Here is a 57,671-nt window from a genome sequence, read left to right on the forward strand (position 1 = left end):
CGGGTCGTGGCGGGGTTGGTGGTGCCGGAAGATGAGCGGCATCTGGTGCCGAAGGCGCTGGCGGAGATTGGGTATCCGTATTGGGATGAGACGAATAATCCGGCGTATAAGCTGTTTTTGGGATAACGCCCTGCGCCGACCCTGTAGGAGCGAATTCATTCGGGAAAGGTGTCTCGGGCGGAACATGTGTGTCGTCTGTACGATTGCATCGCGAATGAATTCGCTCCCACAGGCCTATGTTCGACCTGCGAGGTGCGGTGGTCGTGGAGTAGCCGCCCAACGCAACTTCCCGCCCCCGACTACGCTCAAAGCACGGCCTCTATAAAGGAAAGCGCCACCATGGAACACTTCGCCGCCCTGAAAATCCTGCACATGGTCACGACCGTGCTGCTGTTCGCCTGCGGGCTGGCGCTGACGTTCTGGATCGTACGCGGACGGCGGGCCGGGGATCTGACGGTGCAGAATCGCGCCATGCAGAGGCCTTGGGTGTTTGTCTGGTTGCTGATGGGGTTGTGCCTGCTGACGCTGCCGATCAGCGGCTGGTGGCTGGTGCACTATGCGGGCTGGTCGCTGGGGCAGAGCTGGTTATTGTTCGCCAGCATTCTTTATACCTTTGGCGCGTTGAGCTGGGCCTGGCTGGCGGTGCGGGTCAATCGGCTGCGCAGGCCAGTGATCGTCGGCAACCCTAAATTTACCCTGGCGTTGGCGGTCTTTAGTGCGGTCTGTTTTGTCGCCATCGCCGGATTGATGGGTGCCAAGCCGGTTTAATTCCGCTGCATCACAATCACTACAAGGACGGTAATGAGGGTACTTCTGGCAGGTGCGACGGGATTCGTCGGACGTCACTTGCTCAAGGCGCTGAGCAGCGCCGGTCATCAGATCATTGCGACCAGTCGCACCCGGCAATCGTTGCGTTTGCCGGGTGTCGAATGGCGTCAGCTCGACCTCGACACCTTGGCTTCAGTGCCTGACCACTTCGAATTCCCCGAAGCCATCGATCTGCTGATCAACGCCGCCGGTTTGTTGAGTGTGGACGAGCAACAACTGAGCCTGACCCAGGACCTCGGGACTTGTGCGCTTTTCAATCTGGCGAAACACGCCGGTGTCCGGGTCCTGCACATTTCGGCCCTCGGCGCGGGCGGACAGCCGGACGTGCCGTTTCTCGCCAGTAAAGCTGCGGCGGATGACTATCTGATGGCGCTCGGCCTACCCGCCGTGGTGCTGCGCCCTTCGTTGATCGTGGGGCAGGGCGGTGCCAGCAGTGACTGGCTCGCTCGTCTTTCCGCATTGCCGGTGATCCCGTTGCTGGACCGCAAAGCCCGATTGCAGCCTTTGCACATCGATGATCTGGTCGGTGCCGTACTGGCCCTGATGCGCCGCTGGCCGGACGCCGCCGTTGTCTTGCCTGTGGTGGGGCCTGAGGTCATGACGCTAGGGCAGTTGATCGACCAGATGCGCATGTCCCAAGGATGGCCGACCGCCTGGTTTCTCAAAATCCCTGACGCTGTGACCGAGCTGGGGGCCTCGATGGGCGATCGCTTCGGCTGGAGAGCCCTGAATTATCAAAGCCTGCTCATGGCCCGTCGCGACAACATTGCCGATCCCGAAGTGCTGGAGTCGGTCTGTGGTTATCGCTGCGCCAGTTTGCGTGATCGTTTGCAGGAGTGGCCTGATCCGGCCCAAAGCGCACAGCTCGCCCTGCGTCCGATGATGCTGGCGGTGCTGGCGCTGATCTGGCTGGGCACGGCGTTCGTCAGCCTCGGGCCCGGCTTTGATTGGGGATTGCGAATTCTTGCCGAGGCTGGGCTGACAGGGCCCTTCGCGCAAATCGCGGCGGTGAGTGGTGCGCTGTGCGACGGCGTGTTGGGGGTTGGCCTGCTCATCCCGCGCTGGCGCCGCCGTGTGTTTCAGGCGCAACTGTGCCTGATGGCGGTTTACACCATCATCATCACCTTCATCCTTCCCCATTACTGGTTTGACCCTTACGCCGCTGTCGCCAAAAACCTGGTGCTGATGGTGGCCACCCTTTGGCTTTTACGGACTGAACCGCGTCGATGAACGCCTATTTACTGCTCAAAACCCTGCACATTCTGTCGTCCACGATCCTGTTCGGCCTCGGCGCGGGCTCGGCCTATTACGCGCTGAGGGCCTGGCGGACCGGCAAGGTCGAGGTCATCGCCGTGACGTTCAAGCATTTGGTGTTCGCCGACTGGGCGTTCACCACGACGACCGCGATCTTTCAGCCCCTGAGCGGGTTAGGCCTGGTATTGCTCGCAGGCTGGCCGCCTCATCAAACCTGGCTGATGTGGAGTTTCGGGTTGTACGTGCTGGCGGGAATTTGCTGGCTGCCAGTGGTGTGGCTGCAGATGCGGGTGCACAAGATGGCGAATCAGGCGTTGCTGGACGGCTCTGCGATGCCGATGAAGGCGACTGTTTATATGCGATGGTGGTTTGGCCTGGCGTGGCCCGCGTTCTTTTCGTTTATCGCGATTTTTTACTTGATGGTGGCCAAGCCGAGTTGAGGATGGCCACCGATCTTAAGCGTCAACGCTGCCCCCCCCCCGTGGGAGCGAATTCATTCGCGAGGGGTCAGTACAGTCGATGCATCTCTACCGCCTATACCGCCGCCTCGCGAATGAATTCGCTCCCACAGAAAAGCCGCGTTTGCCGAGTATCTGGTCCTCCGGCAAGTTGAGGTGCCCCTGATATCTCAATCGCGCAACGAAATCACCGGCCAGCCACGACGGGTCGCTTCGGCGCGCAGTTTTTCATCGGGGTCGACGGCCACCGGGTTGGCGACTTGCTCCAGCAGCGGCAGGTCGTTCATCGAGTCGCTGTAGAAATAGCTGTCTTCCAGATCAAAGCCGTTTTCTTCGATCCAGCGGTTCAGGCGCGTCACCTTGCCTTCACGGAAGCACGGAACGTCGGTGGTGCGGCCGGTGTAGCGGCCTTCGACAATCTCGCACTCGGTCGCCAACAGCGTGTCGATGCCCAAGTGCTTCACGATCGGCGCGGTCACGAAGCGGTTGGTCGCGGTGATGACCACCAGCTTGTCACCCGCATCGCGGTGCTTGGCGATCAGGGCGAGAGCCTTCGGCAGCACCAACGGCTCGATGCAGTCGCGCATGAACTCGCCATGCCATTCGTCGAGTTGCGCCATTTCAGTGCGACCGAGGATTTCCAGACTGAAATTCAGGTAATCCGTCAGGTTCAGAGTGCCTGCCAGATAGTCCTGATAAAAGGCATCGTTACGCGCCTTGTAAGCAGCACCGTCAAGGATGCCGCGTTCGCACAGGTAATCCCCCCAGGCGTGGTCGCTGTCGCCACCCAAGAGTGTGTTGTCGAGGTCGAATAAGGCCAGGCGCATGCGGTTACTCGCTGAATTGGCTGAAAAAAGAGCACAAGAATACGAGGTTTCATCAAGAGATCGCATCTATTAATGCAGTTGTCGCGATAAGCTGCCTGCGCCTCGTTGCTGCCTTCACGATCTTTGTGGAACAATGCGGCGACATGCGTTTGCGAGGTTGTAGCCGTGATCGACCCCGATGGTTTCCGCCCTAATGTCGGGATAATTCTGACAAATGATGCTGGCCAGGTCTTATGGGCTCGCCGTATCAACCAAGATGCCTGGCAGTTTCCGCAAGGAGGGATCAACCCTCAGGAAACGCCGGAAGACGCGCTCTATCGTGAATTGAATGAAGAAGTCGGGCTGGAACGGCACGATGTTGAAATTCTGGCCTGCACCCGTGGCTGGCTGCGCTATCGTCTGCCGCAACGTCTGGTCCGTACCCACAGCCAGCCGCTGTGCATCGGCCAGAAGCAAAAGTGGTTTCTCCTGCGCCTGATCTCCAACGAGCAGCGGGTGCGGATGGATTTGACCGGTAAACCGGAGTTCGATGGCTGGAAATGGGTCAGCTATTGGTATCCGTTGGGCCAGGTGGTGACATTCAAGCGCGAAGTGTATCGCCGCGCACTCAAAGAGCTTGCCCCGCGCCTGTTGGCGCGCGACTGACACGGAGTTCGACCCCGAGCCATGCTCAATACGCTGCGCAAGATCGTCCAGGAAGTTAACTCCGCCAAGGATCTCAAGGCGGCGTTGGGGATTATTGTGTTACGCGTCAAAGAGGCCATGAGCAGCCAGGTCTGCTCGGTCTATTTGCTCGACCCCGAAAGCAACCGTTTCGTGCTGATGGCCACTGAGGGCTTGAACAAGCGCTCTATTGGCAAAGTCAGCATGGCGCCCAATGAGGGCCTGGTCGGTCTGGTCGGCACGCGCGAAGAGCCGCTGAACCTCGAAAACGCCGCCGATCACCCCCGCTATCGCTACTTTGCCGAGACCGGCGAAGAACGTTTTGCTTCGTTCCTTGGCGCGCCGATCATTCACCACCGGCGTGTCGTCGGGGTGTTGGTGATCCAGCAAAAGGAACGCCGTCAGTTCGACGAAGGGGAAGAAGCCTTCCTCGTGACCATGAGCGCCCAGTTGGCTGGCGTTATCGCCCATGCCGAGGCCACAGGCTCGATTCGCGGGTTGGGGCGTCAGGGCAAGGGCATTCAGGAAGCCCGCTTCGTCGGCGTGGCCGGTTCGCCGGGTGCGGCGGTCGGTACGGCGCTGGTGATGCTGCCGCCCGCCGACCTCGAAGTGGTGCCGGACAAGACCGTCACCGACATCGATGCCGAGCTGAAACTGTTCCAGAACGCCCTTGAAGGCGTTCGTAGCGACATGCGCACGCTTTCAGCGAAGTTGGCGACTCAGTTGCGCCCTGAAGAGCGCGCGTTGTTCGACGTCTACCTCATGATGCTCGACGATGCGTCGCTGGGCAGTGAAGTCACCAACGTCATCAAGACCGGCCAATGGGCACAGGGCGCGCTGCGTTCGGTGGTCAATGAGCACGTCAACCGTTTTGAACTGATGGACGACGCCTACCTGCGCGAGCGCGCATCGGACGTCAAGGACCTGGGCCGTCGTCTGCTGGCCTACCTTCAGGAAGCGCGCCAGCAGGCGCTGGTCTATCCCGACGCGACGATTCTGGTCAGCGAGGAATTGACCCCGGCTATGCTCGGCGAAGTGCCGGAAGGCAAGCTTGTCGGTCTGGTCTCGGTGCTGGGTTCGGGCAACTCTCACGTGGCGATCCTGGCCCGTGCGATGGGCATTCCGACGGTCATGGGTGCGGTCGATTTGCCGTATTCCAAGGTCGATGGCATCGAGCTGATCGTCGACGGTTATCACGGCGAAGTCTTCACCAACCCCAGCGAAGCCCTGCGCAAGCAGTATTCGGTGGTGGTCGAGGAAGAGCGTCAGCTGTCTCAAGGCCTCGACGCCTTGCGTGAGCTGCCCTGCGTCACCCTCGACGGACACCGCATGCCATTGTGGGTCAACACCGGTCTGCTGGCCGACGTGGCGCGGGCTCAACAGCGCGGCGCCGAAGGGGTGGGCCTGTACCGCACCGAAGTGCCGTTCATGATTCAGCAGCGTTTCCCGAGTGAAAAGGAACAGCTGGCGATCTACCGCGAGCAACTGGCCGCGTTCCACCCTCTGCCCGTGACCATGCGCACGCTGGACATCGGCGGTGACAAGGCGCTGTCCTATTTCCCGATCAAGGAAGACAACCCGTTCCTGGGCTGGCGCGGTATCCGCGTGACCCTCGATCACCCGGAAATCTTCCTGGTGCAGACCCGCGCGATGCTCAAGGCCAGCGAAGGCTTGAATAACCTGCGGATTCTGCTGCCGATGATCTCCGGCACTCATGAAACCGAAGAGGCTCTGCACCTGATTCACCGGGCCTGGGGCGAAGTGCGCGACGAAGGCACCGATGTGCCAATGCCGCCGGTGGGCGTGATGATCGAAGTGCCAGCGGCGGTGTACCAGACCCGCGAGCTGGCGCGTCAGGTGGACTTCCTGTCAGTTGGCTCCAACGACTTGACTCAGTACCTGCTGGCGGTCGACCGCAACAACCCGCGCGTGGCTGACCTCTACGATTACCTGCACCCGGCTGTTTTACAGGCCCTGCAAAATGTCGTGCGTGACGCTCATGCCGAAGGCAAGCCGGTCAGTATTTGCGGTGAAATGGCAGGCGATCCAGCGGCTGCCGTGCTGTTGATGGCGATGGGCTTCGACAGCCTGTCGATGAACGCCACCAACCTGCCGAAAGTGAAGTGGATGCTGCGCCAGATCAACCTGAGCAAGGCGAAAGAACTGCTGGCGCAGCTGATGAAGAACGACAACCCGCAGGTCATCAGCAGCTCGCTGCAGCTGGCGTTGAGGAATCTTGGGCTGTCGCGGATGATCAACCCGACGTCCGTCAAAGGGCATTGATCGGTCATCAGTCTCGACTGCACACACTTGCCCTCTGTGGGAGCGAATTTATTCGCGAGGGGTCTGTGCATCCGACACACCTCTGTCGGATGTACTACCGCATCGCGAATGAATTCGCTCCCACAGGTATTTTGCATTTCACATCGTGAGCTCCACCTCACCCAATCGCCCGCCATACGGCCCGAAGCTGCGTTCGATCAGTCTCCGGCTGCCATCTGCACTGGCAATCAGCACCGTACTCGCCCGCGTCCCGTAATTCGGGCTGGCGATGAACACGCTGGACAGCAGCTTCTCGGTCGCCAAACCCACGCCAGTACTGGGCAGATCGGCGTCTGGTGCAGCCTCGGCATCCGCAAGAAACCCAAAAAGCGCCTCCGGCTCGGGCCGATCCAGTTGATCCGCAAGCGCGGCTTTCGCCCTCAGCAGCTTCGGCCACGGCGTGTCGAGCCCTGCGTTGGACACGCCATAAATCCCCGGTTCCAAGCGGCGTGGAACGGGATTCGACGCGTTGAGAAAGTGCAGCTCTTCGCGATTGCCCACTAACAGGTTGAAGCCGCCGTATTCCGTCGAGCGACCTGCGACTTCCCGCAAGTACTCGTCTATCGACAGCGAGCCGGTCAAAAAATGAGCAACCAGCTCACCCCTTGAGCGACGCCCCAACGGCTGGCCGGGATCGCGGATGTTGGTCAACGCGGCAAAGCGTCCCTCGGCCGTGACGCCCAGCCACGTGCCGCCCGCTTCCAGATCACGTCCAGCGTAGACGTGGGAAGCGTCTTCCCATTGTGCGAGAGGCAGGGTGGGACGTGCGTAGAATTCATCACGATTGGCCGCCAGAATCAGCGGCTGCGGGTGGGCAGGGCGCCAGGCGAAGACGATCAGGCACATGCGGGCCTCCTTTTTCTCGACACTGTACGCACAGATACACAGGACATCCATCGACCACAGGTGGAGGGCAAGCGCTTGCTCCGGTAACATGCCGCACTGATTTTCGGAGACCCCCATGGAATTTCTGCTCTATCTGGCCCTGGGCGCCTGCGCCGGCGTGCTGGCCGGGCTGTTCGGTGTGGGCGGCGGCATCATCATCGTTCCGGTGCTGGTGTTCAGCTTCACGCTGCAAGGTTTCGACAGTTCGGTCCTGACCCACTTGGCCGTCGGCACATCGCTGGCGACCATCGTGTTCACCTCGATCCAGTCGGTTCGCGCCCACCACAAAATGGGGGCCGTGCGTTGGGCGGTGTTTGCGTGGATGACGGTGGGAATTCTGATCGGCGCGGGGTTTGGCTCACTGACGGCCAGCTACATCGCCGGGCCGCATTTGCAGAAAATCATTGGGATCTTCGCCATTCTGGTCGCCCTTCAGATGGCCCTCGACCTCAGGCCCAAGGCCAGCGGCAGCGTGCCGGGCAAGACGGGGCTGACGGCGGCAGGTGTGGTGATCGGCTGGGCGTCGGCGATTTTCGGCATCGGCGGTGGATCATTGACCGTGCCATTCCTCACCTGGCGCAGTCTGACGATGCAGCAAGCGGTCGCCACGTCCTCCGCCTGCGGCTTTCCCATCGCGGTGGCGAGCGCCATAAGTTTCATGATTCTGGGGTGGCATGACCCGCTGCTGCCCCCGCATAGTCTCGGTTTCGTGTACTTGCCTGCGCTGATCGGCATCGCCGTCACCAGCATGTTTTTCGCCCGTTTTGGTGCGAAGCTGGCGCACAAACTGTCACCGAGGGTGCTGAAACGACTGTTCGCACTCCTGCTGGTGGTCGTGGGTACCAGTTTTCTGATTTGATTCGTTGCTCTATGAGCGTCCATTTAAGGAGTCGCAATGCTGCCTTACCCGCAGATTGACCCGGTAGCCGTGGCCATCGGTCCGCTGCAAATTCACTGGTACGGCCTGATGTACCTGGTCGGCATCGGCAGTGCCTGGTTCCTGGCTTCGCGTCGTTTGAACACGTTCGACCCGACATGGACCAAGGAAAAACTCTCGGACATGATCTTCTGGGTCGCGATGGGCGTGATCGTCGGTGGACGGCTGGGTTACGTGCTGTTCTACGACCTGCCGAACTACATCGCCAACCCGCTGCTGATCTTTGAAGTGTGGAAAGGCGGCATGGCATTCCACGGCGGTTTCATCGGCGTGATGATCGCGACCTACTGGTTCGGCAAACGCAACGGCAAGTCGTTCTTCCAACTGATGGACTTCATCGCGCCAATGGTGCCGATCGGCCTGGGTGCCGGGCGCATCGGCAACTTCATCAACGGCGAGTTGTGGGGCAAGCCGACTGACCTGCCGTGGGCCATGGTCTTCCCGCCGTTCAGCGACCCTGCTCAACTGCCGCGCCACCCGTCGCAGCTGTATCAATTCGCGCTGGAAGGTGTGGCACTGTTCGTCATTCTCTATTTCTTCTCGCGCAAACCGCGTCCGACCATGGCCGTTTCCGGCATGTTCGCGCTGTTTTACGGGATTTTCCGCTTTGTCGTGGAGTTCGTCCGAGTGCCCGATGCCCAACTGGGTTATCTGGCCTGGGGCTGGGTCACCATGGGTCAGATCCTCAGCCTGCCGATGATCATCGGCGGCCTGGTGTTGATCTGGCTGGCCTATCACCGCGCACCGGCTGCCAACAAGGCAGCGGTTTGACTCTGGATCGCCCGGCTCATGAGGCCGGGCGATTCATCGATACAGAGGGCCTTTGGGCATGAAGCAATACCTTGAGCTGTTACAGGACGTCATCGCCAACGGAACGCGCAAGGGCGACCGCACCGGCACTGGCACGACGGCGGTGTTCGGTCGTCAGATTCGCCACAACCTGGCCGATGGCTTCCCGCTGCTGACCACCAAAAAGCTGCACTTCAAGAGCATTGCCAATGAGCTGATCTGGATGCTCAGCGGCAACACCAACACCAAATGGCTCAACGAAAACGGCGTGACCATCTGGGACGAGTGGGCGACTGAAGACGGCGACCTGGGCCCGGTTTACGGCGCACAGTGGACCGGCTGGCCAACCAAGGACGGCGGCAAGATCAACCAGATCGATTACATGGTCGATTGCCTCAGGCACAACCCCAACAGTCGCCGTATCCTGTTCCACGGCTGGAACACCGAATACCTGCCGGACGAAAAGCTGTCGCCTCAGGAAAACGTGAAGGTCGGACGTCAAGCGCTCGCGGTCTGCCATTTGCTGTATCAAGCGTTCGTGGCGGACGGCAAGCTGTCGATGCAGCTGTACATTCGCAGCTCCGATGTCTTCCTCGGCCTGCCGTACAACATCGCGGCGCTGGCCCTGCTGACCCATATGCTGGCGCAGCAGTGCGACCTGATCCCGCACGAGATCATCGTCAGCCTGGGCGACACCCACGCCTATTCGAACCACGAAGAGCAGATCGCCACGCAACTGACCCGCACGCCCAAAGCGCTGCCTCAGTTGAAGATCAACCGCCGCCCGGACAGCATCTACGACTACCGTTTCGAAGATTTCGAAATCGTAGGCTACGACGCCGATCCCAACATCAAAGCGCCTGTGGCGGTTTGAGCCTCCAGCGCTGAAGACTCTGTAGCAGTTCGGCTCGCCGGCGGTAGCGATTCTGCTCACGCCGCCAGCAAGCCGTACTGATCCAGAGCGATTTAATTAAACTCGCACGAGGCTTCTATGTTCTAACCGGTTAACCCCAAAGTTCCCGGTCAATTAAAATTTAATAAAAGACCGGATTGTTGCAGTTGCGTAATAACTGTTTTGCAAGGCAGTAAACAAAATTGATTTGATAGATATTTTCAATCTGTCGATTGCGTGTATTGAGTTTAACTCTGGGGATTGTTTGTTCTATAGTCGAGGTCTACCGATAAGTCTTTAGCCTGACACGCGTTTGGAATCACCCTCCATGACCACGACGAACTTCAGCACTGACACTTACTCCAGCACCACCTCCGGTCTTTATCGCGCCGCCGCTCGCATCCTCAACGAAGCCGGAATCCAGATCAACGGATCGGCACCCTCGGATATTCGCTTCAATGGTCCCGGCGTTCTCGAACGCGCTTTCGCCCAGGGCAACCTGGGGTTGGGCGAGGCCTACATGGAGGGGCAATGGGACAGCGAGCATCTAGACGAGTTTTTCCATAGGCTCCTCAAGACGCGGATGACGGAAGACGTCAAACCGATTCGCTTGCTGTTCTACGCGCTCATGGCCAAGTTCATGAACCGGCAAAACGTCAAACGTTCGAAAACGGTCGGTGAAGTGCATTACGACCTGGGCAACGATTTCTATTCGAAAATGCTCGACTCGCGCATGACCTACACCTGCGGGTACTGGGAAAACGCCACAACCCTCGAAGAAGCGCAAGCCGCGAAGCTCGACCTGATCTGCCGCAAGTTGCAACTCAAGCCCGGCATGCGCGTGCTCGACATTGGCTGCGGCTGGGGCAGCTTCATGAGCTATGCCGCCGAACACTACGGCGTCGAAGCCGTGGGTGTGAGCATTTCCAAAGAACAAATTGCCTGGGCCAAAGAGCGCTACAAGCACCTGCCACTTGAATTCCGCTTCCAGGATTACCGTGAACTGGACGAGCAGTTCGATGCGATTGCCAGCGTGGGCATGTTCGAACACGTAGGCCGCAAGAATCATCGGGAATACATGGAACTGGCCAATCGCTGTTTGAAACCCGGTGGGTTGTTCCTGTTGCATACCATCGGCAAGAACCAACGCAACTCTTACCCTGATCCATGGATCGACAAATATATATTCCCCAATGGAGACCTGCCTTCAATTGGTCAAATGGGCGATGCCATGGATGGGTTGTTCGTGGTCGAAGACTTGCACAACTTTGGCGCGGACTATGACAAGACACTCATGGCGTGGCACGACAACTTCATGAAGGCCTGGCCCGAGTTTGAATCGCAGTTGGGTGAACGCTTCTATCGCATGTGGCGTTATTACCTGTTGTCCTGTGCCGGGGCGTTCCGCGCGCGGGACATTCAATTGTGGCAGTGGGTATTGTCCAAAGGCGGCGTGCCGCATGGTTACCACCGCAGCCAGATTTGAGCACTCACCTCAAACACCTCTATAGGTGCGCGCTTGCCCGCGAAGGCGGTGTGTCAGATGGCTTGGGTGCCATCGACGCACGGTGATCGCGGGCAAGCGCTCCTACATCTGCTCGATCATCTACGACTATCATTTCGCCTTCCGCTAATTAACTTCCTCTATCCACCCAGTGCGGCATCACAATGAGCTTCGGCGCCGGGTTTTCCTTATCGTCTCTCCATCGAACAAGCACACGGCTGGCTTCACATGAGGTCGCCGGGAAACATGATCCCCGAGGAGAGAAGCGCATGAGCAACAAACTGACGACCGCATTCGGCGCCCCTGTTGTCGATAACCAGAACATCCAGACCGCAGGCCCTCATGGTCCGGCGCTGTTGCAGGACGTCTGGTTCCTGGAAAAACTTGCTCACTTCGACCGCGAAGTCATCCCGGAGCGCCGCATGCACGCCAAAGGCTCGGGCGCGTTCGGCACGTTCACCGTCACCCACGACATCACCCAATTCACCCGCGCCAAAATCTTCTCGCAGATCGGCAAGCAGACTGAAATGTTCGCCCGCTTCTCGACCGTCGCTGGTGAGCGAGGCGCTGCGGACGCTGAACGCGACATTCGCGGCTTCGCCCTGAAGTTCTACACCGAAGAAGGCAACTGGGACCTCGTCGGCAACAACACCCCGGTGTTCTTCCTGCGTGACCCGCTGAAATTTCCTGACCTGAACCACGCCGTGAAACGCGACCCACGCACCGGCATGCGCAGCGCTGAAAACAATTGGGACTTCTGGACCCAACTGCCCGAAGCGTTTCACCAGGTCACCGTGGTCATGAGCGAGCGCGGCATTCCCCGCAGCTACCGCGAGATGCACGGTTTCGGCAGCCACACCTACAGCTTCCTCAACGCGCAGCACGAACGTTTCTGGGTCAAGTTTCACTTCGTGTCCCAGCAAGGCATTGCCAACCTGACCGATGCCGAAGCGCAGGATTTGGTGGGTCGCGATCGTGAGTCCCATCACCGCGATCTGTACGAAAGCATCGAGAGCGGCAATTTCCCTCGCTGGAAACTATTCGTGCAGATCATGCCGGAGAAGGAAGCAGGCAGTTACCACATCAATCCGTTCGACCTGACCAAGGTCTGGCCGAAAGGCGATTACCCGTTGATCGAAGTGGGCGTGTTCGAGCTGAACCGCAACCCGGAAAACAACTTCGCTGACGTCGAGCAAGCCGCGTTCGCGCCTTCCAACGTGGTGCCGGGTATCAGTTTCTCGCCGGACAAAATGCTGCAAGGCCGACTGTTCTCCTACGGCGATGCCCAGCGCTACCGCTTGAGCGTCAACCACCACCAGATTCCGGTGAACTCGCCAAAAGCAGCGCTGCACGTGAACAGCTATCACCGCGATGGCCTGATGCGCATCGACGGCAACCGTGGCGGCATGACCTCGTACGAGCCGAACACCAAAGGCGCGTTCCAGGAGCAGCCTGATTTCCGCGAGCCGCCGCTGTCCATCGAAGGCGCTGCGGGCCACTGGAACCACCGTGTGGACGACGACTACTTCTCGCAACCGGGCAACCTGTTCCGCAACATGAGCCCGAAAGAGAAACAGTCGCTGTTCGACAACACCGCACGTGCCCTGCGCGGCGTGTCGGCGCCGATCATCGCGCTGCACATCAAGCACTGCACCCAGGCTGACCCGGCGTACGGCGCCGGTGTGACCGAGGCGGTGGAGCGTATTCACCACGCGTAACGGCAGCTGAAACACAAAGCCCCCAACCTGAGTGACAGGTTGGGGGCTTTTTTATCTGCGTCGGACACGTGTTGCTTGCCCAACGATGATCCTCTGTAGAAGTGAGCTTGCTCGCGACGACGTCGTAGCAGACAGATCTTCATTTCCGGGCTATCGCCATCGCGAGCGAGCTCACTCCTACAGGTCGAGCGTTTCCTTTAGATTCAATGTCCGTGGCTCCGCCCCACATGGGAATGCTCCACTTCGGCGGCGACCACGCTGCCGCTTACTTCCAGTCGATCCAGAATCCCGCAATGATCCGGCGCGCCTTCGCTGCAGCGCTGTCGCAAATCCACCAACTGCGTTTGTAGCGCCTGAAGGCTCGCGATGCGGGCGCTGACGTGCTGGATGTGCTCGTCGATCAGCGCATTCACGCTTTCACACTGATCTTGCGGGCTGTCGCGCAGGGCCAGCAGACTCCGGATTTCATCCAGCGTCATGTCCAGGCTGCGGCAATTGCGGATGAAGGTGAGGCGCTCAACGTGTTCCTGAGTGTACAGCCGGTAATTGCCTTCACTTCGCGCAGGCTCGGACAGCAGCTTTTCGCGCTCGTAATAACGAATGGTTTCCACGGGGCAGTCGGTCAGTTTGGCCAGCTCGCCGATCTTGAAAGAGGCGTTCATGTCATCGATCCCGTTTTGAGGCTTGACCCTATAGTGGCTACAGGGTGTTCACTTGGCAACACGCACACCAAGAGACTCAATCGATGAGTGACTCTGTACACAAACATTCGCCCCACGATCACGCCGGTCACGACCATAGCGGTCATGACCACGCAGGTCACAGCCACGCCGCTCCGGGCAGATTCACGCCGGTCGGCAAGCACGAACACAAAGCCCATTCTTGCTGCTCCCATGAGAGCGCTCCGGCGGTGGTCAGCGTTGGCAACGGTTCGACAGACAACGCGCGTCTTAGCCGCTTCCGCATCGAGGCAATGGACTGCCCGACCGAACAGACGCTGATCCAGAACAAGCTGGGCAAGATGTCGGGCATCCAGAAGCTCGAATTCAATCTGATCAATCGTGTGCTGGGCGTCTGGCATGAACTGCCGTCGACCGACCCGATTCGTGAGGCCATCGGCTCGCTCGGCATGCAGGCTGACGCGATGGAAGAGGGCGCAGCCCAAGAGACCGAATCGCTGCCGTCGCCGAAAAAGCCGTGGTGGCCGCTGGCACTGTCCGGCGTGGCTGCTGTGGCGGCGGAAGTCATTCACTTCACGGATGCCGCGCCGACCTGGGTGGTCGCGCTGATTGCGCTGGTCGCCATCTTCAGTGGCGGCCTGACCACCTACAAAAAAGGTTGGATCGCGCTCAAGAACTTCAATCTGAACATCAATGCCTTGATGAGCATCGCCGTCACCGGCGCAGTGCTGATCGGGCAATGGCCGGAAGCGGCGATGGTGATGTTCCTGTTCACCGTGGCCGAGCTGATCGAAGCCAAATCCCTGGACCGCGCGCGCAACGCCATCGGCGGCCTGATGCAGCTCACGCCGGAAGTGGCGACTGTGCAGCAGGATGGCCAGTGGGTTGAGGTCGAGGTCAAGCACATCGCATTGGGCAGCGTGGTCCGGGTCAAACCGGGCGAGCGCATTGGCCTGGACGGCGAAGTGGTGGCGGGGCATTCGAGCATCGACCAGGCGCCGATCACGGGTGAAAGCCTGCCGGTTGAGAAGACCGTGGGCGACAAGGTGTTTGCCGGGACCATCAACCAGGCCGGTTCGCTGGAGTACAAGGTCACGGCGGCGGCGAACAATTCGACGCTGGCGCGGATCATTCATGCGGTCGAAGCCGCCCAGGGTGCGCGTGCGCCGACCCAGCGGTTTGTCGACAGCTTCTCGAAAATCTACACCCCGGCCGTGTTTGCGCTGGGCCTCGCCGTGGCGATTATTCCGCCGCTGTTCATGGGCGCGGCGTGGTTCGACTGGATCTATCGCGCGCTGGTGTTGCTGGTGGTGGCGTGCCCCTGTGCATTGGTGATTTCAACGCCGGTGAGCATCGTCAGCGGTCTCGCTGCGGCGGCGCGCAAGGGGATTCTGGTCAAGGGCGGCGTCTATCTGGAAATGGGGCACAAGCTCGATTATCTGGCGTTGGACAAAACCGGGACCATCACCCACGGCAAGCCAGTGCAGACCGATTACGTGTTGCTCGACGAGGCGTTCGGTGAGCGGGCGCTGCCGATTTCAGCGAGCTTGGCGGGGCGTTCGGATCACCCGGTTTCTCAGGCCATCGCCACTGATTTCGGCAAGGACGGGCATCTGTCGGTCGAGGGGTTCGAAGCGCTGGGCGGGCGGGGTGTGAAGGGTGAGGTCGATGGTCGTCTGTATCACTTGGGCAACCACCGGTTGGTGCATGAGTCGGGGCTGTGCTCGCCCGAACTTGAGGCGCGTCTTGAGGTGCTGGAAACCCAAGGCAAAACCGTGGTGCTGTTGTTCGACGAGACCGGACCGTTGGCGTTGTTCGCCGTGGCCGACACGGTCAAGGACAGCAGCCGTGAAGCCATCGCGCAATTGCATGCGCTGGGCGTGAAGACCGTGATGCTGACCGGTGATAACCCGCACACGGCCAAGGCGATTGCCGCACAGGTGGGGATCGATCAGGCCCAGGGCAATCTGCTGCCGACCGACAAGTTGCAGGCCATTGAAGGGCTGTACGCGCAGAACCATCGCGTCGGGATGGTAGGTGATGGCATCAACGACGCGCCTGCATTGGCGCGGGCGGAGATCGGCTTCGCCATGGCGGCTGCCGGGACTGACACCGCCATCGAAACCGCCGACGTGGCGTTGATGGATGACGACTTGCGCAAGATTCCGGCGTTCATCCGCCTGTCGCGGGACACCGCTGCGGTGCTCAAACAGAACATCGCGCTGGCGCTGGTGATCAAGGCGATCTTCCTGGCCGTGACCTTCGCAGGCGTCGCGACCATGTGGATGGCGGTGTTTGCGGATATGGGGGTGAGTTTGCTGGTGGTGTTTAACGGGTTGCGGTTGTTGAGGAAGTAACGCAAGTTTTGACGACGCTGCGCTATCCCCTGTGGGAGCGAATTCATTCGCGATGGTCTGTCTGACGATGGATCTGCGTCGGATGTACCCATGTCTCGCGAATGAATTCGCTCCCACAGGGAGGTCAGCATTTCACATCAGGAAGTATATGAAGTGGAGCGATTACTTCCCGTACTTCTCCCGCCCCCAGGCGATCATGCTTTCCAGCAGTGATTTCAATACCACCCGCGTCGGGTCAGCCAGGTCCGCGCGGTAGGGGAACGGCACGAACTCTTCCATGTACGTGCTCTGCGCCAGTTCCAGCTGCACCGCGTGGATGTTCTCGGACGGGTTGCCGTAGTGGCGGGTGATGTGGCCGCCCTTGAAACGACCGTTGAGCACATGGCTGTAGTTCTTCGCGCCTGCGCACACCGCTTCAACGCGTTTTTCCAGCTCGGGATCGCAGCTCGCGCCGTTGAAGGTGCCGAGGTTGAAGTCCGGCAGGCGACCGTCGAACAAGTGCGGGATGTGGCCGCGAATCGAGTGGGCGTCGAACAGCAGCGCGTAGCCGAACTCATCACGCAGACGCTCAAGCTCGTTGCGCAGGGTGTCGTGGTAAGGCGTCCAGATTTGCTCCAGATACATCGCGCGTTCTTCCTGGGTCGGCACCAGGCCTTCCTTGAACAGCGGGTCGCCTTCGAACAGCGTCGACGGGTACAGTCCGGTGGTCGCACCAGCGTACAGCGGCTTGTCGTCGGAGGGGCGGTTGAGGTCGATGACGAAGCGCGAATACTCGGCCGCCAACACGCTGGCGCCCAGATCGTGGGCGAAATCGTAGAGGCGCGGGATGTGCCAGTCCGTGTCCGGCAGGCTCACAGCCTCGTCCACCAGCCCTTCGCGCACCACCGGCGTCAGGTTCAGACCTGGGTGCGGCATGCTGATCAGCAGCGGCACGCGACCGCGAGTGAAACTAAGTACCTTGTCCACAGTATTCTCCTGATTGGAAACGGCTTAGAAACGACTTTCCACGCCGTGACGCACGACGCGTTTATCCAGATCCCCGCCCAGCCAATAGGCCAGGTCCGCGGGCCGTTCAATGTTCCATGCAACGAAATCGGCGACCTTGCCGACTTCCAGCGAGCCGTGCGTTTCGGCCAGTCCCAAGGCTTGCGCGGCATGAATCGTTGCGCCCGCCAGGGCTTCTTCCGGGGTCATGCGGAACAGGGTGCAGGCCATGTTCAGCATCAGTCGCAGCGACAGGCCCGGCGAGGTGCCGGGGTTGAGGTCGGTGGCGATGGCGATCTTCACGCCGTGTTTGCGCAGGGCGTCCATCGGTGGCAACTGGGTTTCGCGCAGGAAGTAAAACGCACCCGGCAGTAACACGGCGATGGTGCCGGAAGCGGCCATGGCGATGGCGTCTTCCTCGGTCATGAATTCCAGATGGTCAGCCGACAGCGCCTGATAACGGGCTGCCAGACTCGAACCATGCAGCGACGACAACTGCTCGGCGTGCAGCTTCACCGGCAAGCCCAATTGGCCGGCGGTGATGAACACCTGCTCGACCTGGGCAGGCGAAAACGCCAGGTATTCGCAGAACGCATCCACCGCATCCACCAGATTTTCAGCCGCCAGTGCAGGCAGCATTTCCGAGCAGATATGGGCGATGTAATCGTCGGCGCGATCCTTGTATTCCGGGGGCAGGGCGTGGGCAGCGAGGCAGGTGGTGCGCACGGTGACCGGGAGTTTTTCCCCCAGCTGGCGAGCGACGCGCAGCATTTTGCCTTCGCTGGCCAGGTCCAGGCCGTAGCCGGATTTGATCTCGATCGTGGTCACGCCGTCCTTCAGTAAATGCTGCACACGGCGCTCGGCGCTGGCGTAGAGCTGCTCTTCGCTGGCCGCCCGGGTCGCGCGCACGGTGCTGGCGATACCGCCACCGGCCGCTGCGATATCGGCGTAGCTGACGCCTTGCAGACGCTGCTCGAATTCGCCGCTGCGATTGCCGCCAAACACGGTGTGGGTGTGGCAGTCGATCAGGCCAGGTGTGACCCACGCGCCGTCAAGGTCAACCTTTTGAGCATCAGCCAGATCAGGGGCATCGCTCAGAGGACCGACCCAGGCAATGTGCGCTCCGTCGGTCACGATGGCCGCGTTCTCGATGATCGAATACGTGCCGTTTGCCATGGTTGCTGCGTGACAGTTATGCCAGAGCGTTTTCATCGATACCTCCAGAGTGCGAAACGATAAAGAACCTGTGGGAGTGAGCTTGCTCGCGATGACGGTGTGTCAGACGGCATAGATGTTTCTGGCCCGTCGCAATCGCGAGCAAGCTCACTCCTACAGGATTGGTGTCATCCGACAGATCGATGTTTGGTCAAGTCTTGTTTTGGCTTCACCCAAACCCGATACGCAATCACCAACATCACAATCCACACCGCACCCACCAGAAGCGCTGCCTGCGTATCGGGGAAATACCCCAGCACCACAAACACGAATACCATGAAGGCAGTGGCGGCAATCGGTGCGACCGGCCACAACGGCACCGGAAATTTCAATTGCGCGACGTCTTCCGGACTCATCGAGCGGCGCATCGCAATCTGCGTGACGAGGATCATCAGCCACACCCAGACCGTGGCGAAGGTCGCGATGGATGCGATCAGCAGGAACACGTTCTCCGGAATCAGATAATTCAGCACCACGCCGCAGAGCAATGCGGCGCCCATCACCAGCACGGTCATCCACGGCACGCCGTTGGCCGACAATTGCGCAAAACCCTTCGGTGCCTGACCCTGTTTGGCCAGGCCATACATCATGCGACCGGCGCCGAAAATGTCGCTGTTGATCGCCGATACCGCTGCCGAGATCACCACAATGTTGAGGATGATCGCTGCCGAGGAAATCCCCAGCTTGTCGAAAATCTGGACGAACGGGCTGCCCTGATTACCGATCTCCTGCCACGGATACAGTGACATCAGCACGAACAGCGTCAGCACGTAGAACAGCAGAATGCGCAGCGGCACGGCATTGATAGCGCGGGGAATCACCCGCTCAGGATTGCGCGCTTCGCCTGCTGCCACACCAATAATCTCGATGCCACCAAAAGCAAACATCACCACTGCCAAAGCCGCCACTAGCCCGCTGACGCCGTTGGGCATGAAGCCGCCCTGGGTCCACAGGTTGCTCACGTGGCTGACGCTGTCGCCCGCAGACGACCCGATGCCGAACAGCAGAATCCCAAAGCCCGCGAGGATCATCGCGATGATCGCGCCGACCTTGAGCAGCGACAGCCAGAATTCCGTTTCGCCAAACACTTTGACGCTGCACAGGTTGAGCGCGCCAATCACGAAAACGATGCCGAGCACCCAGGTCCAGCGGGGCACGTCGGGGAACCAGAAACCCATGTAGATCCCGAATGCCGTGACGTCGGCCAGGCAGACGATGATCATCTCGAATGCGTAGGTCCAGCCCAGGACGAAGCCTGCCAGCGGACCCAGGTATTGCGTGGCGTACTCGCTGAACGAGCCGGCCACTGGATTGCGCACGGCCATCTCGCCCAGGGCGCGCATGACCATGTACACCGCGGCACCCGCGATGAGGTAGACCAGCAGGACAGCAGGCCCTGCCAGTTTGATCGCCGACGCCGAGCCATAGAACAACCCGGTGCCGATCGCCGAACCCAGCGCCATGAAGCGAATGTGACGGGCGCTGAGCCCGCGTTTCAGATCTGTTGCGTTTTGCGGTTTCATCTCACGCTTTTCCTAGTCTTTCCTTTTGCTGAAATGAGGATGGGAACCCAATCCTACAGGGCGGTGGCGAAACGCCAAAAGCGCTCCCACCTTCATTTCAATGACAGGCCGTCCCTGGCCTGTCCCGATCAGAAGCTCGGCAGCAGGTCAGCGGAAACCAGTTCGCTCAGGCAATTGGATGCCAGCAGCGCGGTGGCGGCCTCGATGTCAGGGGCGAAGAAGCGGTCTTTTTCGTAGAACGGGACTTTGCCGCGCAGGGTGGTGCGGGCGATTTCCAGTTTTTCCGAGGTCTTCAGACCATTGCGCAGGTCCAGACCCTGACACGCAGCCAGCCATTCTACAGCCAGCACGCCACGGGTGTTTTCCGCCATTTCCCACAGACGCTTGCCAGCGGCGGGTGCCATCGACACGTGGTCTTCCTGGTTGGCCGAGGTCGGCAGGCTGTCAACGCTGTGCGGGTGGGACAGCGCCTTGTTCTCGCTGGCCAATGCCGCTGCGGTCACCTGGGCGATCATGAAACCGGAGTTCACGCCGCCATTGGCCACCAGAAACGGCGGCAGTTGCGACATATGCTTGTCCATCATCAGCGAGATGCGGCGTTCGCTCAGCGAGCCGATTTCAGCGATGGCCAGCGCGATGTTGTCGGCGGCCATGGCCACCGGCTCGGCGTGGAAGTTGCCGCCCGAGATGATGTCGTCTTCGGCGGCGAACACCAGCGGGTTGTCGGACACGGCGTTGGATTCGACCGCCAGCACTTCAGCGGCCTGACGCAACTGGGTCAGGCACGCGCCCATGACCTGTGGCTGGCAGCGCAGGGAATACGGGTCCTGAACCTTGTCGCAGTCACGGTGGGAGTCGGAGACCTGGCTGCTGTCGCCCAGCAGGTCGCGATAGGCCGCGGCGGAATCGATCTGACCACGTTGACCACGGGCGGCGTGAATCCGCGCATCGAACGGCGAACGCGAGCCGAGCACTGCTTCAACGGTCAGCGCACCGCAGCTCAAGGCGCCGGCAAACAGGTCTTCGCCTTCGAACAGGCCACGCAGGGCGTACGCGGTCGACACCTGTGTGCCGTTCAGCAGGGCCAGGCCTTCTTTTGCGGCGAGGGTCAGCGGCTTCAAGCCAGCGACTGCCAAGGCTTCAAAGGCGTTCAGCCACTGGCCCTTGTGGCGCGCCTTGCCTTCGCCCAGTAGCACTAGCGACATGTGCGCCAGTGGTGCGAGGTCGCCGGACGCACCGACCGAACCTTTCAGCGGAATGTGCGGATAGACCTCGGCGTTGATCAGCGCGATCAGCGCATCGATCACCTGACGACGAATGCCCGAGAAACCACGGCTCAGGCTGTTGACCTTGAGCACCATGATCAGGCGCACCAGCTCGTCACTGATCGGCTGACCGACGCCTGCGGCGTGGGACAACACCAGCGAGCGTTGCAGGTTTTCCAGGTCCGCGCTGGCGATGCGGGTCGAAGCCAGCAGGCCGAAACCGGTGTTGATGCCGTAGGCCGTGCGGTTTTCAGCGAGGATGCGCTCGACGCAGGCCACGCTGTCTTCGATCTGTTGGTCGGCGCTGGCGTCCAGCGTGAGGGTCACGGGTTGCTGATAGATCGCGCGCAGTTGCGCCAGGGTCAACTGGCCGGGGATCAGGTTCAGCGGGGTCGCCTTTTGGGTGTCGGTCACGATGCTGCTACTCCTTCGTTGATGTCGGTCGCGTGCCTTGAACTGGCTCCTGCCTGTTCCGCGCTTGTGGCGCTCGGACTGCGACTGTTGCTGTTATGGGTTGCCGCATAATCGCGGCAGACCTGAAAGACGGTTTCCAGTGATTCTTCGTTCTTGAGCAGGGTCACGCTGCTGGCGATGTCCGGGGCCAGCCAGCGGTCTTCGTCATAAGCCGGAACGCGCTCACGCAGCAGACGCCACGCGGCTTCGGTGCCCACGCCGAAGCGCGGCCCCTTGAAGAATTCGAACGCCTGAGCGGCGAGCAAGTACTCGATGGCGAGGATCTGCGTGACGTTTTCCAGCACCTTATGCAGCTTTAACGCGGCGCTGGTGCCCATGCTCAAATGGTCTTCCTGAAGCCCCGACGTCACGTAGTTGTCGATGACAGCTGGTTGCGCCAACTGACGATTTTCCGCGCAGAGGGAAGCGGCGACATATTGCACGATCATCATCCCGGAGTTGACCCCCGGCTGGCTGACCAGAAACGCAGGCAGGCCGCTGACGGTCGGGTTGATGAGGCGGTCCAGACGTCGCTCGGCAATCGAGCCCAGTTCAGCCATCGCAATGGCGAGCAGGTCCGCCGCCATGGCCACGGACTGACCGTGCGGGTTGGCTTGCGAGACGACGCGATAGGCGTCAGGCGTACCCAGCAGCAACGGGTTGTCGGTGGCCGAATTCAGCTCGGTTTCGATCTGCTGGGTGGCGTGGGCGAGTTGGTCGCGGGTGGCCCCGTGGACCTGCGGAATCGAACGGATGCTCAAGGCGTCCTGTGTACGAATACCCTTGCTGTTGGCCAAGACTTCGCTGCCCGCCAACAGGCCACGAAGGTTCTTGCCCACTTGCTGCATACCCGGATGGGGCTTGAGCGCAATGATCGTTTCATCGAATGCGTCGAGCTGACCGCGCAGGCCTTCGAAGGTCATGGCGCTGATCACGTCGGCCCATTGCATCAGGCGATTCACGTCGGCGATGGCCAGGCAGCTCAGGCCGGTCATGCACGGCGTGCCATTGACCAGACACAACCCGTCCTTGGCGCCCAGTTCGACCGGCGACAGACCTTCCTCGCTCAGCGCTTGCAACGCCGACACGACTTGCCCGCGATAGCTGACCTGGCCGACACCCAACAGCGCGACGCCGATGTGTGCCATGTGGGTCAGGTAGCCGACCGAACCCTGGGACGGCACCTGCGGCGTGATGCGGCGGTTGAGCAACGCCATCAGCGCTTCGACCACCTGACGATGGATGCCGGACTTGCCCTGTGTGTAGTTGATGATCGCGGCGCAGATGATCGCGCGGGTCTGCTCGTCGGGCAGCGCCGGGCCGACACCGCAGGCGTGGCTGAGCAGCGTATTGCGCGACAGGCGGCTCAGTTGCTCGCCTTGCAGCGACACGTTGCACAGCGCCCCCAAGCCGGTGTTCACGCCGTAGGCGCGTTCATCGCTGGCGACGATGCGCTGCACGATGGCCTGAGCGTTGTCGATCCGTGCCCAGGCGCTATCGGACAACGCTAGCGTGGCGCCATGACGCGCCACGGCGGTGATGTCCTGCCAGGTGACCCGTGCATCGCCGATGATGATCTGTTCTGCTCGCGACATGACTACAGCCGTCCTTAAATGGTCGCCACCCGCCGCTGGACGAAACGGTCAACGTAGTCGTCTGCAGGGGAGTAGAGGATTTCTTTGGGGGTGCCGACCTGAATCAACCGGCCATCTTTGAGAATGGCGATGCGGTTGCCGATGCGCACGGCTTCATCCAGGTCGTGGGTGATGAACACGATGGTCTTCTTCAGGGTCGCTTGCAGTTCCAGCAACTGGTCCTGCATTTCGGCGCGGATCAACGGGTCGAGGGCGCTGAACGCTTCGTCCATCAGGATGATGTCGGTGTCGGCGGCCAAGGCGCGGGCCAGGCCCACACGCTGACGCATGCCGCCCGAGAGCTGATGCGGGTACTTCTTCTCGTAGCCCTTCAAGCCGACGGTGGTGATCCAGTGCTGCGCACGCTCGGCACATTGCGCCTTGCTCTCGCCGCGAATCGCCAGACCGTAGGCCACGTTGTCGGCCACGGTCTTGTGGGGCAGCAGGCCGAAGCTCTGGAACACCATGCTGATCTTGTGGCGACGGAAGTTGCGCAGCGCTTCCATGTCGTAGGTCAGGATGTTCTCGCCATCCACCAGAATCTCGCCGCTGGTGGGGTCGATCAGGCGATTGAAGTGGCGCACCAGCGTGGATTTTCCGGAACCCGACAGGCCCATGATCACGAAGATCTCGCCGCTGCCGATCGACAGCGACAGGTCGTTCACGCCGACCACACAGCCAGTCTGAGCGAGGACCTGATCCTTGCTCTGGTTCTGCTGGACCATCGCCAACGCTTCGTTGGCGCGGTTGCCGAAGATTTTGTAGACGTTTTTGACGACGATTTTGTTCTGTTCAGCGTTCATCACTTGCTCGCCTCATGCCGTGGGCGGCCATAGGCCTGCGTGATACGGTCGATCACGACCGCCAGGATGACGATGGCCAGGCCCGCTTCGAGGCCGCGTCCGACGTTGAGCGTCTGAATGCCCACCAGCACGTCTTCGCCCAAGCCACGGGCGCCGATCATCGAGGCGATCACCACCATCGACAGGGCCATCATGGTGGTCTGGTTGATCCCGGCCATGATGCTCGGCAGGGCCAACGGCAGTTGCACGCCGAACAGCTGCTGCCAGCGGTTGGCGCCGAACGCGTTGATCGCTTCCATGACTTCGCCGTCGACCTGACGAATGCCAAGGTCGGTGAGACGAATGAGTGGTGGCGCGGCGTAGATGACGGTCGCGAAGATCGCCGGCACCTTGCCCAGACCGAACAGCATCAGCACCGGGATCAGGTACACGAAGCTCGGCATGGTCTGCATGATGTCGAGCAACGGCATCAGCACCGAACGCAGGCGATTGCTGCGTGCGGAGAGAATCCCCAGCGGCACGCCGATCAGCACCGAGATGAACGTGGCGACCAGCATCAGCGCGAGGGTCTGCATCAACTTGTCCCACAGGCCGACCGCGCCAACCAGGAACAGCAGACCGACCACCACCGCCGTGGTGGTGAATTTGCGCGTGGCGTGCCAGGCGATGAGGCCGACGATGGCCAGCAACAGCCACCACGGCGCCACGCGCAGCAGGCCTTCGAGTTTGACGATGGCCCACAGGAGCGTGTCGGAGATGTGCCGGAACACGTCGCCGTAGTTGGTGACCAGTTTGTCGACCCAGTCATTGACCCAGTCGGCGATGGAGAACGTGAAGCTTTCGGGGAACATAATCTTGTCTCGATCTATTTGATGGCGCTTAGCCCCTGTAGGAGTGAGCTTGCTCGCGATAGCGTCGTGTCAGCCAAGGATGATGTTGGATGTTTAAACGCTATCGCGAGCAAGCTCACTCCTACAGGTTCGGTTATGCCGCGATTCGTGCGGCATCCGGATCTAAGTCTTACAACGAAGCCTCTACCTTCTTGGCAGCGTCTTCGCTGACCCACTGGTGCCAGACCTCAGGATGTTCCTTGAGGAAGATCTTCGCCAGCTTTGGCGACTCGATGCGATCCTTGGTCATGCGGGCCAGGTTCTGGTTCAGCAAGTCGATCGGGATGTTCACCTTTTCCAGCACCGACACCAGCTCGGGCGCCTGCTCGTGGAAGGTCTTGGACAGGCCGACTTTGATGTCGATGGTTTTGTTCACGCCCGCTTTTTCTTCCAGACGCACCATGTCCACTTGGCCCATCAACGGCGTCGGCGACCAGTAGTACGCCAGGATTGGCTCGCCACGCTTGTAGCTCGACAGAATCGCCGCATCCAGCGCCGGGCCAGTGCCAGGGCGGAAGTTGGTGTATTTGCCTTCCAGACCGTAGCTTTTCAGCATTTCGCTGTTTTCCAGCTCACAGGTCCAACCAGCCGGGCAGTTGTAGAAACGACCCTTGTCCGGCTCTTCGGCGTCCTTGAAGACTGCTGCGTATTTGCCCAGATCGGCAATCGTTTTCAGGTCCGGGGCCTTGGCTTCCAGCTTGCGCTTGGCGTCGCCTTCAATCACGTAGCGCGGCACGTACCAGCCTTCCACGGCACCTTTGACCGGCGCGCCGACACCCACCACTTTCCCGGCGGCTTCAGCCTTGTTCCACACTTCGCTGCGGCCTACCCACTCCTCGGCAAAAATTTGAATGTCGTTGGTACTCAGGGCGTTTTCCATGGTGATGGAGTTGCCGGGCAGGCTGTCGGTTTCGCAGCCGTAACCCTTGTTCAACACCACTTGCAGGACGTCGGTCAGCAGCATGGCGCTTTCCCAGTTCAGACCGGCGAATTTCACCGGTTTGCCAGACTCACACCATCCCGCTGCCTGGCTGGCACCACTGGCGAACAAGCCTGCAGTCAGCAGTGTGGATAGCAGGGCCTTTTTGGATTTCATTATGTGTAGCTCCTGGTCTTGAATGGGTTTTCGACAATCACCAAAGCGGTCGGCACTCAGCCTGATCAAAGGCCGGATGTGGGTTCCGCACCGCTCTGGCACAGACTTAACAGACGGGCATGACGAACTTTCAGTTCACCGCAGCCTGCGTCGGTGCTGCATTTTTGGGTGTTTGAGGCGTGACGTCTTCGGTCGGCAGAATCAGGCGGTCGGCGATCTTTCCGGGCCATTTCCGCGCGGCGACGTAATACAGCACCGCAGGCACCACCAGACCGATGATCCACGAGATGTCGGTGTCATCAAGGCTGGCCACCAGCGGCCCGGTGTAGAAATGGGTCGAGATGAACGGCATCTGAATCAGCACGCCGATCACGTAGATGCTAATGCCGACCCAGTTCCAGCGACCATAACGACCGTCCGGGTTGGACAGGGCAGGGATGTCGTAGCGCTCCTTAGTGATGCAGTAGAAGTCCACCAGGTTGATCGCGCTCCACGGCGTGAAAAATGCCAGGAGGAACAGGATGAACGCTGAGAAATCCTTGAGGAACGAGTCCTTGCCCAACAGCGCCAGCGCGGTGGCGATGCCGACCATCGCGAAGATGTACGTCAGGCGCAGCGCGCTGGAGATGTGGCGATTGCCGCGAAAGCCGCTGACGATGGTCGCGATCGACATGAAGCTGCCGTAGGCGTTGAGCGTGGTGATCGTCACCTTGCCGAACGCGATGCTGAAGTACAGCGCGGCGGCCACGGCACCGGTGCCGCCCAGGCCGACGATGTACGAGACTTCGTGATGAGCGAAGTTCTTGCCGGCCAGTGCCGCCGCGAACACGCCAAACACCATCGAAGCCTGTGCGCCAATCACCGAACCCAGGCCGACGGCCCAGAATGTCTTGCTCGCCGACGTGCTGCGCGGCAGGTAGCGCGAGTAGTCCGCGACGTACGGGCCGAACGCGATCTGCCACGAGGCCGACAGGGAAATCGCCAGCAAGAAGCTGCTCAGCGAGAAGTGTTTGTTGCCCAGCAGCGCGCCGACATCGTTACCGGCCAGCAGTGCGCCGAACAGGTAAACGAAGGCGATCACGCCGATGATGCTGGCGATCCGGCCGATCATGTGAATGACCCGGTAGCCGAAAATGGTCAGGACGACGATGGCAGCGGCGAACAGCACAATGCCTTGCCAGTCGGGCACCTGAATCAGTTGAGCGACGGCTTGCCCGGCCAGCAACGAGCCGCTGGCGGAGAAACCGATGTACATCAGGCACACCAGCACCAACGGGATTACGGCCCCGTAGACGCCGAACTGCACCCGACTGGAAATCATTTGCGGCAGACCCAGTTTCGGACCCTGCGCCGCGTGCAGCGCCATCACGCCACCGCCCAGCAGTTGACCGATGAACAAACCGATCAGCGACCAGAACACGTCGCCGCCCAACACCACGGCCAAGGCCCCGGTGACGATGGCGGTGATTTGCAGATTCGCACCCAGCCAGAGGGTGAATTGACTGAACAGACGACCATGTCTTTCCGCGTCAGGGATGTAGTCGATCGAACGCCTTTCGATCACCGAAGCTTGTGCAACACGATCCTCTGGAACAGCCATCTCAAAACTTCCCCTAAAGCGAGTGTTGATGCACGTATTGCCGAACGCCGACCTTCTGTAGGAATGAGCTTGCTCGCGAAGGCGTCAGGTCTGACTCCATGACGGCGTCTGATAGGCCGCTATCGCGAGCAAGCTCGCTCCTACAAGGGGTTCCGCCTGACTTACTTGATCATCGGCAGATTCAAACCCTGCTCTTTGGCGCAGTCGATGGCGATCTGGTAACCGGCATCGGCGTGGCGCATGACACCGGTGGCCGGATCGTTGTGCAGAACACGGGCGATACGCTCGGCCGCTTCGTCGGTGCCGTCACAAACGATCACCATCCCCGAGTGCTGCGAGAAGCCCATGCCGACGCCGCCGCCGTGGTGCAGCGACACCCAGGTCGCACCGCTTGCGGTGTTGAGCAGAGCGTTGAGCAATGGCCAGTCGGACACCGCGTCCGAGCCGTCCTGCATCGATTCGGTCTCGCGGTTCGGGCTCGACACGGAGCCGGAGTCCAGGTGGTCACGACCGATCACGACCGGCGCGGACAGCTCGCCACTGCGCACCATTTCGTTGAACGCCAGGCCCAGCTTGGCGCGCTGGCCCAGACCGACCCAGCAGATACGTGCCGGCAGACCCTGGAAGCTGATGCGCTCGCGGGCCATGTCCAGCCAGTTGTGCAGGTGGTCGTCGTCCGGGATCAGTTCCTTGACCTTGGCGTCGGTCTTGTAGATGTCTTCCGGGTTGCCCGACAGCGCGGCCCAGCGGAACGGGCCGATGCCACGGCAGAACAGCGGACGGATGTACGCCGGGACGAAACCCGGGAAGTCGAACGCGTTGCTCACGCCTTCTTCCTTGGCCATCTGGCGGATGTTGTTGCCGTAGTCGAAGGTCGGGATGCCTTGTTTCTGGAACGCCAGCATCGCTTCGACGTGTTCGGCCATCGACTGCTTGGCGGCCTTGACCACGGCAGCGGGTTCAGTGACAGCGCGGTCGCGGTACTGCTCCCAGGTCCAGCCTTTTGGCAGGTAGCCGTTGAGCGGGTCGTGGGCGCTGGTCTGGTCGGTGACCATGTCAGGGCGCACGCCGCGACGAACCAGTTCCGGGAGGATTTCAGCGGCGTTGCCCAGCAGCGCGATGGAGATTGCCTTGCCTTCGGCGGTGTACTTGGCGATGCGCGCCAGCGCGTCGTCGAGGTCAGTGGCTTGCTCGTCGACGTAGCGGCTTTTCAGGCGGAAATCGATGCGGCTCTGCTGGCATTCGATGTTCAGCGAGCAGGCGCCCGCCAACGTTGCGGCCAGAGGCTGTGCGCCACCCATGCCCCCCAGACCTGCGGTCAGGACCCAACGGCCTTTCAGGTTGCCGTCGAAGTGTTGGCGGCCGGCTTCGACGAAGGTCTCGTAAGTGCCCTGAACGATGCCCTGGCTACCGATGTAGATCCAGCTGCCAGCGGTCATCTGGCCGTACATGGCCAAGCCTTTTGCGTCCAGTTCGTTGAAGTGTTCCCAGTTCGCCCAGTGCGGCACCAGGTTGGAGTTGGCGATCAGCACGCGCGGGGCATTGCTGTGGGTCTTGAACACGCCGACCGGCTTGCCGGATTGCACCAGCAGGGTCTCGTCGTCATTCAGATTGGTCAGGCTCTCGACGATCTTGTCGTAGCACTCCCAGTTACGCGCCGCACGACCGATACCGCCGTAGACCACCAGCTCGTTGGGGTTCTCGGCGACTTCCGGGTCGAGGTTGTTCATCAACATGCGCAGCGGCGCTTCGGTCAGCCAGCTCTTGGCGGTCAGTTGGGTGCCGCGTGCAGCGCGGATTTCCACGTCGCGGCGTTTGGTCCATTGCTGCGCTGGGGTTTTGTTGTCAGTAGTCACGTCACAATCCTCGATGGTCAATCCGGCCCAGGCACTGGGCTGACGGTGCCTGTGTCGAACAGGCGGAATATGGGTCTGGCAGATCTGGCGCCGCTGACAGTGAATCGAAGCGGTGCACTCACAATACTCTTGCATACTCATATTTACTTGTACATACAAGCATATGCAACCTAAAGGCCAACTTGCTTCGTCCACGTTTCGAAACCCCCCCAGCCCGCGCAGTTCGTGACGTTTCTATGTTTCGTGGTATTGCAACTATGGGCCTCAAGGCGTTACGGGATTCCCGTGATTGTTACTTTTAGGTGCGACCGCTCCCTGACGGTGCATTAGGTAACAGAAAATTGAATTGTTTGTGGCAGCGGTTGGGCTTCTACTGCGCCTGCGATTTACAAAGAAAATTTCAACGCGGATGTAACCAGGGCGACCGATGGACCGAATTACAGATCACGCTGCGCACACCACTGCCTTGCGGACCCGGGAAACGCAGCTTCAATCGTTGTTTCTGGCCGGTCAGGACGGTAACGAGCGGGCTTACAGGACCTTTCTGACTGACTTGAGCACTCACTTGCGAGGCTTTTTGCGCGCGCGGCTTCAGCGTCAGCCCGGTGAGATCGAAGATTTGCTGCAAGAAGTGCTACTGGCCGTGCACAACGCCAGGCATACGTATCGGGTCGATCAGCCGTTGACCGCCTGGGTGTTTGCCATTGCTCGCTATAAACTCACGGATTTTTACCGTGCGAGGTCCAGGGGCGATGTGTTCAACGACTCGCTGGACGACACCGCCGAGCTGTTCGCCGAACCCGAGCTTGAGCCTGCACAGGCCAGTCGCGATTTGAGCAAGCTGTTGGGCGATCTGCCTGACCGTCAGCGCTTGCCGATCATGCATGTGAAGCTTGAGGGGTTGTCGGTGACAGAAACCGCGAAGATGACCGGGCTTTCCGAGTCGGCGGTCAAGATTGGCGTGCATCGCGGCCTCAAGGCGCTGGCGGCACGCATACGAGGTACACGATGAAAACCGATGATCTGATTTCCATGCTCGCGGGCGGCGTCGCCCCGGTTGATCGCGGGCAGCTTGCCAAGCGTTTCAGTCTAGCTGTGGTGCTCGCCGCGCTGGGTTCGTTATTGATGGTGTTGGTGAAGTTTGGCGCCCGGCATGACCTGATGGAGGCTGCCCAGACGCCGCTGTTCTGGGGCAAAATCGCGTTCCCGGCGTGCCTGGGCGCGGGTTCGTTGTGGATGGTCCTTCGTCTGGCTCGACCTGGTCTGAGCGCGGGTTCGGGGCGCTGGCTGGTGGGGGCGGGCGTATTGCTGGTCTGGCTGGCGGGGGTGATTGCCTTGATGCAGGCGCCTGCCGACGCGCGTGTCGCGATGATCTTTGGCAAAACCTGGAAAGTCTGCGCGATCAACATCGTGCTGTTGTCGATTCCGGGCTTCATCGCGATCTTCTGGGCGCTGCGTGGCATGGCGCCGACCCGTCTGCGTCTGGCGGGGGCCAGCGGCGGATTGCTCGCCGGTTCGCTGGCGACCATCGCCTACTGCCTGCATTGCCCTGAAATGGAAATTCCGTTCTGGGGCGTCTGGTATCTCATGGGGTTGGTGGCATCCACCGTAATCGGTGCGCTGGTCGGGCCTCGGGTATTGCGCTGGTAGGCACGGCGGAGCACCGAGCGACGGCTGACAGGATTGCATTCAGTCAGCCGTTGTCGCTCAACCCGCCTTCACCGCTTTACCGATGAACTGAATCGGCCCGCTTGGCTTGTTGATCGGCGAGCCACCGGCCTTTTCCAGCGACAGCTCGAACACCTGATTGGGTTGCAGTGGCGGCAAGCGATCCGTTGGCACGTTCAGCGTCTGGCCCGGCCCGACGAGTCCGAGGGAAATCGGACCTTCCCAATCATCCGCCTGGGTCCAGAACTGCAACACCTTGCCCAGTGGCACCTCGACCTTGTCCACCGGCACCAGTTCGATACCGCGCAGGTTGCTCGCCTGAATCACCCAACTGGCGGTGTGATTTTCGGGGGAAGAGAGCACGGCCAGAAAGGCTGGCGCTGGCGGGGTCGGAATCTGGCCCAGCAACTGGGTGGTCAGAATCACCGAGGCGGCCAATCCCATGCCCGCCAGCCCGCGCCACAATCCGGCGTTGTCCCACCACTGGCTACGACGTTTCAGTCGTTGAGCTTTGCCACCCGGCTGCGTAAACGGCAGCGTACCCATCGTGCGGTCGATGCGCCCCCAAAGTCTAGGCGGTGGTGTCTTCTGCGGTTCGGCCATTTCGGTCAGGGTCAGCAGCCGAGACCGCCAGGCATCAATGGCCTTGCGCAAGGCCGGGTCATGGGCCAGACGCTCTTGTACCTCAACCCGTTGCTCAGCCGTCAGTGTGCCGAGCACGTACTCGCCGGCCAGGGTCTGAACGTCGAGATCCGGAATCTTGTCTTGTTTTTCACTCATCCAAAAACACTCCCGCCACACGGCCACGCCGTGCTCGATACAGGCGTTTACCGTGCCCGACGGCGCACCAGATGCGTGTGCGATGTAGTGCTGAGAATAACCGCCGACGCATTCCTGAAACACATCGTTACGACGCACGGAAGGCGAATTTTCAGGGTCGTTTCGTCAGCGCCCATCCACTCATTTCCCCAGCGGCTCAAATCACCTTCACGGCGCGACCGATGAATTGAATGGGGCCTGTTGGTTTGTTGATCGGCGAGCCCGTGGATTTCTCAAGGGTCAGCTCGAATAACTGGTTGGGCTGCAGCGGCGGCAGGCTGTCCAGCGGCACGCTCAGCACTTGGCCTGGCTTGACCAGCCCAAGCGACACCGGGCCCTGCCAATCGTCGGCCTTGGTCCAGAATTGCAGCGCCTTGTCTTCGGGTATCGAGGTTTCGCCCAACGGGATCAGCTGAATATCACGGCTGTCGCTGGCCTGAATCACCCAGCCCGGCGCCTTGTCCTGCGGCGCGACGAGCACCACCAGATAAGAAGGCACCGGTTTGGGTGCATGCTGCGTCACCAGCAACGCCGCCATTACCACCGAAGCGGCGACTCCAAAACCGGCGACGCTGCGCCACAGGTTAAGGCTGTCCCACCAACGCGGCGCTCGATCCACTCGTGGCTGTGAGAAAACCGACAACGAATCGAGGCTGTGCTCGATTCTGTTCCAGAGAGAGGTGGGCGGCGTCTGCGGCTCTGCCAGATCAGTGAGCGAGAGCAATCGAGCTTCCCACTCGTCGACCGCCCTGCGTAGCGCAACATCGTGTTCAAGACGCTGCTGAACGTCAGCCCGTTGCCTAGCGGAGAGCGTGCCCAGTACGTATTCACCGGCCAGGGACTGGACATCGTCGTCAGAAGGGGTGCCTGGTTGTTCGATCATCCTATGCACTCCCGCAGCGAAGCCAGGCTGCGCTTGATCCAGGCTTTCACCGTGCCCAAGGGGGCGCCCAGTTTTTGCGCGATCTGTTGATGAGAGTAGCCATCGACGTAGGCATGAAAAATACAGTTGCGACGCACCGGCTCCAGTTGTTCGAGGCAGGTGTGGATTCGGCCCGGGTTGACCCGCCAATCGAAGGCGTCATGGGTCTCTTGCCAGCCTTCGACCGTTGTTTGCACGTGGCTGTCATCGTCCGTTGACACTTCCCGCGCGCTGTTGCGCACGCTGTTAAGCGCCAAATGCCGAGCCACCGTGAACATCCATCCACGGGCGCTGCCACGGGAGGGGTCGAAACTCGCCGCGCTGCTCCATATCTTGATAAAGGCGTCGTGCACGATGTCCTCGGCACGCGCGCGGTCGATCACAATGCGTTGCACCACACCGAGCAGACGCGGGCTTTCCTGCTCATAAAGACGTTGCAGCGCCCGCCGTTCACCGCGGGCGCAGGCAAGCAACGCTGCTTCATAGTCAAACGGTGTCTGAGGTGCGGACAAATTGATCGGCCATCCATGGGAGTGTGTGCGATCACGGTTGAGGTCGCTTGCGCAGGAGCATAGCCCGTTTACTGCGCAAGACCTCTGAAACCGTCGTGATCAGTTGCTGGCCCAGAAAATGTAATCAGCCTGATACTTGACCACTTCTTTCGCGCCTTTGTTGGCGGCCGAACACGTTGTGGAGGGCGCTACGCCGCCTTTGAGCGCTACGCGTTGAATGTAGGTGACGCCGTGCATGGCGCCTTTACCTTCGGCGGGATTGGCCTTGACCAGTTGATACGGCAGGTTGCCCTCGCCCGATGGCGCAACCGCCAACTGGGTGCCGGTGATTTTCGAACCGTCTTTCGCTTCCCACGTTGCCGGTGGGCCGAAGTAGGTCCCGACCTGTTGGCCCTTGCGATCATTGAGCACCGCCTTGGGGCCGACGAACGTCCATGCCATTTCGCTGGCGTTGTCTGCTTTGGTTTTGCACTCGTAGGTGATTTCGCCGACGCCAGTGGTTTCCATGCTGACTTTGTGACCGGCCGGGACCTTGATGCTGTCCGGCAAATCCGCCTGAGCGAAGGCTGAAGACGCACACGTGAAGGCCAGGGCGCTTGCGGCCAGGCAAAGGTAGTGTTTAGCGTTCATCGCAGTTTCTCCTGAGGGTATTTCAGTGGGCAGCGAAGGGCTGCTGACTGTACTACCCGCCAGAAACGAATCTGGATGCAGCGGTTTGAAAAAAATGTTCAGGAAGCGGCTCAGCGTTGCGCCAACTTGCTGCGCAACAGGGCGATGCCCGCCAGCGCGGACAAAATCGATCCCATCAGCACCCCGATTTTTACCTCGTCAATCAGATGCGGCGCGCCGGGGAATGCCAGGTTGCCGATGAACAGGCTCATCGTGAAACCAATCCCGCACAGCAACGCGACACCGTAGAGCTGCATCCAGTTACTGCCCTCGGGCAATGTTGCCAATCCCGACCGAATCGCCAACGTGGCCGCGAGAAACACGCCAATCTGCTTGCCAGCGAACAAGCCCAACGCAACCCCCAGCGGCACCGGGTCCACAAGGTTGCCCAGGCTGACGCCCGACAGTGACACGCCTGCGTTGGCGAACCCGAACACCGGCACCACGGCAAACGCGACCCAGTAGTGCATCTTTTCCTCCAGCAACAACAGCGGCGAACGGGCTTCTTCCTGCCGTGTGCCGAGCGGAATGCACAGCGCCAGCGCAACACCGGCCAGCGTCGCGTGCACGCCGGATTGCAGGACGAAAAACCACAGCAGCAGGCCCAGCAACAGATACGGCAACAGTCGCTGTACGCCCATGCGGTTCATGATCACCAGCACTGCCAGCGTGGCGAACGCAGCGCCGAGCATCGGCAGGTTGAGGCCGGTGCTGTAGAACAGCGCGATGATCGTGACCGCACCCAAATCATCAAGAATCGCCAGGGCGGCGAGGAAGACTTTCAGCGATGTCGGCACGCGCTTGCCCAGCAATGACAAGACGCCCAGCGCGAAGGCAATGTCGGTGGCCGCCGGAATCGCCCAGCCGCCGAGGGTTTCGGCGTTGCCGAGATTGATGCCGACGTAAATCAGCGCGGGTATCAGCATCCCGCCCGCCGCCGCAAAACCGGGCAGGGCGCGCTGGCCCCAACTGGCGAGGCCACCGGCGAGCACTTCACGTTTGATCTCCAACCCGACCATCAAAAAGAAGATCGCCATCAGGCCGTCGTTGATCCACAACTCCACCGAAAGGCCGCCCCAGACGCTGTGAAGCGCGGCGAAGTAGAACGCGGCCATGGGCGAGTTGGCGACGATGATCGCGGCAAGCGCTGCCCCCATCAACACGATTCCGCCTGCGGATTCCGACGCAAGGAAACTGGCGAGAACGGCGAGGGCGCGTGGGGTTTCTTTTTGGGGGCTGGGCGATGTCATGCGCGTCCTTGTGTCAGTTTTTTTAGGTCTGCCCCGGTAGCGCTCACGGCCTTCGGCCAGATGCGTGGGGCTGCCATCGGGTTTTCAGATCGCAGTCAGCTCAATTACGCAAACCCGACTCGCCGTTGGCGCATACAGGACCACTTCCACCAGCGCCCCTTCCTTGTTATCCAGTTGCAAACAATCGTGTTTTTCCAGCAACTGCGGCGGATGCTCGCCCACGTTGGCCGCCATCTGCTCGGCCGCGCTGAACACTACGAACACATTCGCCGAGCTGAAGAAGCGCTGAGGCTGCAGCACATCGATCCATTGCAGGCGTGCGCGATAACGGGTTGGCGCGTAGATCAGGTTGAAGTCGCGAATCGGCCCGTTCAACAGCGTGCACGACACCTGACTGTCACCGCTGAACGCGAATGGATCGGACGGCAGCAATGGCTCGCTGTTTTTGCCATCGATGTTCAGCGTCATGCCCGCGCCTTGCAGCACCGTGATGATGCGCAGGTAGCCGGCGAACACCGAAAAACCACCCGACTCGCCAATATCCGCAATCGACAGGCGCCAGCCGAAGCCGTCCAGCCCTTCGCCTGCATCGCGGGTGATTTCTTCGGTGCTGCCACCGCCGTTTTTCCAGGGCATGCGCGGGTAGTCGGCGGCACGCAGAACAGTCAGCTGAGTCATTTGGTGAAACGTCCTTCCAGGCGGTGGCGTGAGCCGGGGTGGATCAGGCGGGCGGCGGTCACCGGTTGACGGCCCGACCACGTGCGGCGGCGAACCAGCAGGCAGGGTTCGCCTTTTTCAATTTGCAGCAGCTTGCATTCATCCGGGTCCGCCAGAATGGCCTCGACCACGTGCTCACCTTCGGTCAGCGGAGCCACCTGATTGAGGTAGGCGTAAGGCGTCTGCTTGGTGAAGTCTTGTTGCAGGTACTCGGGTGCAACGGCCGCGTTGACGAAACGGTCCTCGATTTGCACGGGAATGTCATTTTCGAAATGCACGATCAACGAGTGGAACACCCGCTGGCCTTCGCGCATGTCCAGCGCCAATGCGCGCTCGGAACCAGCGGCCTCTTCGCAGAGGATGATGACTTGACAGGTGTGGGTGTGGCCGCGAGAGGCGATTTCGTCGGCAATGTTGTGCACTTCGAACAACGCGGACTGAGTCTTGGGTTCAGCGACGAAGGTGCCCACGCCCTGCATGCGCACCAGCATGCCTTCGGCGGTCATTTCGCGAAGGGCGCGGTTGATGGTCATGCGGCTGAAGCCCAGTTGGGTCACCAGTTCGCTTTCGGACGGCACGCGATGATGCGGCGGCCAGGTTCCGTTCTGGATCTGCTGGGTGATCATTTGCTTCACCCGGGCGTAGAGCGGCGCCGGACTGTCACCCATCTGGGCGGCCAGCGGAGAATTGGCAGGCGGAGTCGGCACAGAAAAATCCTTGTTATAAGCAAAAACAGTGGGTGAAGAAGCTGCAGACAGCGCCCACGCTAACCATTAACGCGAGCGCCGACAAGCTTGCCGCAGTTTACCGGGCAGGCAAACGTCTGTATATGTATAGACAATTTCACGCGAGGGGTGCGAAACGATGTCCGTTTTCTTTGCCGAACGAGCGTTATTGCCAGCGGGCTGGGCCAATAACGTGCGTTTTGAGGTCGGTGCTGATGGTGTTCTGACCAATGTCCAGTCCGACGCCGAGCGTCAGGGTGCCGAACTGATCATCGGTCCGGTGGTGCCGGGCATGCCGAATCTGCACTCCCACGCGTTCCAACGCGCGATGGCCGGGCTGGCGGAAGTGGCGGGCAACCCCAACGACAGCTTCTGGACCTGGCGCGACCTGATGTACCGCCTTGTCGGCCAGATCAGCCCGCAGCAACTGGGTGTCATCGCCCGCCAGCTGTACATCGAAATGCTCAAGGGTGGTTTCACCTCGGTCGCTGAATTCCATTACGTGCATCAGGACGCAGACGGCAAGCCTTACGCCAACCCTGTCGAGCTGGCGTTGCAGGTCAGCCAGGCGGCGAGTTCGGTCGGCATCGGCATGACCCTGCTCCCTGTGCTGTACACCCACTCTGGATTTGGCGGACTGGCGCCCAACGAGGGCCAGCGTCGATTCATCAATAGCACCGAAAGCTACCTGAACCTGCAATCGGACCTGAAACCGATTATCAGCGCACAACCGGCCCAAGCGCTGGGCTTGTGCTTCCACTCGCTGCGCGCCGTCACCCCACAGCAGATCAGTGATGTACTGGCCGCCAGCGACAAGCAATGCCCGGTTCACATTCACATTGCCGAACAGCAGAAGGAAGTCGATGACTGCCTGGCGTGGAGTGGTCGTCGCCCGCTGCAATGGCTGTACGAGAACGTCGCGGTCGACGAGCGCTGGTGCCTGGTGCACGCAACCCACGCCGAAGCCGACGAAGTGGCCTTGATGGCGAAAAGTCGCGCCATCGCGGGGCTGTGCCTGACCACCGAAGCGAACCTTGGCGACGGGATTTTCCCGGCGGTGGACTACATCGCACAGGGCGGACGTTGGGGCATTGGTTCAGACAGCCACGTTTCGCTCAGCGTTGTCGAAGAACTGCGCTGGCTGGAATACGGTCAGCGTCTGCGGGATCAACGGCGTAACCGGTTGTACCGTCCGGATCAACCGATGGTTGGTCGCACCCTTTACGACGCCGCACTGGTGGGCGGTTCGCAGGCAATGGGTCAGCCGATCGGGGCACTTGAAGTCGGCAAGCGTGCAGACTGGCTGGTGCTGGATGGCAACGACCCGTATCTGGCCACGGCGTCGGGCGACGGCATTCTCAACCGCTGGCTGTTCGCGGGCAGCGACCGGCAGATTCGTGAAGTCATGGTGAACGGCCAATGGGTGATTCGTGACGGGCGGCACGTGGACGAAGAGGAAAGCAGCCGCGCGTTTGCGCAGGTGTTGAGGGAATTGCTCGGGTAAGACCAGCGGTGATCAGTCTGTAGAAGCGAATTTATTCGCGAAACGGGGGGGACATCCGACGCTGATCTGTCGTCTGGTCTACCTTCGCGAATGAATTCGCTCCTATAGAGGGTGTGCGTACGTCAGTGGAATCGGGGATCAGTCGGCGGCTTTCGCCACCTTCGAATCCTAGATCCGCCAGATCAGCTTGGTCGTGTCATACCCCTGCTGCTGCGCTTTCATCATCAGTTCGTTCTTCACCGACTCCGACACGTGGGCGGTGCGCGACAGCAGCCACAGGTACTTGCGATTCGGGTTGCCGACCAGCGCGACCTTGTAATCGTCGCTGACGTACAACACCCAGTAATTCCCCTTGGCCACGCCCGGCGCGAGATGCGAGAACCAATTGTCAAACACCACCCACAGCTTGTCGGTCTTGCCTTCCACTTGCGGCGACGCCGTGCCGGTCGCTTCTTCCCACTTGCCGTCCAGCGTGCGGCAGCGGTTGGTCACGGCGATGTTGCCGTCGTCTTTCAGCTTGTAATGCGCCTCGGATTGCGCGCAATTGCGCTGGAAGAACATCGGCATCCGCGCCAATTCGTACCAGGTGCCCTGATAACGTTTCAAGTCCACATGGTCCGCCGTGCGCGGGGCCATGGATTCCGCTTCCGGCGTGACCGCGCAGGCGCTCAACCCGATCATCGCCAGCGCCACGGCCGCAGCGCGCATCATGAAACCCACCTTCATTTCAGCCCCTGACCCGAATACAGCACGACTTTATCGGCCGCGTATTGAACGCTGATAAAGGTCTTCTGGTCGCCCCACGTGCAGCTCGACATCCCCAGTGCACCCGAGCATTCAGTCGGGCTGCCCAGCAATTGTTCGATTTGCGCCTTGGACATCCCCGCCGAGATTTTCGAATAGTTTTCCTGATTGATCTTGCTGCACGCGGCCAGCAGCACGCAGAACGACAACAACGCGAGAGATCGCAACGACATGGATGAGGCTCCTGAATCGAGAGGGGGCAGCGTCACAGCGATTGGCCTCTGGCGCAAAGCACTGACGTCATGCCGAAAGCTTAGAAGAGAAAGGGTGGGTCTGGTTCCGTGGGTGAACTCGCTTACGCTGCAATCTGTTTTTGATTCTGCCCGAAGGGCGTAGGAGTCTAGCTTGCTGACGATCTGTCGGGGTCGCGCTCGACCGTGAGGCGGCAGCAAATGCCGCAAATGCGGTGTATCTGGCATAACCGAGGTGTCTGATCTTGCTACCGGTTCCCGGCAGATCGTCTGACCGCAGCCCGGAGCAAGCTTGCTCCTACGCCTTCGGCAGAAGCAGATCGTGCAACGCTCAAAACCTCGACCCCGGACCCTTCAAAAACGCCATCTCTTCCTCCGTCGAGTCCCGCTCCAGCACCTCATTGCGATGGGGAAATCGCCCAAACCTCTCGATCACCACGCGATGTTTCTTCGCATAGTCCAAGGTCTGCTTGAAATACCCGCGCTCAGCCTCTGGCACCGAGGGCAATAGCTCGGTGAACCGCTGGATAGCATCGTCCTGGGCGGCGAGGTGTTCGGTGTGTTCGAGAACGAGGTAGATGAAGGTGCGTTGCAACGGGGCCAGCCATAAGTCCCGTTCAAGCGTCAGTCCTTCCTGGACCAATTCTTGAGCACGTTTGTCACCCGCATAGGCCATAGGGCTGTTGCGGAAGATCATGCGAGGGAGTTGGTCGAGGAGCAGCACCAGGGCGAGCCAGCCTTCAGGGGTTTCAGCCCAGTCGGACAATTCGCCCTGGAGCGCCTGATCGACCAGAGCACCGAAACGCTGGCGCGCGTCGGTGTCCTGAGAGGCTTTCTTGCCAAACCACAGCGTGTTTTTCGCCTTGGCGATTTCGGTCGGTGATTCGGCCGAACCGAACCACCACGCCAGCACCGGCAGCCAGGGCGAGTTCACGGTTATTCCTGGTGGTACGACGTTGCGCGTTCCACTTCCTCTTTCGAGCCCAGGAACACCGCCACACGCTGGTGCAGGCCTTCAGGCTGGATGTCGAGGATGCGCTGGTGGCCGTTGGTGGACGCGCCGCCCGCTTGTTCAACGAGGAACGACATCGGGTTGGCTTCGTACATCAAACGCAGCTTGCCCGGCTTGGACGGCTCGCGAGCGTCGCGTGGGTACATGAACAGACCGCCACGGGTCAGGATGCGGTGCACGTCGGCGACCATCGCAGCCACCCAACGCATGTTGTAATTCTTCTTCAGCGGGCCTTCTTCACCGGCCAGCAGCTCTTCGACATAGCGTTTGACCGGGGCTTCCCAGTGACGCTGGTTGGACATGTTGACGGCGAATTCCTGGGTGGACTCCGGAATCTTGATGTCTTCATGGCTCAGCACGAAGCTGCCCATTTCGCGGTCAAGGGTGAAGCCTTTAACGCCGTCGCCGAGCGTCAGGACCAGCATGGTTTGCGGACCGTAGATGGCGTAACCGGCAGCGACCTGTTGAGTGCCTGGCTGCAGGAAGGCCTTTTCGTTCAGGGCTTCGTTCTGGCTCAGGTATTCATTCGGGCAACGCAGCACCGAGAAGATGGTGCCGACCGGGGCGTTGATGTCGATGTTGGAAGAGCCGTCCAGTGGGTCGAACACCAGCAGGTACGCGCCCTTCGGGTATTTGCCCGGGATCTGGTAGGCGTTGTCCATTTCTTCGGACGCCATGCCTGCCAAGTGACCGCCCCACTCGTTGGCTTCCAGCAGGATTTCGTTGGACATCACGTCCAGCTTCTTCTGCACTTCACCTTGAACGTTCTCAGTACCCATGCTGCCGAGGACGCCACCCAGGGCGCCTTTGGATACTGCGTGGCTGATTTCCTTGCACGCACGCGCCACCACTTCGATAAGGAAGCGCAGATCGGCAGGAGTGTTATTGCTGCGGGTCTGCTCAATCAGATAGCGACTCAGGGTAACGCGGGACATGGAGAGCTCCGGAAGAAGGGAAATAAAAAACGCGCACAGTTTAACGCGTGTAAGGACTTATTACTGCCTGTCAGACCGACTCTGTAGTGATTGAGTTCACGGGCTACATGAGCGTAGACGTTCGACCGTGACAAGTTGAGGTGCCACGTTCGCGTTTTTTCACCTGCAGGATCGGTTCAGCTTCAACGCTTCGAATTCGATGCGCGCAACGTGCCAATCGCCATCCATCCCAAAAAAATCACCCCCAGCACCAGCACGCTCCACAGGCCGATGCGTTTCCAGTCCGGCCCCGAGGCGACGGGGGCGGCAGGCGCTGCAACGGCCACCGGCGTAGTGGTCAATCTGGCCGTGCCCAGCGCTGCCAGCTTCTCCGACGTCACGCCGGGCACCAACGTGTTGAGCGGCAGGTTTGCGCCTTTGATGGTCGCGTTGCCGATGGCAAGGCTGTAAGGCGGTGCACCTCGGCCCAGGAACACCACTTGCGTGGCGCGCACGGCGAAGCGGAGTTTTGGTGCTGCATTGCCCAAACCACCGCCGCGATCATCGACTTCGAGTTTCAGTTGCCGGACGACATTGCCGGGCAGCGCCATTTCATCCTGCACCACTTCCTGGCCGTTCTGAGTCAGCCGATAGAGCAGGCCGTCGTCGATGAGCTGCCATGGGGCGTTGTTGTCCGCCCGGCCATACAGCGTGGCCGGCGCGAGGCTGTTGGGCTGGGTGATGTCGACTTTCATGCGCTCCAGCGGCAGGGCCACCGGAAGCTGCCAGACATACACGCTGGGCTTTTCGACCGTGCCGGTGATGCTCGGCGACCAGCTCAGCGGCATCACGCCGGGGCGTGTGCTGACCAATTGCGCAGAGGTCAGCGTCGGCGCCGACTGCGGGTTGGTCCACAGCAGACGCAGATAGCGAGCGTTGCGTCCAGGCAGGGTCACGACGCGCTGTTCGACCCGCTCGTCTGCGAACGACAGCCGCGCCACCTGACCCTCACCCCATCGCTTCCAGTGCTGCAAGTCGTCGCTGGCCTCGATGCTGAATCGCTGAAAACCATCGCGCTCGGCGTTCCAGTCGAGAATCAACTGGTCCAGCGGCGCGTTGATGGCGCTGGTGTCGAGCAGCCAGCCGCGCAGGATTTCTTCGCCTGCCTCGATCTCGCCCTGGGGCTGGACTTCGACCAGCGTGCCGGTGGTGGTGCGTTCGACGCGGATTTTCGGCTCGGCGTCCTTGGCGTCGTCGCTGTTGTAGAGGGGGAACCACTTCACATCGACGGGGGTTTCGTCTTCGGCGCGCTGCGGCTGACTGAGGGTCAGCGCGTACGGCTGGGCCTGACCATCGGCGTTGAAAATGCGTACGTCGTTGAGGTTGCCTTGACGTGCGTTCAACTGCGCGGCGAGTGGCAGCTCAAGGCGATACCACGGCCCTTCACCGCTGACGCTCAACGGTGTGTGGCTGGCGAAATCGTCCGGCAAGTCTTCGGCTTGAGCGAACAGCGCGGCGCACAGCATCGATCCGAAAACAGCGGCCTTGACGAGGGACTGACGGCTCAACAACGAACTCCTGATTTTCATGGCGATGCCGAATCAATGGGCGCTACGTCGTCTGACGATGGACTGCGCGTAGGTTTCTTCGGCGGCAATGGTGCGAAATATCCCACCACGAGCAGCAGAATGCCAACGCCGATGAACGAGACGATTCGCTCAAGTCCGCCGCGATTGCTCAGCTCGATGAAGAACAGTTTGGCGACCACGATGCCGATCAGCACCGCGCCGACAATCCACACATCCCGCCGTTTGCGCAGATGGCCGCCGATCATCAGCGCCAGCGCCACCAGGGTCCAGACGATGGACAGGCCCGCTTGCACGCGCATCGACTCGAACAGCGCGTCGGTGTGCCAGGCCACGCCCGCCCAATGATGCGCGGTGCGCATGACCATGGCGGTGACCAGCGCAAAGACCGAAGCCCCTGCGATGACCAGCGCCACTTTGCGCGCATGATAGGGACTGACGCCCAGCTGTGGCAGTTGCTGACGTGTCCAGCTGAAGATACCGGCGAGGGTGATCAACAGGCCCAGCTCCAACGGGTTGATCAACGGGAGGTAAGGCAGCGGATCGGCCGCCCCTTCGCTGAACCAGTTTGCCAGCCAGAACCACGTTAGCATCAGGACCGCCAGAGGCGCAGCGGCCCAGACCCTATATTCGCGAGGGTAGGCACTGACCGGCCACCGCACCGGCACCGGCCCATTGCGCGGCGCGGTCATCGCCAGCAAATAAAGGCTTGGCAGCAAGGCCCAACCCAGCCAGCGCCACGCGTTGTAGGACTCCGACAGGATCAACAGGCCGTAACGCAACTCCAGCGACAGCACGCCTAGGATCAGCCAGCACCCAAGAACATGCGCGGCGCTGCGCAGGTGTCTATTGAGCACAGCGTCCAGCTTCTTCAGCGACAGGACATGAGCCGCGAACACCGCCACCCAGCCGAGCCAGCCCCAATCCGCAGCGGGGTGGTAATAAGGGTTGAACAGCATCAAGGCCAGCAGCGCGAGGCTGGCGGGCGTCAACAGCGTGCACAGCTGCGCCAGCCCCGACCATTTGAGGCGCAGCGACACGACGGTCCACAGCCCGACACTGAAGGCACCCAGCAGCAACAGCGTCGGGATTTCTCGGGCTCCCGGCACGTAATGGGTGCTGACGCACAGGGCGATCGACCACCACAGCGCGCCCCAGACCAACAGCGCAGGTTGCAGGACGCGTTCGCTGAACGCCAGACGCAACGTGCCGATCCGCTCTACGACGAAGGCGCTGATCAAGCCCGCCAGCGCGATGATCAGCGGCGTCCAGAAATCGCCATGATTGAAGGTCGGGCCGTCGTTCCACGCGGCCCAGCGACCCACCATTCCGAGAAACGCGAAGCCTGCGCCCAGTTGCAGAAGCAGACCAAAGAACCTCGCCAGCAGGCGGTTCTGCCGCATGCCCAACCAGAACACCGCAGCCCCCTCGACGGCCCAGGCGACGGTCGTCCACTGCGCGCTCAGCCCCAGAGGAATGGCCAGCGTCGCGAACACCACGCCGAGTGACAGGCAGGTTTCGACCAGCAGCAATGCCCGGCCCGGCGCGCGCCCGGCGAGCACCCGCGCGATGCCCATATAAAGGAGGCCCAGCACCAAGGCACTGAAGGCCGCGCCGAATTCGATGTGTTGGACGATGGCGTATTGCAGGCCGAACCCGGCGATGGGCGTGCCGAACAACAGGCTGCCATCGACGTAGTGACTGTGCTTCGCCGACCAGCGCAAGACCGCTTCTCGGCTGTCGTTTTCAGGGCCGGTGGCGTGCTCTTGAAGCTTGCGGCGGGCGAACAGTAAGCCAATGGCCAGGTACATCATGAAGAACAGAATCAGGAACGGCTCGGTGCTCCAGAACAACTCCGGCGTGTAGGCCTTCAAGCCCCAAGCGCAGCCGATGCCGAACGTGCCGACGAAGCCGATCAGGTTCAGCGGGCGCCACGCCTTGAACCAGGCGATGGCGAAGATCCCGGCGTTGAGCAGGGCGAAATAGCTGAATAGCGCGACGTGGCTGCCTTCGCCCGAGGACGTCAGCAACGGTGCTGCGAAACCACCGAGCGCGGCCACACAGGCGAGGGCCAGGGAGTTTTGCGTCAGCGCGAGGATGGCGGAGAACACCGTCACCGCGACCAACAGGCTGAACGCCATGCCGGGCGCAAGCAGAGTGTGGACTTTCATCGCGGCGAAGACCGTCAAGTACAGCACCGCAACACCCGTGCCTTGCAGCATCAGGGCGAAAGATTCGTTGCGCTGACGCAGCCACCAGCCCAATCCCAACAGCGCCAGCGCAGCCGCCGTGACCCCGGCGTAACGGGCTTCGATGGGCACGACCATGCCTTCGGTGGCGTAGCGCAGCAGAAATGCCAGACCGAGAAACAGCAGCACCACGCCGACGCGCAACACCGTGTTGCCACCGAGCAACCAGTCCTTGGCGCGGAGCAGGGCGCTGTCGAACAGGTTTGGCTGGGCAGGCACGGGAGCAACAGGGCGCAAGGGGGGAGGGGCATCGACCGGGCGGCGCCATTCGGAATCAGTGGTGGATTCAACAGGCTCAGGTTCGAGGTCTGGCAGATCCCAAAGCAACTCGGGGCCAGTGTCGGCGACGGGCTGGATATCGAGCGGAGCGGGCGCAGAGGCGTCTGGCAGTTGCGTGGCGGTCGAGTCCAGTTGGCTCAGACGTGCTTGAACGGCTTGGAGATCAAGCCGGGTTTTCGCCAGCTCGGCCTTCTGCGCAGCGGCTTCGCGCGCGACAGAGGAGAGGCGCAAGCTCAACCCCAGAGCCAGGCCGATAACCCCACCCACGGCGCCGCCCATCAGCGATTCGTCCAACACCGCTCCGATGAACAAGCCAGCCAACAGAAGAATCCATTGCACGCGACGACATCCCTTTTCGGCCGCAGAACGGCGATGGCGAGGAGTATATCGGGCGCCGGGGAAGAGGAAACATTTTGTGTCAGGACGCGAGAACTGCGTCGCTACAAGGGGTATTGCAAACTCGGTGTATCAGCACATTCGACGACAACTGATCCATCGTGTTTGCTGCCGGAGGTTACGACGGCAGCGCAGCGGCAGGTCAGTCGCGAAAAAGTGCAACTGACCCACCGCCGTCCTGCATCACAACATCAATCCAGCGCGTGCCAGATCTCGTTCGCGTACTCCCGAATCGTCCGGTCCGAGGAGAACCAGCCCATGCGGGCCGTATTGAGGACCGCTGACCGCCACCATTCCTTGCTGTCGTGCCAGCGTTTTTCGACGCGGGCCTGGGCGTCCCAGTACGACTCGAAATCCGCACAGACAAAGAAACGGTCGTAGTTGATCAACTGCTCGATCAACCCGGCATAGCGATACGGGTCATCCGGCGAGAACACCCCGCCTCGGATCGCTTGCAGCACATCGTTCAGGCGCGGCGACGACGCGATGTCGTTGTGCGCGTTGAATTCGCCCGCGTGTTTGCGCGCTTCGACTTCTTGCGATGTCATGCCGAAGATGAACATGTGTTCCAGTCCGACCTGCTCGCTCATCTCCACGTTGGCGCCGTCCAGGGTGCCGATGGTCAGCGCGCCGTTGAGGCCGAACTTCATGTTACTGGTGCCCGATGCTTCGAGCCCTGCCGTGGAAATCTGCTCGGACAAGTCGGCAGCCGGAATGATGCTTTCTGCCAGACTCACGTTGTAGTTCGGCAGGAACACCACTTTGAGGCGACCGCGCAGGGTCGGATCGTTGTTCACCGTGCGGGCGATGTCATTCGCCAGTTTGATGATCAGCTTGGCCGAGTGATAACTGGCCGCCGCCTTGCCTGCGAAAATCTTCACGCGTGGCACCCAGTCGGTGCTCGGGTCGGCACGCATGGCCTGATACAGCGCCACGGTGTGGAACAGGTTCAACAGCTGGCGCTTATACTCGTGAATCCGTTTCACTTGCACGTCGAACAGGGCTTCCGGGTTGAGCGTAATGCCCAACCGCTCCTGAACGATGTTGGCCAGCGCGGTTTTGCTTTGCAGCCGTTGCGCAGCGAACGCTTGCTGGAACGCGGCGTTGTCGGCCAACGGCTCCAGTTTGAGCAGCGTGGTTTCGTGGTTGTCGAGGACCTGTTCGCCCAGTTTCTCAACCAGCATCGAGGTGAGCTGCGGGTTGGACTGGAACAGCCAGCGGCGGAAGGTGATGCCGTTGGTTTTGTTATTGATGCGGTCCGGATACAGCTTGTGCAGTTGAGCGAACACGGTCTTGCGCATCAGTTGCGTGTGCAGGGCCGACACGCCGTTGATGCTGTGAGAACCGATGAACGCCAAATTGCCCATGCGCACGCGACGGCCATTGTCTTCTTCGATCAACGACACCGCGCGCAGCAGACCGAACAGGTCCGGGTCGTCCTTGTGTTCCAGGCGCACGTCGTCGATGTGCTGGGCGTTGATCATGTAAATGATCTGCATGTGGCGCGGCAGCATGCGTTCCATCAGGCCGACCGACCAGGTCTCCAGCGCCTCGGGCAACAGCGTGTGGTTGGTGTAGGCGAGGGTGCCGACGGTGATGCGCCAGGCCTCGTCCCACTCCACGTCGTACAGGTCGATCAAGATGCGCATCAGCTCCGCGACCGCAATCGACGGATGCGTGTCGTTCATCTGGATCGCGGCGTGCTCGGGCAGGCTGTTGATCGTGTAGCCCATGTTTTTGTGGCGGCGCAGCAGGTCTTGCAGCGAGGCCGACACGAAGAAATATTCCTGGCGCAGGCGCAGTTCCTGCCCCGCTTCCGTGCTGTCGTTCGGATAGAGCACGCGAGAAATACTCTCGGCGCGCACGACTTCCGCCACCGCACCGACGTGGTCACCGGCGTTGAAGCGTTCGAGGTGAAGGTCTTCAACCGCACGTGCACGCCACAGACGCAGGGTGTTCACGGCCTTGCCGCGCCAGCCGACGACGGGGGTGTCGTAGGCAATCGCCCGGACGGTTTCGCCCGCGCTCCAGACCTGACGGGTCTCGCCCGAGGCATCCAGCACGGGCGTGCCGTTGCTGTCGAGGACCGGCTGAACGCTGCCGCCGAAGCCGATCTGGTAGATCACTTCCGGACGTTCGAACTCCCACGGGTTACCGAAGTCCAGCCAGTTCTCGGTCTGTTCCTGCTGCCAGCCATCGACGATGGCCTGACGGAACAGGCCGTGCTCATAACGAATGCCGTAACCGTGACCGGCGATGCCGAGGGAGGACATGCTCTCCATGAAGCACGCGGCCAGACGGCCCAGACCGCCGTTGCCCAGTGCAGCATCGGGTTCAAGCGTGCGAATTCTTTCCAGATCGACGTTCAGGCCTTTGAGCGCTTCACGTGCGGTTTCGAGGATGCCCAGGTTGCTCAGGCTGTCGAACATCAGTCGCCCGATCAGAAATTCCAGCGACAGGTAATACACGCGTTTCTTTTCCTGGCGGTAGATGTAGCGCGTGTGGTTCATCCACTTCTCGGCCATCTTGTCGCGAGTCGCCAGGGCGATGGCCATGAACCAGTCATGGTCGAACGCATGGTCGGCGTCTTTGCCGACAGCGAATTCGAGTTTGGTAAGTACAGCTTCACGAAAGGCTGCCACTTCAGCGTCACGAACGTTGGGTTCCGGAGACATCGGGTACGACCTCAAGTTGGTTGGACGATTGAATGGGGTTGATTGACTGTAGGGGGTGTCGTCGGTTATTTCCTGCCGTCGGGCGAAATATCCGGTTGCACGCCCCTCGGTTCGACTCGAACAGCTCGCTCTGGTTCGCCGGTTTTTCAAGTTGTCAGAGGCTGCGAAGCACCTTGCATCGATCGTTCCAGTTTCCGCCGCTGCACACGATACGCGGCGTTCACTGCGCCAATATGATCATTTGTCATTTCGGGTTTATGATGCCCAACGGCAGATAGATAGAAGCCCCTGAATTGGACTTATGGAGCACCTATGCAGACTTTGTACCCGCAGATCAAACCTTATGCCCGGCACGATCTGGCAGTGGAAGAGCCTCATGTGCTGTATGTCGATGAAAGCGGCTCGCCGGAAGGCTTGCCGGTGGTGTTCATCCACGGCGGGCCGGGTGCGGGGTGCGATGCGCAGAGCCGTCGCTATTTCGATCCGAACCTGTACCGCATCATCACCTTCGACCAGCGCGCCTGCGGCCGTTCCACCCCTCACGCCAATCTTGAAAACAACACCACGTGGCACTTGGTCGAAGACCTTGAGCGCATTCGCAAGCACTTGGGCATCGACAAATGGGTGCTGTTTGGCGGTTCGTGGGGCTCGACCCTTTCGCTGGCCTACGCCCAGACTCATCCTGATCGTGTGCACGCCCTGATTCTTCGCGGCATCTTTCTGTGCCGTCCGCAGGAGATCAATTGGTTCTATCAGGAAGGCGCGAGCCGTCTGTTCCCCGATTACTGGCAGGATTACCTGGCGCCGATTCCGCAGGACGAGCGGGGCGATCTGCTCAAGGCCTTCCACAAGCGTCTGGTGGGCAGCGATCAGATCGCACAAATGCACGCGGCCAAGGCGTGGTCCACGTGGGAAGGCCGCACCGCGACACTGCGTCCGAACCCGCTGGTGGTGGACCGCTTCTCCGAGCCACAGCGCGCGCTGTCCATTGCCCGCATCGAATGCCATTACTTCACCAACAACGCCTTCCTTGAAGAAAACCAGCTGATTCGCGACATGCCCAAGATCGCGCACCTGCCGGGGATCATCGTGCATGGCCGCTACGACGTGATTTGCCCGCTGGATAACGCGTGGGAACTGCACCAGAACTGGCCGAACAGCGAATTGCAGGTGATTCGCGACGCGGGCCACGCGGCTTCCGAACCGGGCATCACCGATGCGTTGGTACGCGCAGCGTCGCAAGTGGCGCGGCGTTTGCTCGATCTTCCGCCGGAAGAGGCTTGAAGTTCGGCCGCATACTTTCTGTAGGAGTGAGCTTGCTCGCGATTCCGGTCTGTCAGTCATGTCTGTAATAACTGCTCCAACTCATCGCGAGCAAGCTCACTCCTGCAGGGTCTGGCGAACCATTCCGATACGAGGCGAATAAATGAAGGGTTTGCTCCAGCGCGTGCGTTCTGCGCGCGTCGATGTCGCGGGCGAAACGGTGGGCGCCATTGATCAAGGGTTGCTGGTACTGGTGGGGGTCGAACCTCAAGACACTCGCGCCAGCGCCGACAAAATGCTGCACAAGCTGCTTAACTACCGGGTGTTCAGCGACGCCGACGGCAAAATGAACCTGTCATTGAACGACGTGGGCGGTGGATTACTGCTGGTTTCACAGTTCACATTGGCCGCCGACACTAAAAGCGGCATGCGCCCCAGCTTCTCCAAAGCCGCGCCTCCCGCCCTCGGCGCCGAATTGTTTGACTATTTGCTGGAAAAGGCTAAAACCTCGCACGGGACGGTCGCTTCGGGCCAATTTGGTGCGGATATGCAGGTGCATTTGGTGAATGATGGCCCTGTGACATTTTTGCTCGAGACCTGAATCGCCGGTTTTGCCTAACGTACCCGAATTTATTAGGCAAAAAGCCATAAATACTTTGTTTCCCCTGATGCGTTGTAACGCGGGCTACTAGATAATCGCGCGCTACAAAGGCGAGTGAAAACTCGTCCCATCGGTAAAAACGCAGACTGGTCCGATATCGTTTGGGGAATCATTGGCCCCTTTCGGAGTCGGAACAATGCTCGCCAACCCGGCATTTGAAAGCTGGCCGTTGGTTTCTTCATCTGTTTTCGGCGAGGGTTGCTCGTGATTGTTAGTCCATGTAATGCACCAAAGACCCCTGGCAAGCGCCTGCGCAGCGCCTTGTTGGCCGGGTCGGCTTTGTTTTGTCTTTTCGGCGCCAGCCAGCTCTGGGCGTTCGATATTGACGACGTGGCGACAAAGGCCAAAGAACTGGCCGGACAGAAATTCGTAGCCCCCAAAAGCAACCTTCCAGCGGAATTCCGCGACATGAAGTTTGCCGACTACCAGAAGATCCGCTTCTTGCAGGACAAGGCCGAGTGGGCCGCTGACAAGACGCCGTTCAAAATCTCGTTCTATCACCAGGGCATGCACTTCGACACCCCGGTGAAGATCAACGAGGTCACCGCCACGACGGTCAACGAGATCAAATACGATCCGAGCCGTTTCAGCTTTGGTGACGTCAAGTTCGATCCTAAGTCCACCGAAAACCTCGGCTACGCCGGTTTCCGCGTGACGTACCCGATCAACAAGGACGACAAACAAGACGAAATCATGACCATGCTGGGCGCGAGCTATTTCCGCGTCATCGGCAAAGGTCAGGTTTACGGCTTGTCCGCCCGTGGCATGGCCATCGACACCGCGATGTCGTCGGGTGAAGAATTCCCGCGTTTCACCGAGTTCTGGATCGAAAAGCCGAACCCGGATGACAACCATCTGGTGATCTTCGCGCTGCTGGACTCCCCACGCGCCACGGGTGCCTACAAACTGACCCTGCGTCCGGGCACCAACACCCTGGTCGACGTGCAATCGCGCATGTACCTGCGTGAGAAAGTCGGCAAATTGGGCGTTGCGCCGCTGACCAGCATGTACCTATTCGGCGCCAACCAGCCATCGAAAGTCCTCAACTACCGTCGCGAGCTGCACGACTCCAGCGGTCTGTCGATTCAGGCCGCCAATGGCGAGTGGATCTGGCGTCCGCTGAACAACCCGAAACATCTGGCTGTCAGCAGTTTCTCGGTTGAAAACCCGCGCGGCTTCGGTTTGTTGCAACGTGGCCGTAACTTCAGTCACTACGAAGACCTGGACGACCGCTACGACAAACGCCCAAGTGCCTGGATCGAGCCAAAAGGCGACTGGGGCAAGGGTACTGTCGATCTGGTCGAGATTCCGACTGCCGATGAAACCAACGACAACATCGTTGCGTTCTGGAAGCCGGAAACCCAGCCTGAGCCGGGTCAGCCAATCGACTTCAACTACCGTCTGCACTGGACCATGGATGAAGACTCCATTCACTCGCCGGATCTGGGCTGGGTCAAGCAGACCCTGCGTTCCACCGGTGACGTGAAGCAGTCCAACCTGATCCGACAGCCGGATGGCAGCGTTGCCTATCTGGTCGATTTCGTCGGCCCGACCCTGGCCAAGTTGGGTGAAGACCCGGCGATCCGCAGCCAGGTCACCACTGACGACAACACCGAGCTGGTCGAAAACAACCTGCGTTACAACCCGGTCACCAAGGGCTGGCGCCTGACGCTGCGCCTGAAGGTCAAGGACACCAACAAGAACGTGGAGCTGCGCGCGTACCTGCTGCGCGAGACCCCGGTCGAACCTGGTAAGGAACCTGCGCTGATCACTGCTGACAAAGCAGACAAGAAGCCTGAGAAAAAAGCGGACGCCAAACCGGCGGTCGCCGCTGCCGCGCCTAAAGACGAAAAAGCCGAAATCGTCAAAACCGACGCTGTGAAAGCCGGTGATGCGAAAGACGCCAAAGTGGCCAAGGCCGACGCGAAAGCCGATGGCAAAGACGCTGCTGCGAAAGACGCGAAGGCCGATGCCGCCAAGCCAGCTGACGCTGCCAAGGTTGCCGAAGCCAAGTCCGACGAAGCGTCGAAGCCTGAAGCCGCCCTGGGCGATGCTGCCAAGGCGAACAAAGGTAATAAAGACACCACGCAGCCAGCGGTACAGGCTGCATCCACCCAGCAGGGCCCGGCCATGAATCAACAGATTCTGACCGAGACCTGGAGCTACCAGTTGCCAGCCGATGAGTAATTCACAAGCCGTGCCTGAATCTCTAAGTGAGTATCTCGCACACCTGCCAATGAGTGACGAGCAGCGGGCCGAACTGGCCAGCTGCACCTCGTTCGCTGAGCTGCATGAACGCCTTTCGGCGCAGACCATCACCGACTCCGCCGAGGCCGCTCAGGCTTCGGTGGGCCGTCGCCTGACCCTGACCACCGCTGACGAGTTGCACGAAGCAGAAATGCTGACGGTCGACGCCAGCGGTCGCGTGTGCCTTAAAGCCACGCCGCCGATCCGCCGTACCAAAGTCGTCCCGGAGCCATGGCGCACCAACATCCTGCACCGTGGCTGGCGTCGTCTGACCGGGAAAACCAACCCGCCCAAGCCCGCCAAGGACGATCTGCCACGCGACTTGCCCAAGTCCCGGTGGCGCACGGTCGGTTCGATCCGTCGCTACATTCTGCTGATCCTCATGCTGGGCCAGACCATCGTGGCTGGCTTCTACATGAAGGGCATCCTGCCGTACCAAGGCTGGTCGCTGGTCTCGTTCGACGAAATCAGCCGCCAGACCTTGTGGCAAACCGCCGTTCAGGTGATGCCGTACGCACTGCAGACCACCATTCTGCTGATGTTCGGAATTCTGTTCTGCTGGGTGTCTGCCGGTTTCTGGACCGCCTTGATGGGCTTCCTCGAACTGCTGACCGGGCGTGACAAATACCGTATCTCCGGCGCCAGCGCGGGCAATGAGCCGATTGAAGCCGGTGCGCGTACTGCGTTGGTCATGCCGATCTGTAACGAAGACGTGCCTCGCGTATTCGCCGGTCTGCGCGCCACATTCGAGTCGGTCGCCGCCACTGGCGATCTGGATCGCTTCGACTTCTTCGTGCTCAGCGACACCAACGAAACCGACATCGCCGTTGCCGAGCAGCAGGCGTGGCTGGACGTGTGCCGCGAGACCAGCGGTTTTGGCCGGATTTTCTACCGCCGCCGCCGCCGTCGCGTGAAACGCAAAAGCGGCAACCTCGACGACTTCTGCCGTCGCTGGGGCGGTGACTACCGTTACATGGTCGTACTCGATGCCGACTCCGTGATGAGCGGCGAGTGCCTGACCAGTCTGGTGCGCTTGATGGAAGCGACCCCGGACGCCGGTATCATCCAGACCGCGCCACGTGCTTCGGGCATGGACACGCTGTATGCCCGCATGCAGCAGTTCGCCACCCGTGTGTATGGCCCGCTGTTCACTGCCGGTTTGCACTTCTGGCAGCTGGGTGAATCCCACTATTGGGGTCACAACGCGATCATTCGCATGAAGCCGTTCATCGAGCACTGCGCGTTGGCGCCGTTGCCCGGTAAAGGCGCGTTTGCCGGTGCAATTCTGTCTCACGACTTCGTCGAAGCTGCGCTGATGCGCCGTGCCGGCTGGGGCGTGTGGATTGCCTATGATTTGCCGGGCAGCTACGAAGAACTGCCGCCGAACTTGCTGGACGAGCTCAAGCGTGACCGTCGCTGGTGCCACGGCAACCTGATGAACTTCCGCCTGTTCCTGGTGAAAGGCATGCACCCGGTTCACCGTGCGGTGTTCCTGACGGGCGTGATGTCCTACCTTTCGGCGCCGTTGTGGTTCCTTTTCCTGGTGTTGTCGACGGCGCTGCTCGCAGTCAACACACTGATGGAACCGACCTACTTCCTGGAGCCGCGTCAGCTCTATCCGTTGTGGCCACAGTGGCACCCGGAAAAAGCCGTCGCGCTGTTCTCGACCACCGTCGTTCTGCTGTTCCTGCCAAAACTGCTCAGCGTCATCCTGATCTGGGCCAAAGGCGCGACGGGCTATGGCGGTCGGATCAAAGTCACCATGTCGATGCTCCTGGAGATGCTGTTCTCCATGCTGCTGGCGCCGGTGCGGATGATCTTCCACACCCGCTTCGTGCTGGCCGCGTTCCTCGGCTGGGCCGCGACCTGGAACTCGCCACAACGTGACGACGACTCCACGCCGTGGAGCGAAGCGGTCAAGCGTCACGGACCGCAGACATTGCTCGGCTTCGGCTGGGCGCTGCTAGTGGCTTGGCTCAACCCAAGCTTCCTGTGGTGGCTGGTGCCGATTGTCGGCTCGTTGATGCTCTCGATCCCGGTGTCGGTCATTTCCAGCCGTACCAACCTGGGCTTGAAAGCGAAGGATGAAAGTCTGTTCCTGATCCCGGAAGAGCACACCCCGCCGCAGGAGCTGGTGTCGACCGATCAGTACACTCACGAGAACCGTTGGCATGCACTGAACGATGGTTTTGTTCGTGCCGTGGTCGATCCACAGCAGAACGCTCTGGCCTGTGCACTGGCAACCTCACGTCACCGTCACGCCGAGCCGATCGAGTGGATGCGCGTCGAACGCGTGCGCCACGCCATCAAAGGCGGCCCGGAGCACTTGAACAACAACGAACGCCTGCAATTGCTGAGCGATCCTGTTGCGCTGGCGCGTCTGCATGAGGCGGTCTGGGCGGAAGGCAACGAAGCGTGGCTGGAAGCGTGGCGAGCGTCGGTGAAAGCCGACCCTCACGCGCCCCTGCTGCCCTTGCAGCCTGCGACACACCTGAACGTGCCGTCGCTCGCCAATGCCTGATTGACGTAACCGCTGCAAAAAAAAACGCTGCCGGAGAGTGATCTTCGGCGGCGTTTTTGTTTGGGTGTGATCAGGTACAACCTCCAGCAGCCGCACTTCCTGTAGGAGTGAGCTTGCTCGCGAGGTGTCCTGTCAGATGTCGCAGTGTTGACCGACCTGGCGTCATCGCGAGCAAGCTCACTCCTACAGGGGAGGAGCGACCCTCAAATCGCATCGTCGCCAGCGAATCTGTGGGAGCGAATTCATTCTGGGAGGCAATCCGACGATGCGGGGGTACATTCGACGCATCTGCGTCGGGTGTACGATCTTTCGCGAATGAATTCGCTCCCACAGCGATCTCGTAGCAAGAACGCCATAGAGAGCATCGCGTTCAGCTCACCCGAAACTTCCCGACCATCTCTTGCAGATGCGTCCCCAGTCGCGCCAGCTCCAGGCTTGAAGCGGCGGTTTCTTCGCTGGCTGCTGCTGTCTGTTCGGACACATCCCGCACGGTCAGCACGCTCCGGTTGATCTGCTCGGCGACGACGCTTTGTTCTTCGCCTGCCGTCGCGATCTGCTGGTTCATGGTCTGGATCGTCGAGACCGTGCGGGTGATGTGCTCCAACGCCGCACCGGCCCGACGGCTCAACTCGACGCTGCGATCCGTCAACGTGCGGCTGGCATCCAGCGTGCTCACCACCTGTTGCGTGCCGCTCTGCAAGGCCGCGATCAACAGTTCGATTTCTTCGGTGGATTGCTGCGTGCGTAAGGCCAGGCTGCGCACTTCATCGGCGACAACGGCAAACCCCCGGCCCGCTTCCCCCGCCCGGGCGGCTTCGATGGCGGCATTCAGCGCAAGCAAGTTCGTCTGCTGCGACACCGACTTGATCACGTCCAGCACGCCACCGATCTTGTCGCTTTCCAGCTTGAGCTTGCCCATGGCGTCGGTGGAATTGGCCACCTCGACCGCCAGCCGTTCGATCTGGCCAATGGCGTCTGCGACCACCTGATCACCTTCCCGCGCCTGCTGATCAGCCTGCACCGCCGCCTCGCTGGCCTCTTCGGCGTTGCGTGCGACTTCCATCACAGTGGAGGTCATCTGATTCATCGCCGTGGCGACCTGATCCGTTTCGCGTTTCTGATCGTTGACCCCGGCGCTGGTCTGCTCGGTTACCGCCGACAGCTGCGTGGCGGCGCTGGCAATCTGCGCGATACCGTCACTGATGCCCGAAATAAGCGCCCGCAGTCGCAGGGTCATGTCCTGCATGCTTTGTTGCAGACTGCCCATTTCGTCATGGCGTTGCACGTCGAGGTCAACACTCAGGTCGCCGCTGGCAATCCGCTTGGCGGCTGCGAGGGTCTGGTGCAGTGGCAGGATGATCTGCCGGGTGATCAGCCAGGCCGCCAACAACCCCAGCACGATAGCCAGCAGTGCCACGCCGATCAGGGTGTTGCGCGACCGATCGGCATCGCTGTCCCGGCGCTGGCTTTGCAGTGCGGTAATCTCGGCGGTGGATGCGAGCAACACGTCGCCCATGGCTTCCATCGACTCTTGAGCGGCCTCAGCTTTGGTCTGAGCCACTTTCAGCGTATTCAGCTGTTCGCGGTAGTTTTCCAGTGCTTTGCGCGCTGCCGTCAAAATACTTGCGTTGGTGTCGGAGGGGCTGGCCACGATCTGATCGACCGCCTCAATCGCCTTCTCGATTGCTTTGATCGCCCCTGATTCAAAGGCATCCTTACCGCTGTAAACGTAAGCTTGAACCTCGTAGCGAGCCGTCTGAATGTGCCGCCGCAGTTGCAGGATATTGGTGAATTCTTCGAGTTTTTCCTTGTTGTCCTGCTCCTCGCTGACAGCCTTCAATACGTCAGCCTCGACCTGATCGACCGCACTGATCACGTTATCCGAAAGCTCTTTCATGAGCGCCCGAGATGTATCGCGGGTTTGCAGCAATTGGCTCAAGTCGCCGAAAGCCTGTTCCAGCGCTCGGACGGTCTCGCTTTGTTTATTGAGCATTTGAAGCACGTCCGCGTCTTCCTCGTCATGCCTGAGCGTTCCAAGGTGCGCTTCGATTTCATTGATGCGGGTGGCGACCAGGCTGGCACTCTCCGGCGTGTTTTCCATCCGGAACGTGATGCGTTCGGCACGCAGGTCTTTGGTCAGGGCGTTGAGCTGGGCGATGGAGGTCAGCGACTCTGAGCGCTCGATCATGGCGTCGAGGCCGTGCCAGCCCGTGAGGGTGATGACCAGCGTCAGCAGCAATACCAGGCCGAAGCCCAGTGCCAGTTTGAGTTTGACGCTGGTATTGGCCAGCGCCCCGTTGATTCCATGGGACATGGTGCATCTCCTGCGGATGGGCGATAAGCGCGCATCGGCAGGGGAAACGGGAGCGTGACCTGAAGAGGGTGTAGGACGTTTCCGAGGCGAAGCGTGGGGTGAACCAGGTCACAGATATTCAGTTGTGCCCGGATTTCGACGGCTCCCCGTGCCCCTGTAGGAGCGAATTCATTCGCGAAAAATCGTACAGCCGATGGAGATGCATCGGATGTACCACCGCTTCGTCGGATTGCCGTCCAGAATGAATTCGCTCCCACCGGTTTCAGCGGCAGCAAGCTGCTCGGTCAAACCCTGAACCGGCCGACCAGCCCCTGCAGATGCGTGCCCAGGCGCGCCAGCT

General features: G+C 60.7%; 47 protein-coding genes and 2 pseudogenes (1 of these 49 running past the window's edge). 19 read left to right on the forward strand and 30 right to left on the reverse strand.

From position 1 onward, the window contains the following. The 4 genes and pseudogenes from ACWKWE_RS18595 to ACWKWE_RS18610 form a co-directional block, all read left to right on the forward strand. Nucleotides 1–126, forward strand: a pseudogene (locus ACWKWE_RS18595) (threonine dehydratase); the annotation flags it as partial. Nucleotides 127–339: 213 nt separating this feature from the next. Further along, nucleotides 340–768 (forward strand): DUF2269 family protein, encoded by a 429-nt coding sequence (locus tag ACWKWE_RS18600; protein ID WP_166598742.1) that lies wholly within the window; start codon nucleotides 340–342, stop codon nucleotides 766–768. Between the two features lie 33 nt (nucleotides 769–801). Then, nucleotides 802–2,058 (forward strand): SDR family oxidoreductase, encoded by a 1,257-nt coding sequence (locus ACWKWE_RS18605; RefSeq protein ID WP_166598741.1) that lies wholly within the window; start codon nucleotides 802–804, stop codon nucleotides 2,056–2,058. Continuing rightward, a complete protein-coding gene (locus ACWKWE_RS18610) occupies nucleotides 2,055–2,522 on the forward strand; it encodes a DUF2269 family protein (protein ID WP_483851345.1) in 468 nt (155 codons plus the stop codon). The genes ACWKWE_RS18605 and ACWKWE_RS18610 overlap by 4 nt, the downstream gene beginning before the upstream one ends. Nucleotides 2,523–2,710: 188 nt before the next feature. Here ACWKWE_RS18610 and ACWKWE_RS18615 read toward each other — a convergent pair whose 3' ends face one another. Further along, the gene (locus ACWKWE_RS18615) at nucleotides 2,711–3,367 is read right to left on the reverse strand and encodes a histidinol-phosphatase (RefSeq protein ID WP_483851346.1); all 657 of its coding nucleotides are present in this window, start codon (nucleotides 3,365–3,367) and stop codon (nucleotides 2,711–2,713) included. Between the two features lie 165 nt (nucleotides 3,368–3,532). Here ACWKWE_RS18615 and ACWKWE_RS18620 point away from each other — a divergent pair, with 165 nt between their 5' ends. Together ACWKWE_RS18620 and ptsP are read left to right on the forward strand one after the other, a co-directional pair. After that, nucleotides 3,533–4,012, forward strand: coding sequence for an RNA pyrophosphohydrolase (locus ACWKWE_RS18620; RefSeq protein ID WP_074751434.1), 480 nt, complete (start codon nucleotides 3,533–3,535; stop codon nucleotides 4,010–4,012). A gap of 21 nt (nucleotides 4,013–4,033) precedes the next feature. Then, nucleotides 4,034–6,313, forward strand: a complete 2,280-nt coding sequence (ptsP, locus tag ACWKWE_RS18625) for a phosphoenolpyruvate--protein phosphotransferase (protein WP_166598738.1) — start codon at nucleotides 4,034–4,036, stop codon at nucleotides 6,311–6,313. Between the two features lie 138 nt (nucleotides 6,314–6,451). Here the strand turns inward: ptsP and ACWKWE_RS18630 are convergent, their stop codons facing one another. After that, nucleotides 6,452–7,198 (reverse strand): NRDE family protein, encoded by a 747-nt coding sequence (locus ACWKWE_RS18630; RefSeq protein ID WP_483851347.1) that lies wholly within the window; start codon nucleotides 7,196–7,198, stop codon nucleotides 6,452–6,454. Nucleotides 7,199–7,313: 115 nt separating this feature from the next. On the opposite strand from ACWKWE_RS18630, the gene ACWKWE_RS18635 reads away from it, so the two are divergent. From ACWKWE_RS18635 to ACWKWE_RS18655, 5 genes are all read left to right on the forward strand, one after another. After that, the gene (locus ACWKWE_RS18635; RefSeq protein WP_166598736.1) at nucleotides 7,314–8,096 is read left to right on the forward strand and encodes a sulfite exporter TauE/SafE family protein; all 783 of its coding nucleotides are present in this window, start codon (nucleotides 7,314–7,316) and stop codon (nucleotides 8,094–8,096) included. Nucleotides 8,097–8,132: 36 nt separating this feature from the next. Further along, entirely contained in the window at nucleotides 8,133–8,945 is an 813-nt protein-coding gene (gene lgt / locus ACWKWE_RS18640; protein WP_341960552.1) for a prolipoprotein diacylglyceryl transferase, read from the forward strand. 58 nt (nucleotides 8,946–9,003) lie between these two features. Then, nucleotides 9,004–9,837: a thymidylate synthase gene (locus tag ACWKWE_RS18645; protein ID WP_483851348.1), complete on the forward strand. Its 834-nt coding sequence runs from the start codon at nucleotides 9,004–9,006 to the stop codon at nucleotides 9,835–9,837. A gap of 418 nt (nucleotides 9,838–10,255) precedes the next feature. Continuing rightward, entirely contained in the window at nucleotides 10,256–11,341 is a 1,086-nt protein-coding gene (cfa, locus tag ACWKWE_RS18650; RefSeq protein WP_483851618.1) for a cyclopropane fatty acyl phospholipid synthase, read from the forward strand. 287 nt (nucleotides 11,342–11,628) lie between these two features. Further along, the gene (locus ACWKWE_RS18655; protein ID WP_483851349.1) at nucleotides 11,629–13,077 is read left to right on the forward strand and encodes a catalase; all 1,449 of its coding nucleotides are present in this window, start codon (nucleotides 11,629–11,631) and stop codon (nucleotides 13,075–13,077) included. Nucleotides 13,078–13,280: 203 nt separating this feature from the next. Here the strand turns inward: ACWKWE_RS18655 and cadR are convergent, their stop codons facing one another. After that, nucleotides 13,281–13,739: a Cd(II)/Pb(II)-responsive transcriptional regulator gene (gene cadR, locus ACWKWE_RS18660; protein WP_483851350.1), complete on the reverse strand. Its 459-nt coding sequence runs from the start codon at nucleotides 13,737–13,739 to the stop codon at nucleotides 13,281–13,283. Nucleotides 13,740–13,822: 83 nt separating this feature from the next. Here cadR and ACWKWE_RS18665 point away from each other — a divergent pair, with 83 nt between their 5' ends. After that, nucleotides 13,823–16,114 carry a heavy metal translocating P-type ATPase gene (locus ACWKWE_RS18665; protein WP_483851351.1) on the forward strand — a complete coding sequence of 764 codons (2,292 nt, stop codon included), beginning with the start codon at nucleotides 13,823–13,825 and terminating at the stop codon, nucleotides 16,112–16,114. A gap of 162 nt (nucleotides 16,115–16,276) precedes the next feature. Here the strand turns inward: ACWKWE_RS18665 and hutG are convergent, their stop codons facing one another. The 10 genes from hutG to hutU all read right to left on the reverse strand — a co-directional run bounded on the left by hutG (nucleotide 16,277) and on the right by hutU (nucleotide 29,433). Beyond that, the gene (gene hutG / locus ACWKWE_RS18670) at nucleotides 16,277–17,080 is read right to left on the reverse strand and encodes an N-formylglutamate deformylase (RefSeq protein WP_483851352.1); all 804 of its coding nucleotides are present in this window, start codon (nucleotides 17,078–17,080) and stop codon (nucleotides 16,277–16,279) included. Between the two features lie 24 nt (nucleotides 17,081–17,104). Continuing rightward, the gene (gene hutI / locus ACWKWE_RS18675; RefSeq protein ID WP_483851353.1) at nucleotides 17,105–18,310 is read right to left on the reverse strand and encodes an imidazolonepropionase; all 1,206 of its coding nucleotides are present in this window, start codon (nucleotides 18,308–18,310) and stop codon (nucleotides 17,105–17,107) included. Between the two features lie 131 nt (nucleotides 18,311–18,441). Next, nucleotides 18,442–19,836, reverse strand: a complete 1,395-nt coding sequence (locus ACWKWE_RS18680; RefSeq protein ID WP_483851354.1) for an amino acid permease — start codon at nucleotides 19,834–19,836, stop codon at nucleotides 18,442–18,444. 128 nt (nucleotides 19,837–19,964) lie between these two features. Next, a complete protein-coding gene (hutH, locus tag ACWKWE_RS18685; RefSeq protein WP_483851355.1) occupies nucleotides 19,965–21,515 on the reverse strand; it encodes a histidine ammonia-lyase in 1,551 nt (516 codons plus the stop codon). Continuing rightward, nucleotides 21,512–23,149, reverse strand: a complete 1,638-nt coding sequence (hutH, locus tag ACWKWE_RS18690; protein ID WP_483851356.1) for a histidine ammonia-lyase — start codon at nucleotides 23,147–23,149, stop codon at nucleotides 21,512–21,514. The genes hutH (ACWKWE_RS18685) and hutH (ACWKWE_RS18690) overlap by 4 nt, the downstream gene beginning before the upstream one ends. Nucleotides 23,150–23,163: 14 nt before the next feature. Continuing rightward, nucleotides 23,164–23,991, reverse strand: a complete 828-nt coding sequence (locus ACWKWE_RS18695; protein ID WP_218576409.1) for a quaternary amine ABC transporter ATP-binding protein — start codon at nucleotides 23,989–23,991, stop codon at nucleotides 23,164–23,166. Continuing rightward, the gene (locus tag ACWKWE_RS18700; protein ID WP_483851357.1) at nucleotides 23,991–24,842 is read right to left on the reverse strand and encodes an ABC transporter permease; all 852 of its coding nucleotides are present in this window, start codon (nucleotides 24,840–24,842) and stop codon (nucleotides 23,991–23,993) included. The genes ACWKWE_RS18695 and ACWKWE_RS18700 overlap by 1 nt, the downstream gene beginning before the upstream one ends. Before the next feature lie 169 nt (nucleotides 24,843–25,011). After that, nucleotides 25,012–25,977 (reverse strand): ABC transporter substrate-binding protein, encoded by a 966-nt coding sequence (locus ACWKWE_RS18705; protein WP_166598123.1) that lies wholly within the window; start codon nucleotides 25,975–25,977, stop codon nucleotides 25,012–25,014. Nucleotides 25,978–26,107: 130 nt separating this feature from the next. Continuing rightward, the gene (locus ACWKWE_RS18710; RefSeq protein WP_166598124.1) at nucleotides 26,108–27,577 is read right to left on the reverse strand and encodes a purine-cytosine permease family protein; all 1,470 of its coding nucleotides are present in this window, start codon (nucleotides 27,575–27,577) and stop codon (nucleotides 26,108–26,110) included. Between the two features lie 161 nt (nucleotides 27,578–27,738). Then, nucleotides 27,739–29,433: a urocanate hydratase gene (hutU, locus tag ACWKWE_RS18715; RefSeq protein ID WP_483851358.1), complete on the reverse strand. Its 1,695-nt coding sequence runs from the start codon at nucleotides 29,431–29,433 to the stop codon at nucleotides 27,739–27,741. Between the two features lie 427 nt (nucleotides 29,434–29,860). On the opposite strand from hutU, the gene ACWKWE_RS18720 reads away from it, so the two are divergent. Together ACWKWE_RS18720 and ACWKWE_RS18725 are read left to right on the forward strand one after the other, a co-directional pair. After that, nucleotides 29,861–30,445 carry a sigma-70 family RNA polymerase sigma factor gene (locus ACWKWE_RS18720; RefSeq protein ID WP_166598126.1) on the forward strand — a complete coding sequence of 195 codons (585 nt, stop codon included), beginning with the start codon at nucleotides 29,861–29,863 and terminating at the stop codon, nucleotides 30,443–30,445. Next, entirely contained in the window at nucleotides 30,442–31,083 is a 642-nt protein-coding gene (locus ACWKWE_RS18725) for a DUF1109 domain-containing protein (RefSeq protein ID WP_483851359.1), read from the forward strand. Before ACWKWE_RS18720 ends, ACWKWE_RS18725 begins: the two co-directional genes overlap by 4 nt. Before the next feature lie 57 nt (nucleotides 31,084–31,140). Here the strand turns inward: ACWKWE_RS18725 and ACWKWE_RS18730 are convergent, their stop codons facing one another. From ACWKWE_RS18730 to hutC, 7 genes are all read right to left on the reverse strand, one after another. Then, nucleotides 31,141–31,881 carry an anti-sigma factor gene (locus tag ACWKWE_RS18730; RefSeq protein ID WP_483851360.1) on the reverse strand — a complete coding sequence of 247 codons (741 nt, stop codon included), beginning with the start codon at nucleotides 31,879–31,881 and terminating at the stop codon, nucleotides 31,141–31,143. A gap of 196 nt (nucleotides 31,882–32,077) precedes the next feature. Next, nucleotides 32,078–32,803, reverse strand: a complete 726-nt coding sequence (locus tag ACWKWE_RS18735; protein WP_483851361.1) for an anti-sigma factor — start codon at nucleotides 32,801–32,803, stop codon at nucleotides 32,078–32,080. Continuing rightward, the gene (locus tag ACWKWE_RS18740) at nucleotides 32,800–33,354 is read right to left on the reverse strand and encodes a sigma-70 family RNA polymerase sigma factor (protein WP_166598130.1); all 555 of its coding nucleotides are present in this window, start codon (nucleotides 33,352–33,354) and stop codon (nucleotides 32,800–32,802) included. The genes ACWKWE_RS18735 and ACWKWE_RS18740 overlap by 4 nt, the downstream gene beginning before the upstream one ends. Nucleotides 33,355–33,453: 99 nt before the next feature. Then, nucleotides 33,454–33,984 carry a DUF3455 domain-containing protein gene (locus ACWKWE_RS18745; RefSeq protein WP_166598131.1) on the reverse strand — a complete coding sequence of 177 codons (531 nt, stop codon included), beginning with the start codon at nucleotides 33,982–33,984 and terminating at the stop codon, nucleotides 33,454–33,456. Nucleotides 33,985–34,094: 110 nt separating this feature from the next. Continuing rightward, the gene (gene nhaA, locus ACWKWE_RS18750; protein WP_483851362.1) at nucleotides 34,095–35,273 is read right to left on the reverse strand and encodes a Na+/H+ antiporter NhaA; all 1,179 of its coding nucleotides are present in this window, start codon (nucleotides 35,271–35,273) and stop codon (nucleotides 34,095–34,097) included. An 84-nt stretch (nucleotides 35,274–35,357) separates the two neighbouring features. Next, on the reverse strand, nucleotides 35,358–35,951 hold the full coding sequence (locus tag ACWKWE_RS18755; protein WP_483851363.1) for a HutD/Ves family protein: 594 nt from the start codon (nucleotides 35,949–35,951) through the stop codon (nucleotides 35,358–35,360). After that, entirely contained in the window at nucleotides 35,948–36,658 is a 711-nt protein-coding gene (gene hutC, locus ACWKWE_RS18760; RefSeq protein ID WP_178115765.1) for a histidine utilization transcriptional repressor HutC, read from the reverse strand. Before hutC ends, ACWKWE_RS18755 begins: the two co-directional genes overlap by 4 nt. 196 nt (nucleotides 36,659–36,854) lie before the next feature. Between hutC and ACWKWE_RS18765 the strand changes: the two genes are divergently transcribed. Further along, complete coding sequence (locus ACWKWE_RS18765; protein ID WP_483851364.1) at nucleotides 36,855–38,219, forward strand: formimidoylglutamate deiminase; 1,365 nt, start codon at nucleotides 36,855–36,857, stop codon at nucleotides 38,217–38,219. Nucleotides 38,220–38,387: 168 nt separating this feature from the next. Here ACWKWE_RS18765 and ACWKWE_RS18770 read toward each other — a convergent pair whose 3' ends face one another. The 7 genes from ACWKWE_RS18770 to ACWKWE_RS18800 all read right to left on the reverse strand — a co-directional run bounded on the left by ACWKWE_RS18770 (nucleotide 38,388) and on the right by ACWKWE_RS18800 (nucleotide 48,325). Next, complete coding sequence (locus ACWKWE_RS18770; protein WP_483851619.1) at nucleotides 38,388–38,900, reverse strand: lipocalin family protein; 513 nt, start codon at nucleotides 38,898–38,900, stop codon at nucleotides 38,388–38,390. 41 nt (nucleotides 38,901–38,941) lie between these two features. Then, nucleotides 38,942–39,196 carry an outer membrane protein assembly factor BamE domain-containing protein gene (gene bamE / locus ACWKWE_RS18775; protein WP_081563693.1) on the reverse strand — a complete coding sequence of 85 codons (255 nt, stop codon included), beginning with the start codon at nucleotides 39,194–39,196 and terminating at the stop codon, nucleotides 38,942–38,944. A gap of 349 nt (nucleotides 39,197–39,545) precedes the next feature. After that, nucleotides 39,546–40,148 (reverse strand): DUF924 family protein, encoded by a 603-nt coding sequence (locus ACWKWE_RS18780; RefSeq protein WP_483851365.1) that lies wholly within the window; start codon nucleotides 40,146–40,148, stop codon nucleotides 39,546–39,548. A gap of 2 nt (nucleotides 40,149–40,150) precedes the next feature. Continuing rightward, the gene (locus ACWKWE_RS18785; protein WP_166598138.1) at nucleotides 40,151–41,161 is read right to left on the reverse strand and encodes a class 1 fructose-bisphosphatase; all 1,011 of its coding nucleotides are present in this window, start codon (nucleotides 41,159–41,161) and stop codon (nucleotides 40,151–40,153) included. A gap of 182 nt (nucleotides 41,162–41,343) precedes the next feature. Beyond that, complete coding sequence (locus tag ACWKWE_RS18790) at nucleotides 41,344–42,729, reverse strand: DUF3999 domain-containing protein (RefSeq protein WP_166598139.1); 1,386 nt, start codon at nucleotides 42,727–42,729, stop codon at nucleotides 41,344–41,346. Next, a complete protein-coding gene (locus tag ACWKWE_RS18795; protein WP_483851366.1) occupies nucleotides 42,726–45,593 on the reverse strand; it encodes a DUF2339 domain-containing protein in 2,868 nt (955 codons plus the stop codon). Before ACWKWE_RS18795 ends, ACWKWE_RS18790 begins: the two co-directional genes overlap by 4 nt. Before the next feature lie 248 nt (nucleotides 45,594–45,841). Further along, a complete protein-coding gene (locus ACWKWE_RS18800; protein ID WP_483851367.1) occupies nucleotides 45,842–48,325 on the reverse strand; it encodes a glycogen/starch/alpha-glucan phosphorylase in 2,484 nt (827 codons plus the stop codon). 312 nt (nucleotides 48,326–48,637) lie between these two features. Between ACWKWE_RS18800 and pip the strand changes: the two genes are divergently transcribed. From pip to mdoH, 4 genes are all read left to right on the forward strand, one after another. Continuing rightward, complete coding sequence (pip, locus tag ACWKWE_RS18805) at nucleotides 48,638–49,609, forward strand: prolyl aminopeptidase (protein ID WP_483851368.1); 972 nt, start codon at nucleotides 48,638–48,640, stop codon at nucleotides 49,607–49,609. Nucleotides 49,610–49,751: 142 nt separating this feature from the next. Beyond that, nucleotides 49,752–50,189, forward strand: a complete 438-nt coding sequence (gene dtd, locus ACWKWE_RS18810) for a D-aminoacyl-tRNA deacylase (RefSeq protein WP_341960512.1) — start codon at nucleotides 49,752–49,754, stop codon at nucleotides 50,187–50,189. 258 nt (nucleotides 50,190–50,447) lie between these two features. After that, entirely contained in the window at nucleotides 50,448–52,436 is a 1,989-nt protein-coding gene (locus ACWKWE_RS18815) for a glucan biosynthesis protein G (RefSeq protein ID WP_166598143.1), read from the forward strand. After that, on the forward strand, nucleotides 52,429–55,017 hold the full coding sequence (gene mdoH / locus ACWKWE_RS18820; protein ID WP_483851369.1) for a glucans biosynthesis glucosyltransferase MdoH: 2,589 nt from the start codon (nucleotides 52,429–52,431) through the stop codon (nucleotides 55,015–55,017). The genes ACWKWE_RS18815 and mdoH overlap by 8 nt, the downstream gene beginning before the upstream one ends. 370 nt (nucleotides 55,018–55,387) lie before the next feature. On the opposite strand, the gene ACWKWE_RS18825 is transcribed toward mdoH, so the two are convergent. The 3 genes and pseudogenes from ACWKWE_RS18825 to ACWKWE_RS18835 all read right to left on the reverse strand — a co-directional run. Next, entirely contained in the window at nucleotides 55,388–56,263 is an 876-nt protein-coding gene (locus ACWKWE_RS18825) for a methyl-accepting chemotaxis protein (protein ID WP_483851620.1), read from the reverse strand. After that, nucleotides 56,246–57,331: pseudogene (locus tag ACWKWE_RS18830) on the reverse strand (methyl-accepting chemotaxis protein); the annotation flags it as partial. The gene ACWKWE_RS18825 and the pseudogene ACWKWE_RS18830, both read right to left, overlap by 18 nt. 284 nt (nucleotides 57,332–57,615) lie before the next feature. After that, nucleotides 57,616–57,671 carry the end of a methyl-accepting chemotaxis protein gene (locus tag ACWKWE_RS18835; RefSeq protein ID WP_483851621.1) on the reverse strand. Its footprint extends 808 nt past the window's final position, so the window shows 56 of its 864 coding nt (coding positions 809–864); its start codon lies beyond the right edge, outside the window — the gene reads right to left on this strand; the stop codon is at nucleotides 57,616–57,618.

The sequence above is a fragment of the Pseudomonas salicis genome (genome assembly GCF_057128705.1).

What these genes read in the sequence shown, in the direction of transcription:
- ACWKWE_RS18615 (WP_483851346.1), bottom strand. Translation starts at nt 3,367, where the DNA reads ATGCGCCTGGCCTTATTCGACCTCGACAACACACTCTTGGGTGGCGAC.
- cadR (WP_483851350.1), bottom strand. Translation starts at nt 13,739, where the DNA reads ATGAACGCCTCTTTCAAGATCGGCGAGCTGGCCAAACTGACCGACTGC.
- ACWKWE_RS18695 (WP_218576409.1), bottom strand. Translation starts at nt 23,991, where the DNA reads ATGAACGCTGAACAGAACAAAATCGTCGTCAAAAACGTCTACAAAATC.
- ACWKWE_RS18785 (WP_166598138.1), bottom strand. Translation starts at nt 41,161, where the DNA reads ATGTCCCGCGTTACCCTGAGTCGCTATCTGATTGAGCAGACCCGCAGC.
- ACWKWE_RS18705 (WP_166598123.1), bottom strand. Translation starts at nt 25,977, where the DNA reads ATGAAATCCAAAAAGGCCCTGCTATCCACACTGCTGACTGCAGGCTTG.
- ACWKWE_RS18735 (WP_483851361.1), bottom strand. Translation starts at nt 32,803, where the DNA reads ATGATCGAACAACCAGGCACCCCTTCTGACGACGATGTCCAGTCCCTG.
- mdoH (WP_483851369.1), top strand. Translation starts at nt 52,429, where the DNA reads ATGAGTAATTCACAAGCCGTGCCTGAATCTCTAAGTGAGTATCTCGCA.
- ACWKWE_RS18600 (WP_166598742.1), top strand. Translation starts at nt 340, where the DNA reads ATGGAACACTTCGCCGCCCTGAAAATCCTGCACATGGTCACGACCGTG.
- ACWKWE_RS18765 (WP_483851364.1), top strand. Translation starts at nt 36,855, where the DNA reads ATGTCCGTTTTCTTTGCCGAACGAGCGTTATTGCCAGCGGGCTGGGCC.
- ACWKWE_RS18800 (WP_483851367.1), bottom strand. Translation starts at nt 48,325, where the DNA reads ATGTCTCCGGAACCCAACGTTCGTGACGCTGAAGTGGCAGCCTTTCGT.
- ACWKWE_RS18725 (WP_483851359.1), top strand. Translation starts at nt 30,442, where the DNA reads ATGAAAACCGATGATCTGATTTCCATGCTCGCGGGCGGCGTCGCCCCG.
- ACWKWE_RS18645 (WP_483851348.1), top strand. Translation starts at nt 9,004, where the DNA reads ATGAAGCAATACCTTGAGCTGTTACAGGACGTCATCGCCAACGGAACG.
- ACWKWE_RS18605 (WP_166598741.1), top strand. Translation starts at nt 802, where the DNA reads ATGAGGGTACTTCTGGCAGGTGCGACGGGATTCGTCGGACGTCACTTG.
- nhaA (WP_483851362.1), bottom strand. Translation starts at nt 35,273, where the DNA reads ATGACATCGCCCAGCCCCCAAAAAGAAACCCCACGCGCCCTCGCCGTT.
- hutC (WP_178115765.1), bottom strand. Translation starts at nt 36,658, where the DNA reads ATGGGTGACAGTCCGGCGCCGCTCTACGCCCGGGTGAAGCAAATGATC.
- ACWKWE_RS18655 (WP_483851349.1), top strand. Translation starts at nt 11,629, where the DNA reads ATGAGCAACAAACTGACGACCGCATTCGGCGCCCCTGTTGTCGATAAC.
- ACWKWE_RS18825 (WP_483851620.1), bottom strand. Translation starts at nt 56,263, where the DNA reads ATGCAGGACATGACCCTGCGACTGCGGGCGCTTATTTCGGGCATCAGT.
- bamE (WP_081563693.1), bottom strand. Translation starts at nt 39,196, where the DNA reads ATGTCGTTGCGATCTCTCGCGTTGTTGTCGTTCTGCGTGCTGCTGGCC.
- ACWKWE_RS18700 (WP_483851357.1), bottom strand. Translation starts at nt 24,842, where the DNA reads ATGTTCCCCGAAAGCTTCACGTTCTCCATCGCCGACTGGGTCAATGAC.
- ACWKWE_RS18745 (WP_166598131.1), bottom strand. Translation starts at nt 33,984, where the DNA reads ATGAACGCTAAACACTACCTTTGCCTGGCCGCAAGCGCCCTGGCCTTC.
- ACWKWE_RS18770 (WP_483851619.1), bottom strand. Translation starts at nt 38,900, where the DNA reads ATGATCGGGTTGAGCGCCTGCGCGGTCACGCCGGAAGCGGAATCCATG.
- ACWKWE_RS18710 (WP_166598124.1), bottom strand. Translation starts at nt 27,577, where the DNA reads ATGGCTGTTCCAGAGGATCGTGTTGCACAAGCTTCGGTGATCGAAAGG.
- ACWKWE_RS18635 (WP_166598736.1), top strand. Translation starts at nt 7,314, where the DNA reads ATGGAATTTCTGCTCTATCTGGCCCTGGGCGCCTGCGCCGGCGTGCTG.
- ACWKWE_RS18665 (WP_483851351.1), top strand. Translation starts at nt 13,823, where the DNA reads ATGAGTGACTCTGTACACAAACATTCGCCCCACGATCACGCCGGTCAC.
- ACWKWE_RS18730 (WP_483851360.1), bottom strand. Translation starts at nt 31,881, where the DNA reads ATGAGTGAAAAACAAGACAAGATTCCGGATCTCGACGTTCAGACCCTG.
- ACWKWE_RS18755 (WP_483851363.1), bottom strand. Translation starts at nt 35,951, where the DNA reads ATGACTCAGCTGACTGTTCTGCGTGCCGCCGACTACCCGCGCATGCCC.
- ACWKWE_RS18790 (WP_166598139.1), bottom strand. Translation starts at nt 42,729, where the DNA reads ATGAAAATCAGGAGTTCGTTGTTGAGCCGTCAGTCCCTCGTCAAGGCC.
- ptsP (WP_166598738.1), top strand. Translation starts at nt 4,034, where the DNA reads ATGCTCAATACGCTGCGCAAGATCGTCCAGGAAGTTAACTCCGCCAAG.
- ACWKWE_RS18720 (WP_166598126.1), top strand. Translation starts at nt 29,861, where the DNA reads ATGGACCGAATTACAGATCACGCTGCGCACACCACTGCCTTGCGGACC.
- ACWKWE_RS18630 (WP_483851347.1), bottom strand. Translation starts at nt 7,198, where the DNA reads ATGTGCCTGATCGTCTTCGCCTGGCGCCCTGCCCACCCGCAGCCGCTG.
- ACWKWE_RS18680 (WP_483851354.1), bottom strand. Translation starts at nt 19,836, where the DNA reads ATGAAACCGCAAAACGCAACAGATCTGAAACGCGGGCTCAGCGCCCGT.
- lgt (WP_341960552.1), top strand. Translation starts at nt 8,133, where the DNA reads ATGCTGCCTTACCCGCAGATTGACCCGGTAGCCGTGGCCATCGGTCCG.
- hutH (WP_483851356.1), bottom strand. Translation starts at nt 23,149, where the DNA reads ATGTCGCGAGCAGAACAGATCATCATCGGCGATGCACGGGTCACCTGG.
- dtd (WP_341960512.1), top strand. Translation starts at nt 49,752, where the DNA reads ATGAAGGGTTTGCTCCAGCGCGTGCGTTCTGCGCGCGTCGATGTCGCG.
- pip (WP_483851368.1), top strand. Translation starts at nt 48,638, where the DNA reads ATGCAGACTTTGTACCCGCAGATCAAACCTTATGCCCGGCACGATCTG.
- ACWKWE_RS18610 (WP_483851345.1), top strand. Translation starts at nt 2,055, where the DNA reads ATGAACGCCTATTTACTGCTCAAAACCCTGCACATTCTGTCGTCCACG.
- hutI (WP_483851353.1), bottom strand. Translation starts at nt 18,310, where the DNA reads ATGAAAACGCTCTGGCATAACTGTCACGCAGCAACCATGGCAAACGGC.